57 protein-coding genes and 1 other RNA gene (1 of these 58 cut by a window edge) are annotated in these 56,284 nt (G+C 71.2%); 34 read left to right on the top strand and 24 right to left on the bottom strand.

Translation table 11 applies throughout. The features are described from left to right. Together KDN32_RS12580 and KDN32_RS12575 are read left to right on the top strand one after the other, a co-directional pair. A protein-coding gene (locus KDN32_RS12580) for a zinc ribbon domain-containing protein (RefSeq protein WP_211732618.1) crosses the window boundary here: on the top strand, window positions 1-702 show its 3' portion. It extends 39 nt beyond the left edge of the window; 702 of the gene's 741 nt are visible here — the last part of the coding sequence; the start codon falls outside the window, past its left edge; it ends in the stop codon at window positions 700-702. 14 nt (window positions 703-716) lie between these two features. Continuing rightward, window positions 717-1,808: an FUSC family protein gene (locus KDN32_RS12575; RefSeq protein WP_307854049.1), complete on the top strand. Its 1,092-nt coding sequence runs from the start codon at window positions 717-719 to the stop codon at window positions 1,806-1,808. A 248-nt stretch (window positions 1,809-2,056) separates the two neighbouring features. Here KDN32_RS12575 and yaaA read toward each other — a convergent pair whose 3' ends face one another. Further along, on the bottom strand, window positions 2,057-2,836 hold the full coding sequence (yaaA, locus tag KDN32_RS12570) for a peroxide stress protein YaaA (protein ID WP_211732617.1): 780 nt from the start codon (window positions 2,834-2,836) through the stop codon (window positions 2,057-2,059). A gap of 110 nt (window positions 2,837-2,946) precedes the next feature. On the opposite strand from yaaA, the gene KDN32_RS12565 reads away from it, so the two are divergent. From KDN32_RS12565 to KDN32_RS12545, 5 genes are all read left to right on the top strand, one after another. Further along, a complete protein-coding gene (locus KDN32_RS12565) occupies window positions 2,947-4,416 on the top strand; it encodes an RNB domain-containing ribonuclease (protein ID WP_211732616.1) in 1,470 nt (489 codons plus the stop codon). Window positions 4,417-4,618: 202 nt separating this feature from the next. Then, window positions 4,619-4,897, top strand: a complete 279-nt coding sequence (locus KDN32_RS22480) for a dihydrofolate reductase family protein (RefSeq protein WP_307854048.1) — start codon at window positions 4,619-4,621, stop codon at window positions 4,895-4,897. Window positions 4,898-4,972: 75 nt separating this feature from the next. Continuing rightward, window positions 4,973-5,110 (top strand): hypothetical protein, encoded by a 138-nt coding sequence (locus KDN32_RS12555; RefSeq protein WP_211732614.1) that lies wholly within the window; start codon window positions 4,973-4,975, stop codon window positions 5,108-5,110. Between the two features lie 86 nt (window positions 5,111-5,196). After that, entirely contained in the window at window positions 5,197-7,011 is a 1,815-nt protein-coding gene (locus tag KDN32_RS12550) for an ABC transporter ATP-binding protein (RefSeq protein WP_211732613.1), read from the top strand. Further along, a complete protein-coding gene (locus KDN32_RS12545; protein WP_211732612.1) occupies window positions 7,008-7,868 on the top strand; it encodes a serine/threonine-protein kinase in 861 nt (286 codons plus the stop codon). The genes KDN32_RS12550 and KDN32_RS12545 overlap by 4 nt, the downstream gene beginning before the upstream one ends. Before the next feature lie 12 nt (window positions 7,869-7,880). On the opposite strand, the gene KDN32_RS12540 is transcribed toward KDN32_RS12545, so the two are convergent. Further along, window positions 7,881-8,381 carry a sigma factor gene (locus tag KDN32_RS12540; RefSeq protein ID WP_211732611.1) on the bottom strand — a complete coding sequence of 167 codons (501 nt, stop codon included), beginning with the start codon at window positions 8,379-8,381 and terminating at the stop codon, window positions 7,881-7,883. 164 nt (window positions 8,382-8,545) lie between these two features. Continuing rightward, complete coding sequence (locus KDN32_RS12535; protein ID WP_211732610.1) at window positions 8,546-9,211, bottom strand: hypothetical protein; 666 nt, start codon at window positions 9,209-9,211, stop codon at window positions 8,546-8,548. Between the two features lie 162 nt (window positions 9,212-9,373). On the opposite strand from KDN32_RS12535, the gene KDN32_RS12530 reads away from it, so the two are divergent. Continuing rightward, complete coding sequence (locus KDN32_RS12530) at window positions 9,374-9,745, top strand: hypothetical protein (RefSeq protein WP_211732609.1); 372 nt, start codon at window positions 9,374-9,376, stop codon at window positions 9,743-9,745. Here KDN32_RS12530 and KDN32_RS12525 read toward each other — a convergent pair. The 5 genes from KDN32_RS12525 to map all read right to left on the bottom strand — a co-directional run bounded on the left by KDN32_RS12525 (window position 9,717) and on the right by map (window position 12,874). Then, complete coding sequence (locus tag KDN32_RS12525; protein WP_211732608.1) at window positions 9,717-9,953, bottom strand: hypothetical protein; 237 nt, start codon at window positions 9,951-9,953, stop codon at window positions 9,717-9,719. The genes KDN32_RS12530 and KDN32_RS12525 overlap by 29 nt on opposite strands. Before the next feature lie 26 nt (window positions 9,954-9,979). Continuing rightward, a complete protein-coding gene (locus tag KDN32_RS12520) occupies window positions 9,980-10,510 on the bottom strand; it encodes a flavin reductase family protein (RefSeq protein ID WP_211732607.1) in 531 nt (176 codons plus the stop codon). Window positions 10,511-10,634: 124 nt separating this feature from the next. Then, window positions 10,635-11,009, bottom strand: coding sequence for a hypothetical protein (locus KDN32_RS12515; protein WP_211732606.1), 375 nt, complete (start codon window positions 11,007-11,009; stop codon window positions 10,635-10,637). Between the two features lie 594 nt (window positions 11,010-11,603). After that, an RNA gene (gene rnpB / locus KDN32_RS12510) (RNase P RNA component class A) lies at window positions 11,604-11,979 on the bottom strand. A 22-nt stretch (window positions 11,980-12,001) separates the two neighbouring features. Beyond that, complete coding sequence (gene map, locus KDN32_RS12505; protein WP_211732605.1) at window positions 12,002-12,874, bottom strand: type I methionyl aminopeptidase; 873 nt, start codon at window positions 12,872-12,874, stop codon at window positions 12,002-12,004. Between map and KDN32_RS12500 the strand changes: the two genes are divergently transcribed. Further along, on the top strand, window positions 12,873-13,097 hold the full coding sequence (locus tag KDN32_RS12500; protein ID WP_211732604.1) for a hypothetical protein: 225 nt from the start codon (window positions 12,873-12,875) through the stop codon (window positions 13,095-13,097). The genes map and KDN32_RS12500 overlap by 2 nt on opposite strands. A gap of 10 nt (window positions 13,098-13,107) precedes the next feature. Here the strand turns inward: KDN32_RS12500 and panB are convergent, their stop codons facing one another. The 7 genes from panB to KDN32_RS12465 form a co-directional block, all read right to left on the bottom strand. Further along, a complete protein-coding gene (gene panB / locus KDN32_RS12495) occupies window positions 13,108-13,977 on the bottom strand; it encodes a 3-methyl-2-oxobutanoate hydroxymethyltransferase (protein WP_211732603.1) in 870 nt (289 codons plus the stop codon). 102 nt (window positions 13,978-14,079) lie between these two features. Beyond that, window positions 14,080-14,586, bottom strand: coding sequence for a hypothetical protein (locus KDN32_RS12490; RefSeq protein ID WP_211732602.1), 507 nt, complete (start codon window positions 14,584-14,586; stop codon window positions 14,080-14,082). A 23-nt stretch (window positions 14,587-14,609) separates the two neighbouring features. After that, entirely contained in the window at window positions 14,610-16,616 is a 2,007-nt protein-coding gene (locus tag KDN32_RS23345; protein WP_211732601.1) for an alpha/beta hydrolase, read from the bottom strand. Beyond that, a complete protein-coding gene (locus tag KDN32_RS12480) occupies window positions 16,613-16,942 on the bottom strand; it encodes a hypothetical protein (protein ID WP_211732600.1) in 330 nt (109 codons plus the stop codon). Before KDN32_RS12480 ends, KDN32_RS23345 begins: the two co-directional genes overlap by 4 nt. Continuing rightward, window positions 16,939-17,463 carry a hypothetical protein gene (locus KDN32_RS12475; protein WP_211732599.1) on the bottom strand — a complete coding sequence of 175 codons (525 nt, stop codon included), beginning with the start codon at window positions 17,461-17,463 and terminating at the stop codon, window positions 16,939-16,941. Before KDN32_RS12475 ends, KDN32_RS12480 begins: the two co-directional genes overlap by 4 nt. 60 nt (window positions 17,464-17,523) lie before the next feature. Then, a complete protein-coding gene (locus KDN32_RS12470; RefSeq protein ID WP_211732598.1) occupies window positions 17,524-18,693 on the bottom strand; it encodes a PQQ-dependent sugar dehydrogenase in 1,170 nt (389 codons plus the stop codon). A 10-nt stretch (window positions 18,694-18,703) separates the two neighbouring features. After that, a complete protein-coding gene (locus KDN32_RS12465; protein WP_211732597.1) occupies window positions 18,704-19,594 on the bottom strand; it encodes a GNAT family N-acetyltransferase in 891 nt (296 codons plus the stop codon). Between the two features lie 209 nt (window positions 19,595-19,803). Between KDN32_RS12465 and KDN32_RS12460 the strand changes: the two genes are divergently transcribed. The 3 genes from KDN32_RS12460 to KDN32_RS12450 all read left to right on the top strand — a co-directional run bounded on the left by KDN32_RS12460 (window position 19,804) and on the right by KDN32_RS12450 (window position 22,959). Beyond that, window positions 19,804-21,846, top strand: a complete 2,043-nt coding sequence (locus KDN32_RS12460) for an NAD(+) synthase (RefSeq protein WP_211732596.1) — start codon at window positions 19,804-19,806, stop codon at window positions 21,844-21,846. Between the two features lie 300 nt (window positions 21,847-22,146). After that, the gene (locus KDN32_RS12455; RefSeq protein ID WP_211732595.1) at window positions 22,147-22,530 is read left to right on the top strand and encodes a hypothetical protein; all 384 of its coding nucleotides are present in this window, start codon (window positions 22,147-22,149) and stop codon (window positions 22,528-22,530) included. A gap of 54 nt (window positions 22,531-22,584) precedes the next feature. Next, the gene (locus tag KDN32_RS12450; RefSeq protein WP_211732594.1) at window positions 22,585-22,959 is read left to right on the top strand and encodes a hypothetical protein; all 375 of its coding nucleotides are present in this window, start codon (window positions 22,585-22,587) and stop codon (window positions 22,957-22,959) included. Window positions 22,960-22,997: 38 nt separating this feature from the next. Here KDN32_RS12450 and KDN32_RS12445 read toward each other — a convergent pair whose 3' ends face one another. Both KDN32_RS12445 and KDN32_RS12440 read right to left on the bottom strand, forming a co-directional pair. Beyond that, on the bottom strand, window positions 22,998-24,299 hold the full coding sequence (locus KDN32_RS12445) for a HAMP domain-containing sensor histidine kinase (protein ID WP_211732593.1): 1,302 nt from the start codon (window positions 24,297-24,299) through the stop codon (window positions 22,998-23,000). Window position 24,300: 1 nt separating this feature from the next. Beyond that, a complete protein-coding gene (locus KDN32_RS12440) occupies window positions 24,301-25,005 on the bottom strand; it encodes a response regulator transcription factor (protein ID WP_211732592.1) in 705 nt (234 codons plus the stop codon). A 101-nt stretch (window positions 25,006-25,106) separates the two neighbouring features. On the opposite strand from KDN32_RS12440, the gene KDN32_RS12435 reads away from it, so the two are divergent. The 17 genes from KDN32_RS12435 (at window position 25,107) to KDN32_RS12355 (ending at window position 44,347) form a co-directional block, all read left to right on the top strand. Continuing rightward, complete coding sequence (locus tag KDN32_RS12435) at window positions 25,107-25,538, top strand: hypothetical protein (protein WP_211732591.1); 432 nt, start codon at window positions 25,107-25,109, stop codon at window positions 25,536-25,538. Between the two features lie 75 nt (window positions 25,539-25,613). Continuing rightward, window positions 25,614-26,216, top strand: coding sequence for a hypothetical protein (locus KDN32_RS12430; RefSeq protein WP_211732590.1), 603 nt, complete (start codon window positions 25,614-25,616; stop codon window positions 26,214-26,216). Window positions 26,217-26,312: 96 nt separating this feature from the next. After that, window positions 26,313-26,927, top strand: a complete 615-nt coding sequence (locus tag KDN32_RS12425) for a hypothetical protein (protein WP_211732589.1) — start codon at window positions 26,313-26,315, stop codon at window positions 26,925-26,927. A 46-nt stretch (window positions 26,928-26,973) separates the two neighbouring features. After that, window positions 26,974-28,320 carry a glutamine synthetase family protein gene (locus KDN32_RS12420; RefSeq protein ID WP_211732588.1) on the top strand — a complete coding sequence of 449 codons (1,347 nt, stop codon included), beginning with the start codon at window positions 26,974-26,976 and terminating at the stop codon, window positions 28,318-28,320. 14 nt (window positions 28,321-28,334) lie between these two features. Beyond that, entirely contained in the window at window positions 28,335-29,210 is an 876-nt protein-coding gene (locus KDN32_RS12415) for a hypothetical protein (RefSeq protein ID WP_211732587.1), read from the top strand. Next, window positions 29,207-29,923, top strand: coding sequence for a type 1 glutamine amidotransferase (locus KDN32_RS12410; RefSeq protein ID WP_211732586.1), 717 nt, complete (start codon window positions 29,207-29,209; stop codon window positions 29,921-29,923). Before KDN32_RS12415 ends, KDN32_RS12410 begins: the two co-directional genes overlap by 4 nt. Then, on the top strand, window positions 29,920-32,898 hold the full coding sequence (locus KDN32_RS12405; protein WP_211732585.1) for a bifunctional [glutamine synthetase] adenylyltransferase/[glutamine synthetase]-adenylyl-L-tyrosine phosphorylase: 2,979 nt from the start codon (window positions 29,920-29,922) through the stop codon (window positions 32,896-32,898). Before KDN32_RS12410 ends, KDN32_RS12405 begins: the two co-directional genes overlap by 4 nt. A 43-nt stretch (window positions 32,899-32,941) precedes the next feature. Then, a complete protein-coding gene (locus KDN32_RS12400; protein ID WP_249217047.1) occupies window positions 32,942-33,589 on the top strand; it encodes a SatD family protein in 648 nt (215 codons plus the stop codon). Between the two features lie 16 nt (window positions 33,590-33,605). Continuing rightward, window positions 33,606-34,334, top strand: a complete 729-nt coding sequence (locus KDN32_RS12395) for a hypothetical protein (protein ID WP_211732584.1) — start codon at window positions 33,606-33,608, stop codon at window positions 34,332-34,334. 229 nt (window positions 34,335-34,563) lie between these two features. Further along, entirely contained in the window at window positions 34,564-35,739 is a 1,176-nt protein-coding gene (locus KDN32_RS12390; RefSeq protein ID WP_211732583.1) for a GTPase-associated system all-helical protein GASH, read from the top strand. Next, entirely contained in the window at window positions 35,736-36,707 is a 972-nt protein-coding gene (locus KDN32_RS22470; protein WP_249217046.1) for a TRAFAC clade GTPase domain-containing protein, read from the top strand. Before KDN32_RS12390 ends, KDN32_RS22470 begins: the two co-directional genes overlap by 4 nt. After that, the gene (locus tag KDN32_RS12380) at window positions 36,704-37,534 is read left to right on the top strand and encodes a TRAFAC clade GTPase domain-containing protein (protein WP_211732581.1); all 831 of its coding nucleotides are present in this window, start codon (window positions 36,704-36,706) and stop codon (window positions 37,532-37,534) included. Before KDN32_RS22470 ends, KDN32_RS12380 begins: the two co-directional genes overlap by 4 nt. Then, window positions 37,531-39,981, top strand: a complete 2,451-nt coding sequence (locus KDN32_RS12375) for a GAP1-N1 domain-containing protein (RefSeq protein WP_211732580.1) — start codon at window positions 37,531-37,533, stop codon at window positions 39,979-39,981. Before KDN32_RS12380 ends, KDN32_RS12375 begins: the two co-directional genes overlap by 4 nt. Next, entirely contained in the window at window positions 39,978-41,033 is a 1,056-nt protein-coding gene (locus tag KDN32_RS12370; protein WP_211732579.1) for a phosphorylase family protein, read from the top strand. Before KDN32_RS12375 ends, KDN32_RS12370 begins: the two co-directional genes overlap by 4 nt. Window positions 41,034-41,211: 178 nt before the next feature. Next, complete coding sequence (locus KDN32_RS12365) at window positions 41,212-42,117, top strand: tyrosine-type recombinase/integrase (RefSeq protein ID WP_211732578.1); 906 nt, start codon at window positions 41,212-41,214, stop codon at window positions 42,115-42,117. Window positions 42,118-42,675: 558 nt separating this feature from the next. Next, window positions 42,676-43,536 (top strand): hypothetical protein, encoded by an 861-nt coding sequence (locus KDN32_RS12360; RefSeq protein WP_211732577.1) that lies wholly within the window; start codon window positions 42,676-42,678, stop codon window positions 43,534-43,536. After that, the gene (locus KDN32_RS12355; RefSeq protein WP_211732576.1) at window positions 43,505-44,347 is read left to right on the top strand and encodes a hypothetical protein; all 843 of its coding nucleotides are present in this window, start codon (window positions 43,505-43,507) and stop codon (window positions 44,345-44,347) included. Before KDN32_RS12360 ends, KDN32_RS12355 begins: the two co-directional genes overlap by 32 nt. A gap of 445 nt (window positions 44,348-44,792) precedes the next feature. Here KDN32_RS12355 and KDN32_RS12350 read toward each other — a convergent pair whose 3' ends face one another. Next, entirely contained in the window at window positions 44,793-45,245 is a 453-nt protein-coding gene (locus KDN32_RS12350) for a MarR family winged helix-turn-helix transcriptional regulator (protein WP_211732575.1), read from the bottom strand. 58 nt (window positions 45,246-45,303) lie between these two features. Here KDN32_RS12350 and KDN32_RS12345 point away from each other — a divergent pair, with 58 nt between their 5' ends. The 3 genes from KDN32_RS12345 to KDN32_RS12335 all read left to right on the top strand — a co-directional run bounded on the left by KDN32_RS12345 (window position 45,304) and on the right by KDN32_RS12335 (window position 46,873). Next, complete coding sequence (locus KDN32_RS12345) at window positions 45,304-45,675, top strand: VOC family protein (RefSeq protein ID WP_211732574.1); 372 nt, start codon at window positions 45,304-45,306, stop codon at window positions 45,673-45,675. A gap of 51 nt (window positions 45,676-45,726) precedes the next feature. Beyond that, a complete protein-coding gene (locus KDN32_RS12340; protein WP_211732573.1) occupies window positions 45,727-46,071 on the top strand; it encodes a hypothetical protein in 345 nt (114 codons plus the stop codon). Window positions 46,072-46,255: 184 nt separating this feature from the next. After that, window positions 46,256-46,873 (top strand): hypothetical protein, encoded by a 618-nt coding sequence (locus KDN32_RS12335; RefSeq protein ID WP_211732572.1) that lies wholly within the window; start codon window positions 46,256-46,258, stop codon window positions 46,871-46,873. Window positions 46,874-46,946: 73 nt separating this feature from the next. Here the strand turns inward: KDN32_RS12335 and KDN32_RS12330 are convergent. The 5 genes from KDN32_RS12330 to KDN32_RS12310 all read right to left on the bottom strand — a co-directional run bounded on the left by KDN32_RS12330 (window position 46,947) and on the right by KDN32_RS12310 (window position 53,169). Next, a protein-coding gene (locus KDN32_RS12330) for an IS3 family transposase (protein ID WP_249216358.1) occupies window positions 46,947-48,253 on the bottom strand; the annotation gives its coding sequence in 2 pieces (ribosomal slippage) (window positions 46,947-47,974 and window positions 47,974-48,253; 1,308 coding nt in all). Window positions 48,254-48,650: 397 nt separating this feature from the next. Then, window positions 48,651-49,397 (bottom strand): RCC1 domain-containing protein, encoded by a 747-nt coding sequence (locus KDN32_RS23340; RefSeq protein WP_211732571.1) that lies wholly within the window; start codon window positions 49,395-49,397, stop codon window positions 48,651-48,653. A 463-nt stretch (window positions 49,398-49,860) separates the two neighbouring features. Next, the gene (locus KDN32_RS12320) at window positions 49,861-50,628 is read right to left on the bottom strand and encodes an amino acid ABC transporter ATP-binding protein (RefSeq protein ID WP_283093535.1); all 768 of its coding nucleotides are present in this window, start codon (window positions 50,626-50,628) and stop codon (window positions 49,861-49,863) included. After that, a complete protein-coding gene (locus KDN32_RS12315) occupies window positions 50,625-52,118 on the bottom strand; it encodes an ABC transporter substrate-binding protein/permease (protein ID WP_211732570.1) in 1,494 nt (497 codons plus the stop codon). Before KDN32_RS12315 ends, KDN32_RS12320 begins: the two co-directional genes overlap by 4 nt. A 10-nt stretch (window positions 52,119-52,128) precedes the next feature. Beyond that, window positions 52,129-53,169, bottom strand: coding sequence for a helix-turn-helix transcriptional regulator (locus KDN32_RS12310; protein WP_211732569.1), 1,041 nt, complete (start codon window positions 53,167-53,169; stop codon window positions 52,129-52,131). Between the two features lie 103 nt (window positions 53,170-53,272). Between KDN32_RS12310 and KDN32_RS12305 the strand changes: the two genes are divergently transcribed. Continuing rightward, a complete protein-coding gene (locus tag KDN32_RS12305; RefSeq protein ID WP_211732568.1) occupies window positions 53,273-53,728 on the top strand; it encodes a VOC family protein in 456 nt (151 codons plus the stop codon). 80 nt (window positions 53,729-53,808) lie between these two features. On the opposite strand, the gene KDN32_RS12300 is transcribed toward KDN32_RS12305, so the two are convergent. Beyond that, window positions 53,809-54,939, bottom strand: coding sequence for a hypothetical protein (locus KDN32_RS12300; RefSeq protein ID WP_211732567.1), 1,131 nt, complete (start codon window positions 54,937-54,939; stop codon window positions 53,809-53,811). Window positions 54,940-55,101: 162 nt separating this feature from the next. Between KDN32_RS12300 and KDN32_RS12295 the strand changes: the two genes are divergently transcribed. Then, window positions 55,102-56,284 (top strand): helicase-related protein (locus KDN32_RS12295; protein ID WP_211732566.1); only part of this gene is annotated, 1,183 nt, incomplete at its 3' end.

Raw genomic sequence — 56,284 nt, 5'->3', positions numbered from 1 at the left:
ATCGCCGAGCTCGACCGCCGGCTCGCGCAGCTGCGCCACCAGCGCTCCCACCTGCCCGAGCTGGCCGAGATCGCCGCGCTGGAGCAGGAGCGCACCGGCCTCACCGACCAGGTCCGTGACGCGCGGATCGTGGTCGACGACCTGACCGTCGAGCAGGCCAGGGCCGACCGCGAGGTCGAGCAGGTCAAGGCGCGCCGCGAGCGCGACCGCAGCCGGATGGACGCCGGGCAGATCACCAACCCCAAGGACCTCGAGCGGATGCAGCACGAGCTGGTGTCCCTCGAGCGGCGCATCGGCACCCTCGAGGACGCCGAGCTCGAGGTGATGGAGGCGCTGGAGCAGGCGCAGCAGGTGCTCGACGGCCTCGGCATCCGCGCCGACGACCTCGACCGCCGCCTGGCCGAGCTGGTCGCCGCCCGCGACGAGAAGCAGGCCGCGGCCGACGCCGAGATCGCCGAGGTGACCGCGTCCCGCGGGCCGGCCACCGACGGCGTGCCCGACGACCTGCTGGCCCTCTACGAGCGGCTCCGCGAGCAGAAGGGGATCGGCGCGGCCCTGCTGCGCGCACGCCAGTGCGGCGGCTGCCAGCTGACCCTCGACGCCGCCGAGCTCTCCCGGATCCGGTCCACCCCGGCGGACGAGGTGGTCCGCTGCGAGGAGTGCCAGCGCATCCTGGTGCGCACCGACGAGTCGGGACTCTGAGAGCAGGCAGGGTCGTGCGGCTCGACGCGGAGGTGATGGCCGCGCGCGGTCGTACGTCCCTGCGCGCCCGGGTCGCCCGGCTGCGGGCCAAGGGGTGGGTGATCGGGCAGTGCGCGATCGCCGCGGGCATCGCGTGGTGGCTGGCCCACGACGTGTTCGGCCACCAGCTGCCCTTCTTCGCGCCGATCGCGGCCGTGGTGTCGCTCGGCATGTCCTACGGCCAGCGCCAGCGCCGGGTCGCGGAGGTCACCGTCGGCGTCGCGCTCGGCGTCTTCCTCGGTGACGCGACCACGCACCTCATCGGGTCGGGCGGGCTGCAGATCGTGCTGATCGTGGCGGCGGGCATGTCGATCGCGCTGCTGCTCGACGCCGGACAGCTGCTCGTCATCCAGGCGGCCGTGCAGGGCATCGTGGTCGCGGCCCTCGCGCCCGCGCCGGGCGCGGCGTTCCTGCGCTGGACGGACGCGATCATCGGCGGCGCGGTGGCGCTGGTCGCCGCCACCGTGGTGCCGCGGGCCCCGCTGCGCAAGCCGCGTGACCAGGCCGCCGTCGTGGTCCGCAAGATCGCCTCGCTGCTCAGCTCGTCGGCCGACCGGCTCGGCGACGGGGACGTCGAGATGGCGCTGGCGGCGCTGCGCGACGCGCGCTCGACCGACGTGCTGATCGCCGAGCTGCGGGCCGCGTCCGAGGAGGGCCTCTCGGTGGTCAGCTCCTCGCCCTTCCGCCGCCGCCACGGCCAGCACCAGCGCCAGCTCGCCGAGCTGGTCGAGCCGCTCGACGTGGCCCTGCGCAACACCCGCGTCGTGGTCCGGCGGGTGGCGGTCGCGTGCTACCGCCGCGAGCCGGTGCCGACGTCGTACGCCGCCCTGATGCGCGACCTCGCCGGGCTCACCGAGCGGGTCGCCGACGAGCTGGTGGCCGACCGGATGGCCGTCGCGGTCGTCGACGACCTGGTCACGCTCGGGCGCGCGACGGCGACCGTCGAGCACAGCGACGACCTCTCGGCCGAGGTGATCCTCGCCCAGGTCCGCTCGATCATCGCCGACCTGCTCGCGCTCTGCGGGATGGACCCGCTCGAGGCGACGGACGTGATCCCGCTGCGGTGAGCCGTTCCGCTCCTGCGGGCGGAGCCCGGGGCGGCCCATGGTGGACTGGGACACCTTCGTTGACGCTGGGCGCACGCTATGGCGTGCGTCAGGCGGCCATAGGTCCGCTCGAGTGCGTCCGTTGACGGGCGGGGCGGTCCCTGGCGGACTGGGACACCTTCGTTGACGCCGGGCGCACGCTATGGCGTGCGTCAGGCGGCCATAGGTCCGCTCGAGTACGTCCGTTGACGGGCGGGGCGTACCCCCGCTCAGACCTCGGTCACGACCACGTCGAGCTGGGTGCCCTTCGGCGTCGGCTCGCCGAGCTCGACGAACCAGCCGAGGCGGACCAGCGCGTCGGCGAGGGCCTTCGGGGTGCGGGGGTCGGCGCCGTCCTCGAGCAGCGCGCGGACGATGCGGCCCTTGGTGGCCTTGTTGAAGTGGCTGACGACGGTCCGCTTCCCGCCCGACTCGTGCAGCACGCGCACGGTCGCGACGCGGCGGGCGACCTCGGCGGGCGGGCGCCAGAAGGCGGCGTACGACGTGGAGCGGAGGTCGACGAGCAGGCCGCCGCGCATCGCGTCGGTCACCGCCTCGCCGAGGTTCTCGCGCCACACGCCGGCGACGGAGCCCACGCCGGGGAGGACGGCGTCGCCGGAGAGGCGGTAGGCCGGGATCCGGTCGCCCGGGCGGACCATGCCGAACAGCGCGCTGGTCACCGCGAGCCGACTGGTCGCGCGGCGGCGGGCGGCGGGAGAGAGGGTGGCGGGGTCGAGCGCGTCGTAGAGGACACCGGTGTAGATCGCGTCGGCGCGCGCGGTCGGGGCGCTCGCCAGGTCGGCGTTGCGCGCGACCAGGTCGAGCTGGGCCGGCCCCAGCCCGAGCACCGTCGCCGCCTGCTCGGGGTCGTCGCGGCACAGGGTCACGAGCGCGTCGAGCAGACGGGTCCGGGCGGGGGTGAGGGCAGGCGAGGAGAGCGCGTCGAGGTCGAGGGCCTTCCCGCGGCGGGGAGCGGTCTTGCCCTCGCTGGGCGGCAGCAGGATCAGCACCGGCACAGGGTAGGAGGAGGTCGCGACCTCCGGCCGGGCCGGGTCTCGTGACGGTCGCTGCGCGACCTCCTCGACCAACGGGGCTGGTCGATCCCCACTAGGGTCGTCGTATGCCGAGCAACCGTGTGGTCAGGGTCCGGGCGAGCGAGGGCAGCGCCACGGCGCAGGAGATGCGCGAGGGCATCGCCGCGATCCAGGCGGAGATGAAGGTGACGCCCGACTTCCCGGAGACGGTCGAGCGGGCGGCCGCCGAGGCGGCGGCAGCCCCGCGCCTGCCGGACCTCGACCGCACCGACATCGAGCTCGTCACGCTCGACCCCGAGTCCTCGCGCGACCTCGACCAGGCCATGCACATCGCCCGCGACCCCGACGTGCCGGGCGGCTACGTCGTCCACTACGCGATCGCCGACGTCGCCGCGTTCGTCGCCCTGGGCGACCCGGTCGACGTCGAGGCTCGCCGCCGCGGCGAGACGCTCTACGGCGCCGACTCCAAGGTCCCGCTGCACCCGAAGGTGCTCAGCGAGGGTGCGGCGTCGCTCCTGCCCGACGAGGTGCGCCCGGCGCTGCTGTGGACGATCAAGGTCGACGAGACCGGCGAGGGGACCGACGTCGACGTGGTCCGCGCGCGGGTGCGCTCGCGCGCCAAGCTCGCCTACGACGCCGTCCAGGCCGACCTCGACGCCGGTCGGGCCAGCGAGCTGGTCGGGCTGCTGAAGGAGGTCGGCGAGCTGCGCCTCGCCCGCGAGGCCGCCCGCGGAGGGGTCTCCCTGCCACTGCCGGAGCAGGAGCTCGTCGACGCCGGCGGCCACTGGGAGCTCGAGTTCCGCCAGCAGCTGCCGGTCGAGGCGTGGAACGCGCAGATCTCGCTACTGACCGGGATGGCCGCGGCGTCGCTGATGGTCTACGCGCGCGTCGGCATCCTGCGCACGCTCCCGCCGGCCGACCCCCGCGACGTCCAGCGGCTGCACCGCACCGCCCGCGCGCTGGGGATCGACTGGCCGGCCGAGCAGCTCTACCCCGACTTCATCCGCTCGCTCGACCCGTCGCTGCCCAGCCACGCCGCGATGGTGGTGGCCTGCACCCGGCTGCTGCGCGGCGCCGCGTACGTCACGTTCAACGGCGAGCTGCCCGCGCAGTCGGAGCACTCCGCGCTCGCCTCGGAGTACGCGCACGTCACCGCGCCGCTGCGCCGGCTGGTGGACCGCTTCGCCGGCGAGGTCTGCGTCGCCCTCTGCGCCGGCACCGACGTGCCCGGCTGGGTGCTCGAGGCGATGGCGGACCTGCCCGACACGATGCGCGAGTCCGGCCGGCGCGCCAACCAGTACGAGAACGCGGTGGTCGACCTGTGCGAGGCCGAGCTGCTGGCCGGGCGCGAGGGGGAGCGGTTCACCGCGGTCGTGGTCGACGTCGAGGAGAAGGACCCCTCCCGCGGCGACCTGACCATCCAGGAGCCCGCGGTCGAGGCGTCGGTCTCGGGCGACGGCGAGCTCCCGCTCGGCGAGGAGGTCCCGGTCGAGCTGGTGCGGGCCGATCCGGCCACCCGGTCCGTCGAGTTCCGCCTGGTCGCCGCCGACGACTGAACCGTCCGGGCGTCCGCACCGTCCTCCCGTCAGTGGCCGGGTGATCCGGTCGTGACCCCGGACGGGAGGTCGGACGGGAGGTCGGACGTGGCGGTGCGTCGTGGCCTGCTCTGCTGCGCGGTCGGCCTCGTCCTGCTCCTCTCCGCCCTCGGCGTCGGCCCCTCGGCTGGGCGGTGGCGTCGGTGGGTGCGGCGCCGGCTGGGTGCGGCGCCGGCTGGGCGACGTCGCGACCATAGTCGACGCGGGTCCGGAGGTCGACGTGGTCCGGCTCTGCGGCGACCTGCTCGACCGCGGCGTACGACGGCTGATGGTCGAGGGCGGTGGGCAGGTCCACACCCGGTTCCTCACCGCGTCCGCGGCCGACGAGCTGCACCTCGTCGTGGCCCCGTTCTTCGTCGGGCCCCGTGAGCGCCGCGGACGGGGGTGTACGGGGGTCCTAGTACCAACGGACATCTGCCGGACCGCACCCCTGCGCGCCTAGCGTCTTCCTCATCAGCCGGACCACCGGAAACCCCCCAGCGGACCGGCCGGCCAGAGACCTACGAGAGGAGGAGTCATGGGATTCAGCGCCTACTCGACGCGTCGGCGTCGCGGACGCGGCCGCAACAGCAGCGGCATGTCGACCAGCACCAACACCAGCACCAGCACCAACGGCGGTACCAGCACGGGCACCAGCACCCGGACCGGTCACTGACCGAGCCACCGGGGACGGGCGAGACCCCACCCCTCGCCCGTCCCCGGTCCCTTTCTTTCCCCCTGACCACGAGCACCGGAGCCCCGATGAGCCGCACGCACCGCACCCGCCCGGGTCTCCCGGTGCGCGAGGTGCTGCGCCGCTTCTGGCCCTACGCCGCGCCGCGCCGCGGCTGGATGCTGGTGGCGCTCGTGCTGGCCGCGGTCAGCCCCGCGCTGCTCTCGGTCGAGATCTGGCTGTTCAAGGTCGTCGTCGACGACGTGCTCGTGCCGCGCGACTTCGGCCTCTTCCCGTGGGTCGCCGCGACCTATGTCGGTCTGACCCTCGTGCAGGCGGCGTGCGACGGCGCCGACCGGATGCTGTCGACCTGGCTCAGCCAGCGCTTCGTGGTCGACCTGCGCACCGCGCTGCTCGACCACCTGCAGCGCGTGCCCCTGGAGTTCCTCGGCCGACATCGCCTCGGCGACGTGATGAGCCGGGTGTCGGGCGACGTCTCGGCGATCGAGGCGTTCCTCGTGTCGGGGACCAGCCGGGCGGTGTCGTCACTGCTCCAGCTGGTCTTCTTCTCCGTCGCGCTCGTGCTGCTCCAGCCGCTCCTCGCGCTCGTCGCACTGGTGGTCACGCCCCTGTTCTGGGTGACCTCGCGCTGGTTCGCCCGCCGGCTCAAGGAGATCTCGCGCGAGCGCCAGCGCCGCTCGGGCGCCCTCAGCGCGTCGCTGGAGCAGACACTGAGCACGCTGCCGCTGGTGCAGGCCTACGACCAGGGCGAGCGCGAGGTCGCGCGCTACGCCGGCGAGGCCGAGGCGAAGTACCGCGCGGAGATGGCGTCCGCGCGGCTGCGCTCGGTCTACGTCCCGACCCTCGACCTGATCGAGCTCGCCGGCGCGCTGGTCGTCATCGGCACCGGCGCCTGGCTGCTCGCACAGGACCGGCTCAGCGTCGGCGGCCTGCTCGCCTTCCTCACCTTCCTCAGCCGGCTCTACGGGCCGGCCCGCGGCCTGGGCAGCGCGGTCACCACGGCGTTCTCCGCCGCGGCCGGCGCCGAGCGCGTCGTCGAGCTCCTCGACGAGCCGACGCTCCCGTCGGACCGGCCCGGGGCCGTCGCGCTCGCGGGTGGCGCGGGCGACCTCACCTTCGAGTCCGTGTCCTACACCTATCCCGGAGCAGCCGAGCCCGCCGTGCAGGACCTGTCGTTCACCGCGCGGCCGGGCGACGTGGTCGCCGTCGTCGGCGCGAGCGGCGCCGGCAAGTCGACCCTCGCCGGGCTGCTCATGCGCAGCCTCGACCCCGACGACGGCTCCGTCCGGATGGGCGGTCACGACCTGCGCGACCTGACCCGCGCGTCCGTGCGCGACGCCGTGGCCGTGGTGCTGCAGGAGACGCTGCTGGTCGACGGCACCGTCCGCGACAACATCGCCTTCGGGCGGCCGCACGCCACCACGGCGGAGGTCGAGGAGGCGGCCCGCGCGGCCGACGCGCACGACTTCGTCGTCGCGATGCCCCAGGGCTACGACACGCCGGTGGGGGAGCGGGGCCGCCGGCTGTCGGGCGGGCAGGCGCAGCGGGTGGCGATCGCCCGGGCGCTGCTGCGCGACGCGCCGGTGCTCCTGCTCGACGAACCCACCACCGGCCTCGACGCCCTGTCGGAGCAGCGGGTCGCCGGCCCGCTCCGGCGGCTGATGACGGGCCGCACCACGGTCGTGGTGTCCCACAGCCTCGGTGCCGTCCGCCACGCCACGACGATCCTGGTCATGGACGCGGGTCGCGTCGTCGAGCGCGGCACCCACGCCGAGCTGCTCGCGGCCGGCGGGACGTACGCCGGCCTGTGGCACGCGCAGCGCGCGATGGGCACCGACGAGGAAGCCGGGGCGCACGACGGGGCGGAGGTGGGGGCGGCATGATCCACGCAGCCACCGCGACCGAGCCCGAGGTGCTGGCCCCGGGGGAGCTGATCGCGCCCGGCTACGAGGTCGTCGAGCTGCTCTCGCGCGGCTCCGCCCTCGACGTCTACGAGGTGTGGTCGCTGGAGCGGCTGTGCAGCTGCGTCGCCAAGACGATCCGCCCGGACCGCGCCGACGTGTCGCGCGTGCGGCACCGCCTGCTGCAGGAGGGCTGGCTGCTCAAGGAGCTCGCCCACCCGCACCTCGCCCGCGCCTTCGAGACCGTCGAGGGCGTGCACGCGCCCGTCGTCGTGCTCGAGACCCACGTCGGGATGACCCTGGAGGAGATCGTCGACGAGCGACGTCGGCGCCTGCCGGTCGCCGACCTGTGCCACCTCGGCCAGCAGCTCGCCTCGGCGCTGCACTACCTGCACGGACGCGGCTACGTGCACCTCGACGTCCGGCCCGCCAACGTGATGGGCGAGGGCGGGACCGCCACCCTGCTCGACCTCAGCATCACCCGAGCGCCCGGACCGGTGCGCCGCGGCCTCGGGACCCAGGAGTTCCTCTCGCCCGAGCAGGCCCGCGGAGGCCAAGTGACCACGGCGGCCGATGCCTGGGGCCTGGGGGTCACCCTCTACGAGGCGGCCACCGGCGTACGCCCGTTCGCCCCGCAGGACGCGGCCGAGCGGGCGGCCTTCGCCCGCGGCGACTTCCTCCAGCTCACGCGAGGCGCGCCGTCGGTCGCCGCGCTGCGACCGCGGCTGCCGCGCGACCTCGTCGACCTGCTCGACGCCTGCCTGGCCGACGACCCCGGCGCGCGACCGAGCATGCTCGGGGTCCACGACGGCCTCGGCGCGGTGCTCGACCGCGCGTGACGGCCGGTCCGGTCAGGCGACGTCCGCCTCGCCCCGCCGGGCTGCCAGGCGGATCGCCCGCAGCGCGGACCCGATCCGACCGACCACGACGTGGTCGTCGGTCCCGGTCCTGCGAGCCACCTCGGCACAGGTGCGACCCCCGAAGTAGGTGAGGCGGATCGCGTGCTGCTCGTCCGCAGGGAGGTCGTCGAGCAGCGGGTTCGCAAGGTGCGGGCCGACCGGCACGGCGCTCCCACCGGTGCGTACCTGCGCGACCGCGAGCCGGTGGCCGGTCGCCACGATCCACGCGTCCGCGGGACCGTGGTCCGGGGTGAGGTGCGGGGCGGCCCGCCACACCTCGGCGAAGGTCTGCACGGTGACGTCCGCGGCCAGGTCCTCGTCGCCGAGGACGTTGAGCGCGAGGCCGAACACCGACGCGGAGGTCGCGTCGTAGAGCGCGGCCAGTGCCGCGGTGTCGCCGGCGCCGACCCTGGCCACGAGCGGGTCGAGGCCCTCGGCCGGCTCGTCGGGCACGGCAGCGAGGGGAGGAGTCGTCAGCGTCACCGGCATCTCCAGGGTCAGGGGAGGCGCCCGCCGGCAGCGGCCGTGCGGGTCGATGACCTCGACGCTAGCCAGCGATCCGGTCGCACACACGCGGCGCCCATCCCTCCGGGTGGGAGGTGGAGGGGCGGGCGTGCTCAGCACTTCTTCTGGTACTTCTTCCTCGCCTTGACGAGCGTGGCCTTCGCGGACCTGAGCTGGGCTCGGGCCGCGGCCGTCTGGGCCGGGGTCCGTGCCTTCTCGACCCGCTTGCGAGCCTGCTTCACCGCGCGGTCGGCGGCGTTGTAGGAGTTGATCGCGGCCGCGCACCTGCCGCTCGCCCCGTAGGTGATGGTGACGGTGGGGGAGTACCACGCGACGGCCTTGGCGTACTCGGCCTCGCAGTCGCCGCTGCCGGCCTTCCACACGAAGGGTTGCCCGCCGAGGACCGCTTGGTGCTGACCGGTCGGAGCGCTGCGGGCCAGCGGACCCCACTGGAACTGGTCGTCGAAGGGCGCCGCGAGGACGTCGCTCCTCGCACTCGGCGCAGCCCCGGGGATGGTGATGACGTAGTCCGCCGTCGTCGCCGTGAAGCCGGCGACCTCGGGGAACACCGCGAAGACCGTCACGGCGCAGTAGTCGACCGGGCCGCCGGGCGTCTGTGCGGCCGAGGCCTTCCAGATGTCCACCGGCGCGGTCACGACCTTCGTCGTCGGCTTCGGCTTCTCGAGCACCGGGGTGTCAGCGCTCGCCGCGTCGAGCGACGTCAGCCCGACGCCGGAGGCGAGCAGCAGGGACAGGGCAGCGGTCAGCGGTCGGCGCACGGGAGCCTCCTGGGTCGGGTGTCCCGGAGGCTAGGGGTCGGGGCATGCCACCTGCATCACCAAATGCTGGGAGCCCCGGGCCCGTCGGCCGGAGCGATCGGGCTCCGCTCGCGGTCGCCGGGGTCTATCGTCGGAGCAGGGATCGAGACCTGAGGGGGAGCCATGCCCAGTCTTCGTCGATCGACCCGCGTGGGCGGGATCGAGCCGCTCGCCGTCGAGGACGTAGGCGTCCACACGCGCGACGACTACCAGTCCGGCGATCCCTACAAGGTCGTCGTCTACTTCAACCGCGAGGTCGACGACTTCGAGGACCGGGTCTTCCGGCAGGAGTTCCGCGACACCGGCTTCAGCCTTCAGCAGGACCACATCCAGCTCTCCGGCGAGTTCGACCGCATCGACCCGCGGTCGGTCCGCTCGTTCCTCGACGGCTTCAACACCCGTGTCGCCCAGCTACGCGAGGAGGCCGCGGCCTCCCACGAGCGGCTCCGCGAGCAGAGCGAGAAGCTCAAGCGCGAGCTCGGCCAGGGTCGCTGACCGCGGGGCGCACCAGCGCCGCCGGCACCCACGCCTGGACCAGCTGCACCTCCGCGCCCCGGCCCGTGGAGTACGACTCGACCCGCACCACCCACGCCTCCCAGCCCCGCCGGTCGGTGTGCCGCCACGCGAGCAGCACCCCCGGTGCGGCGCCTCGCCACGTGCCGGTCAGGTCGACCCACACGTGGAAGGGCGGGGTGCGCGGCATCCGCCAAGGTTAGAACGTGTGTTCGATCAGGTCCGGTGAAGGTCCTGCTCCGCGACAGGTGGCGGACCGAGCGTCCGGTAGGTGCGGTCGTGGTAGACCAGCGGCGCGGCGGGCTCGCCGTGGTGGATCCGGGTCACCTCGGCCAGCACCAGCCACGACGCTCCGGCCGGCACGACGCAGGTCGTCCGGGTGTGCAGCGTGAGAGGCGCACCGTCGAGCTCGAGGACCGATCTGCTGCGGTGCCAGCCCTGCTCGCGGGTGAACCGCGGTGCTCCGCGCGTCGCGAAGTCGACCGCCAGGCGCGCCTGGTGCTCGCCCAGCAGCACGACGCTCACTTCCTCGGCCGCCACCAGTGCGCGTGCGGATGCCCCCGTCCTGGTCACGGAGAAGGAGAGCATCGGAGGATCCGCGCTCACCGAGGCGACGCTCGAGGCTGCCAGGCCGTGCGGCACCCCGTCGTGCAGCGTGACCAGCAGTGCCACGCCCGCGGGGTGGTGCCGGAAGGCCTTCTTGAAGTCGTCGGACACGCCCGACCCGCCCTCGTCCCGTGTGCTCACGACCATGACGGTAGGTGTTCACGTGCACCTGAGGTCGAACCGGGGGCGACGCGAGGGGAGTGGGCCGCGGTTGCGGCCAGCTCGCGAGCGAGCGACACACCCCTCGACGCGGCACGTCCAGACGTCAGGTCGACTGCTGCGAGGGGTGGTGGGACGTGGCTGCCGAGGGGTCGTGCGGCACGACCACGACCTGTACGTCGTCCTCGTAGACGACTCGGCCCGGGTCCTCCGACTCCACCCGCACGCATGGAACACCATGCTGCTCGAGGATCTCCAGGTATCGCGGCACCCGACTCAGCAGGTGGGTGGCCGACTCCTTGAACCACGCGGTTGCCAGCGGGTGCACGCGGTCGTCGTAGACGGCAGGATCGGTGTCGCTGGGGTTCGGGTAGGCAGCGTTGAACCAGTCGTTGCCGGCGCGCCAGTCACGGTGCTCGTCCTCGCTGAGCTCGCCCGCTCGGCCGAGGCGGTTGGTCAGCCCGAACACTCCGATGTGCACGCCTCGTCTGCCTGGCACGGGGGACTGGAACCGAACGTACACACGCCCCATCCCAGCAGGCTCTGCGCCTGGAGGGAGCATGACACCCCGAGGGGCGTCTCGCCCGAGCGGCCAATCGGTCACCCAGTGCGCAGCGAGTCGTGAGGGCACACTGTGATCGGCAGATCCGGATGTTCGCAGCTGCCTGTTCGGGCACACGTGTCCGACCTGTCGCCCTCCGCCCATCACGTCGAGGGCACGTACACGGACACGTGTACGGCGATGACGTACGTCCGCCGCACGTGCGGTGGTTCGCGCCCGCGTCCTCGCTCGGGCGGGGCCTCATCCGCCGCACGTGCGCCTCTGTTCTTGGGGGGACACCCGGACCGCCCGGGCGTGCCATCGCGAGCGGTCCTGGGTCTCGTGCTCGAGCAGTGGTTTCGAGGCTCGCTGCGCTCGCACCTCAACCACCGAGTCGCGGGGAGCACTTCAACCACCGAGTCGCGGGAGCACCTCAACCACCGAGTCGCGGGGAGCACCTCAACCACCGAGTCGCGGGGAGGACCTCAACCACCGAGTCGCGGGGAGGACCTCAACCACCGAAGAGGCCGGTGAGGAGTGGGCCGGCCTGTAGGCCGGGTTCTGTCCCGCTGCTGCGGGGGCGACCATCCATCTGCGACGACCGTTGCCGGCCGCCTGGTGCGATCTACCCGGATGCTCGGGCGGGCCGCCCTCGGACGCATCCTGTCTGATCTTGCTCCGGGTGGGGTTTGCCTAGCTGCGCCGGTCGCCCGGCGCACTGGTGGTCTCTTGCACCACCGTTTCACCCTTGCCGCGCCCGGCCGGAGCCGAGCGTGGCGGTCTGTTCTCTGTGGCACTGATCCCGCGGGTTTCCCCGGGTGGCTGTTGGCCACCACCCTGCCCTGTGGAGCCCGGACCTTCCTCGACCCGCCACCCGGAGGTGACGCGCCGCGGCCGCCCGGCCGACCCACTCGGCGAGGAGTCTAGGGGCCTCAGGGGTGGGTGAGCACCTCGGCGCCGGTCTCGGTGACGAGCAGGGTGTGCTCGAACTGCGCGGAGCGGCGGCGGTCCTTGGTCACGACGGTCCAGCCGTCGTCCCACATGTCGTAGTCGGGGGTGCCGAGGTTGAGCATCGGCTCGATGGTGAAGGTCATCCCGACGCGGATCTCGTCGTCGAAGCGCTCGTCGTCGTAGTGCGGGATGATCAAGCCAGAGTGGAACGCGGTGCCGATGCCGTGGCCGGTGAAGTCGCGCACCACGCCGTAGCCGAACCGCTTGGCGTACGCCTCGATCACCCGGCCGATGACGTTGACCCGCCGGCCCGGCTTGACGGCCTTGATCGCCCGGTCGAGCGACTCCCTGGTCCGCTCGACGAGCAGGCGCGACTCCTCGTCGACGTCGCCGGCGAGGAACGTGGCGTTGGTGTCGCCGTGGACGCCGTCGAGGAAGGCGGTGATGTCGATGTTGACGATGTCGCCGTCCTCGACCACGCGCGCGTCGGGGATGCCGTGGCAGATCACCTCGTTGACGCTCGAGCACAGCGACTTCGGGAAGCCGCGGTAGCCGAGCGTGGAGGGGTACGCGCCGTGGTCGCACAGGAACTCGTGGCCGACCCGGTCGAGCTCGTCGGTGGTCACGCCGGGGACCACGTGCTGTCCGACCAGCTCGCGGGCCTGAGCAGCGAGCCGGCCGGCGACGCGCATCTTCTCGATCGTCTCGGCGTCCTTGACCTCCTCGCCGGTGAACCGCTCAGGAGCCTCGCGGTCGACGTACTCGGGACGGACGATCGAGGCGGGGACGGCACGGCGTGGCGAGATGGCGGCAGGGGCTACGGCAGACACGGCGCGAGTGTAGTTTCGCCGCATGAGCGAGAACGAATACTGGTTCTGCCTGACCCACCACACGGTCGAGGGGCGCGACGGCTGCAAGAACGCCGACCGCCTCGGCCCCTACGCGTCGGCCGACGAGGCCTCCCGCGCCCTGGAGAAGGTGCAGGAGCGCAACGAGGACTGGGACAACGACCCGAAGTGGAACGACGACGGCCCGGGGTCGGGCGACGGCCTCACCGACGGCACGCCGGACAGCTGACCGGCTCGCGTCAGAACGTGTGCTCGGGGCCGGGGAAGGTCCCGCCCCGCACGTCGTCGGCGTAGGCCCGGGCCGCGTCGAGCAGCACCTGGTGGACGTCGGCGTACTGCTTGACGAAGCGCGCCATCCGGCCGGTGCGCAGGCCGAAGGCGTCCTGCCAGACCAGCACCTGCCCGTCGCAGCCCGCACCGGCGCCGATGCCGATGGTAGGGATGGTCAGCTCCTTGCTGATCCGCTCCGCCACGTCGCCGGGGACCATCTCCATGACGACCGCGAAGGCGCCGGCGTCCTGCACGGCGCGGGCGTCGGCGATGACCCGGTCGCTGGCGTCGCCACGCCCCTGGACGCGGTAGCCGCCGAGCGTGTGCTCGCTCTGCGGGGTGAAGCCGATGTGGGCCATCACCGGGATGCCGCCCCGGGTGCACTTCTCGATGACCGGCGCCATCTCGGCGCCGCCCTCGAGCTTGACGCAGTGGGCGCCGGCCTCCTTCATGAAGCGGACGGCCGTGAGGTAGCCCTGCTCGGGCGAGGCCTGGTAGCTGCCGAACGGCAGGTCGCCGACGACCATCGCGCGCTTCACCGACCGGGACACCGCGCGGGTGAGCGGCAGCAGCTCGTCGACGGTGATCGGCAGCGACGTCTCGTTGCCCAGCACGTTGTTGGAGGCGGAGTCACCGACGAGCAGCAGGTCGATGCCCGCCTCGTCGAAGGTCGCGGCCGTGTACATGTCGTAGGCCGTGAGCATGGTGATCTTCTCGCCGCGCTCCTTCATCTCGCGCAGGTGGTGGGTGCGCACGCGCTTCGCGGGTGCGGCCTGCGGGGCAGCGGGGCCGGAGCCGTACGGGGCGGTCTCCTCGGGCTTCTCGGGCTTCTCGGACATGGGCACCTCTCGTCATCTCGCAGCTCCCCGGTGGAGTCCACGGACCACTCGTCAGGCTAGTGCCGAACCCGGTGGTAGCCGCCTGTGTCGAGGCTCACACGATCACTCCACGAGCGTGCGCGCGGGCTCCAGTCCTTGCGCGTCGACGTAGTCCTGGTCGTCGCCGGAGTAGCGCTTGCACGGCCCCTTGAAGGTCACCGACCAGGCACCCTCGCCGCGCGCGGGCGAGGGCTGGAGGCTGAGCTCGACCTCGTCGCGGGTGACGCCGAGGAAGTCGTCGGCGTCGCTGACGTTGTCGAAGCCGGCGTCGCCCAGCGCGGTCCGGGCGGCCTGCACCTGCTCGGCGACCTGCCCCTTCGGGGCGACGAGGGTGCCGCCGCCGGTGTAGACGTGGCCGACCCCGCCGGGGCACGAGCCCCAGCCGCCCTCGACCTCGAGGCTGCTGGCGCCCATCGCGTCACGGACGACGGGGAGCGCCTCGGTCACCAGGTCGACCGCCTGCTTCTCCCGGTCGCGGGCGGAGACGTCGTCGGAGCCGGCGCCGCCGGTGCTGCAGGCCGACGTGGCCACGGCGAGGCCGACCAGGGCGAGGACGGTGCTCAGGCGCATGCGGCCCACGCTAGTGCGCCGGCTCACGGCCAGTGGTCCGGCCACACCGAGTCCCACGCGTCGCGCGCCCCGTCGACCGCACGGCCGACGCCGTCGCGGACGTCCTCGTAGGTCTGGACCGCCCCGTCGCGGACCTGCTCGTAGGTCTGCACGGCGCCGTCGCGGACCTGCTCGTAGGTGTGGGTGACGCCGTCGACGACCGGGTCGACGACGTGGTGCTGCACCTCGTTGCCCGCCCAGTCGTAGAGGTAGTCGTGCGCCTCCTGGGTGCGGCCGCCGGTGTCGACGACCGCGTCGGAGTTGCCGGAGACGACGTTGGCCATGTTGACCAGCGCCGCGTTGTCGTGGGTCGGGCTCTTGTCGTCGAAGTAGTTGACGTGGTTCTCCATGAAGCCGGTCTCGACCAGCCCGCCGGGCCCGTGGAACTCCTCGCCGTTGTCGACGGCGAAGACGGTGGCGCCGAAGTCGTGCTGGGCGGGGTCGGCACCGAGGCCGAGGCTGTCGTCCCACGACCCGGGGAAGAGGCCGTCCTCGCCGCCGATCCACGACACGGGGTCGTTGTCGGCGGCGCCCACGAAGACCTGGCCCTCGGGCATGTTGAGGTCGGACGCGTGGTGGACGCCCTCGCTGGCGCCGGGGCTGCCGATCAGCACCAGGCTGTCGGCGTCCATCCCGCCGGCCGCGGCGTAGGCCGACGTGGTCGAGCCGTAGCTGTGGCCGATGACGGTCAGGTGGGGCTGGTCGCCGCCGGTGTGGGTGCTGTTGAGGCCGTCGACGAACTGCGACAGCGCGACGCCGCCGGCCTGGGCGTTGGCCTCGGTGACGGTGTGCGACACGTCGCCGGCGGAGTCGACCAGGTCCCACGGCATCTTCGACTCGGGGTTGAAGTTGGGGGAGTCGTAGCCGATCCAGGCAATGGTCGACACCGACCCGGCGCGAGGCGGGTCCTCGCCGGCCATCTGGTTGAGCGTCTCCTCGTAGAGGTTGAGCGCCTGGTTGCCGTTCTCGTCGATCAGCGTGCCGTCCTGCATGATGCCCGGCACGTAGACCGCGGTGTGGTCGGCGGTGTCGGGGTTGCCGTAGGCGACCGCGGCGATCCCGTCGCCGCCGAAGGCGTGCGGCTGGTAGGCCATCACGAACGCGTCGACGCCGAGCGCGGCGTACTCCACCGAGGAGGCGTTGGCGACCGCCTTCTCGATCGACTGCGCGTTCTCCAGCCAGCGCTGCTCCGACGCGCTGAGCTCGTGTCCGGACGCCTGCTTGCCGAGGAGGTACTCGATGTCGCGCTGCACGGCGGAGGTGTTGGCCTCGTCGCGGTCGCCGGTCGGGATGCCGTTGGTGTTGCCGACGAGGTCGGGGTCGCTGATGATCAGCGCGTTGCGCTCGGCCTCGCTGAGTCCCTGCCACCACGCGTTGACGGCGTCGGTGTCGGTGCCGAGGCGGCGCAGCTCGCTGGCCAGGGCGTCGGTGTCGGTACGGCCGGGGTCGGCGGCCGCAGCCAAGCCCTCGGCGAGCTCGTCGACGGCGGCCAGCGCACGGACGGCGGCCTGCTCGTCGGCGTCGACGCGGTCGCGCCAGGCCTGCAGGTCCGCGACGTAGGTGTCGACGCGTCCGCGCAGGGTCGCGGCCTCCGCCTGGAGCGCGTCGACCTGGTCCTCGGTGGCGGACTCGATGCGGCGCAGCAGGTCGTCGCGCGCGTCGTTGAGGTGTCCGCGGCGCTCCACCAGGTCGGCGTGCTCGCTGCGTCGCGTGCGCATGGCGGTGAGGAACGCGTCGATCGCCAGCGCGCCGCGCTCGAGGGCGGCGCCGACGGCGTCGGTGTCGGTGGCGAACCGGGTGGCGGCGTGGGCGGCGGCCTCCGCGGCGTCGCCCGTGAAGTCGTCGGGAGCACCGTTGGCGTGCGCCCAGGACGCGACGTCGCTGACGGCGGTCGCGGCCGCGCGCACGTCGGTCAGCACCGCGCCGGCGGACTCCTGGACGGCGAGCTCGGGCTCGAGGGGCAGCCAGGCGGGGACGGCGATCGTCGTCACGGGCCCACCGCCTCGATCGGCTGGGTGTCGCGGTCGGACCACATCAGCAGCTGCTGGGTCGCCTGCACGCTCTCCCGGTCGGTGACCAGGAAGTCGTACATCGACGCGGCCAGCGCGTCGGCGTGCGCGGAGGCCTGGTCGCGCAGCACCTTGGTGCGCTGCTCCCAGGTGGTGAGGAAGGCCTCGGCCGCCGGGCCGACGACGTCGCCGAGCAGCGCGGAGTCGGCCTGGACGAGGTTCTTGCGGGGGCCGTCGAGGGCCTCGGACTGCTCCTCCCACGCGGTGCGCGCCTGCGCGAGGGTCGCGGTCCACACCTGGAGCGTCACGAGACCGCCTCCGCGGCGGGGCGCACCAGCACGGTGCGGAGCTTGACGACGAGCGCGTCGGGTCGGACCGCCGCGGTGGCGGTCAGCCCGCCGCGTCGGCGGGCCTCGAGGCGGGGGCGGCTGCCCGGGACCGGTCGGGCCTGCCAGCCGAGCCCGACGAGGACGTGTCCGGTGGCGCGGAGGAGCGCGACGTTGAGCCCCTCCTCGAGGGGGCCGACGACGGCGACCGACTCGTACCACTGCTGGCCCCACTCGTCGGTGTGCCAGCCACCGTCGCGCCCGATCGGCGCGGCGACGGTGACCACCCGCGCGAGCAGGCCGTCGAGCGAGGCCTCGACGTCCGCCGCCAGGGTGTCGCGCGCGCCGGCGTCGAGGGTCGGGACCGCGGGGGCCGGCTCGTTGCGGGGGAGCACCACCACGTCGACCTCCGGGTGCCGCTCGCGCAGCACCCGCAGCATGGGGTCGGCCATCGCGGCGTCGGGCCGGCGCGGCCGGTCGGGCTCGTCGGGAGGGGGCGCCATGGAGTCCTTCTACCGCGCTGGCGCGACCTCAAACCCTCCGGTCGGCGGCTGTGGGCGCCGTCAGCGGGGCGAGACGCGCAGCACCCGGTCGTCGCCGCCGTTGTCGGTGGTGACGAGCAGGTCGCCGTTGCGGGCCGAGGTCACCGACCGCAGCCGGCCGTACTTCTGGAGCGCCTTCGGGCTGGTGGCGGAGACGAGCGAGCCCTGCGCGTCGAAGCGGAGGAACACGATTCGCGAGGCCTTGAGCGCGGCGACGGCGAGGGTGCCGTCGAGGCGACCCCACTGCCGGCCGCTGACCCAGGCGCCGCCGGACGTGGCGAGCGTCGGGTCGCCGGACGACCAGCGCGCCTCCTGCTGCTCGCCCGGGAGCGACTGGTCGGTCATCGGCACCGACTCGTCGTAGCCCGGCACCGGGTTCCAGCCGTAGTCGCCGCCCGGCACGAGCAGGTTGACCTCGTCGTCGCGGTAGCTGCCCTGCTCGACCGACCACAACGAGCCGTCGGCGCGCTGGGCGAGGCCCTGCACGTTGCGGTGGCCGTAGGTCCACACGAACCGCCGCGCGGTGGTGGCGTCGGCGTACGGGTTGTCGGCCATCGGCTCGCCGGTGCGGCGGTGCACGCGCAGCGTCTTGCCGCCGAGGGAGTCGAGGTCGCGCGGGTTGGTGCCGATCGCGGCGTCGCCGGTGCCGACGACCAGTGCGTCGGAGTCGCGGTCGAGCAGCAGCCGGCAGCCGCCGTGCCGGCCGGAGGACGAGGGGAGCCCGGTGAGGACGGTCCGGCGGTGGCCGAGCCGCTTCCACTTCTTGTCCGCCCGCCAGCGGCTGACCTGGACGTGGTTGCCGCCCTCGGTGCTGCCGTGGCAGGCCCAGACCGTGCGTCGCGCCGGATCGACGGCGAGCGACATCAGGCCGGTCTCGCCGGACACCCAGACCAGCCGCGACAGGTCGGCGAGCGTGCGCCGCTTCCCCTTGCGGACGACGCTGATCCGCGCCCGGTCGCGCTCGGAGACCAGCAGCCGGCCGCCCGGCGCCTGCTGCACGTCCCACGGGTGGTCGAGACGGCGTACGACGGTGCGCACCCGCAGGCGCGGCGCCTGCGCCGAGGCGCGGTCACCCGTCTTCGGCGCCACCGAGACGTCACCGGCGGTGCTGGGCGACAGCCCGGTCAGGAGCCCGGCGACGAGGGCTGCGACGGACAGGGACAGCGAGGTGGTGCGGAGGTGGTGGCGCACGCTCGCGACGCTAGCCCAGCGGCAGGTGGCGCGCCACCATCGTGCTGCGCCGGGTCGTGGCGTAGCCGAGGCGGGTGTTGAGGGCGCGCATCGCGGCGTTGCCGTCCTGCGTCCACGTGTAGACCTCGCGGATGCCGTGCTCGTCGGCCCAGTGGAGGGTGCGGAGCTTGAGGTGCACCGCCAGCCCGCGCCCGCGCCAGTCGCGGCGGACCGCGGTGAGGGCGTTCTCGGCGCGGTCGGGCACGTCGGTGTCGACCTCGAGGCCCGCGCAGCCGACGACCTCGCCGTCGTGGACGGCGAGGAACATCGGGTCGCCGAGCCACGACGTCGCCCACCGCTCGGGGGTGACGTCGAGTGCGGTCGACAGCGCGAAGTCGCTCGTGGCCTCGCGGCCGAAGCGCTCGTAGGACCCCTCCCACAGGCCCGGCCGCTCGCTCGCCAGCACCACCTCGACCCCCTCCGGGGCCTCCGGCACGAGCGGCAGGTCGACGACGGCGCGGGTCTGCTCGACCTCGTGGTCGGTGTCCTCGAAGCCGAGGCAGTGCGCGAAGGCCAGCGAGTCGTCGTCGTCCACGGTGGCGCGGACCCGCACCAGGTCGTGGGCCTCGAGGTGACGCGCGAGCTGCTCGAGCAGGGCGGTGCCGATGCGACGGCGACGGAAGCCGGGCAGCACCCGCGGCGCCACCGAGCCGATGTCGGCGGAGTCGGACCGGTCGGCCAGCCCGGACCCGACGACCACACCGTCCTCGTGCGCCAGGAGCATCAGCCGGGTCGCCCGCTCGTCCTGCCGCCGGAGCTCGGCGGCCGGGTCGCAGCGCTCGTAGGGCAGCACGGCGAGGCGTACCGAGCGCCACGCCTCGTAGTCGGCGTCGGTGCTGCACACGGTGATCTCGAGGGGCATGGGGGCAGCCTCTCCGTCACCCCTCGGGTAGTCCAGTGAGATTCTGTCGTCGCTGCGGGCTTTCGGCGACGTCTCGCCACTGGACTACCCCGACGCGGCGACGTCTCGCCACTGGACTACCCCGGGGCCCGACGGCCTGGGGGTCTCGTGACAGGACTTCGTCCTTCCTCGACCAGCGGTGGGCGGGGGCGCTTCCCTAGAGTGGCGGCGTGGACTTCTACTCCGCCTACGCCCAGGGGTTCGCCCGGGTCGCGGCCGTGACGCTGCCGGTGCACCTCGCGGACCCGGCGGCCAACGCCGCGGCCGTCATCGAGCAGGCGCGCGCCTGCCACGACGAGCACGTGGCGGTCGCGGTCTTCCCGGAGCTCTGCCTGACCGGCTACTCGGTCGACGACCTGTTCCTGCAGGACGCGCTGCTGGCGTCGGTCGAGGAGGCGATCGCCGAGATCGTCGCGGCGAGCGCCGACCTGATGAGCGTCCTCGTGATCGGCGCGCCGCTCGTCCAGGGCAACCGGGTGCACAACTGCGCGGTCGTCGTCCACCGCGGAACGATCCTCGGCGTCGCGCCGAAGTCGTACCTCCCCAACTACCGCGAGTTCTACGAGCGCCGGTGGTTCGCGCCGGGAGACGACCGCGAGCTCGAGTGGATCACCGTCGCCGGGCACGACGTCCGCTTCGGGCCCGACCTGGTCTTCCGCTGCCTCGACGTCCCCGGGCTCGACCTGCACGTCGAGGTCTGCGAGGACATGTGGGTGCCGGTGCCGCCGAGCGCCGAGGCCGCGCTCGCCGGCGCCACGGTGCTCGCCAACCTGAGCGGCTCGCCGATCACCGTCGCGCGTGCCGAGGACCGCCGGCTGCTGGTGCGCAGCGCGAGCGCGCGGTGCTCCGCGGCGTACGTCTATGCCGCCGCGGGCCAGGGCGAGTCCACGACCGACCTGAGCTGGGACGGCCAGACGCTCGTCTACGAGTGCGGCGACCTGCTAGGCGAGGGCGAGCGGTTCCCCGACGGCCCGCGCCGCACGGTCGTCGACGTCGACCTCGACCGGCTGCGCCAGGAGCGGCTGCGGCAGGGCTCGTTCGACGACAACCGCCGCACGCACCTCGAGCGGGTCCAGCGCTTCCGCACGGTGGAGTGGGAGCTCGAGCCGCCGGCCGGCGACATCGGGCTGCTGCGCAAGGTCGACCGCTTCCCGTTCGTCCCCGACGACCCGGCGCGCCTCGAGCTCGACTGCTACGAGGCCTACAACATCCAGGTCTCGGGGCTCGAGCAGCGGCTCGCCTCGATCGGCACCCCCAAGGCCGTCATCGGCGTCAGCGGTGGCCTCGACTCCACCCACGCGCTGATCGTGGCCTGCAAGGCGATGGACCGCGTCGGGCGCCCGCGCAGCGACGTGCTGGCCTTCACGATGCCCGGCTTCGCGACCGGCGAGGCCAGCAAGTCGTACGCCACGCGGCTCTCGCGGGCTCTCGGCGTCACCTTCGAGGAGCTCGACATCCGGCCCGCCGCCGAGCAGATGCTGCGCGACATGGGCCACCCGTTCGGTCGCGGGGAGAAGGTCTACGACGTCACGTTCGAGAACGTCCAGGCCGGGCTGCGTTACGACTACCTCTTCCGCCTCGCCAACCAGCGCGGCGGGATCGTCGTCGGCACCGGCGACCTGTCCGAGCTCGCGCTCGGGTGGTGCACCTACGGCGTCGGCGACCAGATGTCGCACTACACGGTCAACGCCGGCGTGCCGAAGACGCTCGTCCAGCACCTGATCCGCTGGGTGATCTCGCACGGCGAGTTCGAGCCCGAGGTCGGCGACGTGCTCGGCGACATCCTGCGCCAGGAGATCACCCCCGAGCTGATCCCGACCGAGGAGGGCGCCAAGCCGCAGGCGACCGAGGACTCGGTCGGCCCCTACAACCTGCAGGACTTCACCCTCGCCCACCTCGTGCGTCACGGCGCCCGGCCGCGGCGGATCGCGTTCCTGGCCTGGCACGCGTGGAAGGACCTCGACGCCGGCGAGTGGCCGCCCGGCTTCCCCGACGACGCGCGCGTGGCGTACTCGCTCGAGGACGTCCGGCGCTGGCTGGAGGTGTTCGTGAAGCGGTTCTTCGGCAACCAGTTCAAGCGCTCGGCGCTGCCCAACGGCCCGAAGGTGAGCGCGATCGGCACGATGAGCCCGCGCGGCGACTGGCGGATGCCCAGCGACGCCAAGGGCACCGCCTGGCTGGCCGAGATCGAGCGGGACGTGCCGACGTCCTGAGGGGCGGCTCCTCCGCGCCCGCGGCGCCGTCGTACGGGCGGTGGCTGACCCACCTTTCCCAGCGCTCGAGTGTGGGTGGCGCACCGCTCACGGTGTGTCGGCGTACGCCGCGCCCGTCGGCGGTGGCTGAGCCACGTTCGCGGCGCCCGAAATGTGGGTGGGACACCGCCCGCCGGCGCAAGTTGGTCGCGAGCCGGGAGCCTTAGCGCGGCCTTAGCCACCGGCTGGAGCGCGGTTAGCCGCGGTCGTACGAACCTCCTTCCATGACGCCGACCGGCGTCGAGGACACAGGAGGACATCGTGGCGAAGAAGGCAGTCATCGGCGGGGTCGCAGCGGCCGCGGTCGTGGTCGGGCTCGGGACCTGGTGGGTCGTCGACGACCGCGCCGAGGCTCAGGCGACCGAGCGCGGCACCTGCGGTGGCGCGACCTGGGAGCTCAGCGCGGAGGGCGAGGACGGCGGGACCGAGGTCAGCGCCGAGCTCCAGTCGTCCGGCCCGGGCGAGGCGTGGGAGGTCGAGCTGCTGCGCGGCGACACCGCCCTGCTCACCGGCTCCCGCACCACCGACGAGGACGGCGAGATCGACGTCGACGCGTTCGCCTCGGGTGCGCCCGGCGACGCGACGTACGCCGTCACGTTCACGCCCGCCGAGGGCGAGCCCTGCACGGCCACCCTCGGCTCCTGACCCGACCGACCTGACCCCCGACCCCCGCACCACCCCCACCCAGAGGAGAGACCCATGAAGAAGTTCATCGCCGGCACCACCCTGCTCGCCGCGGCCGCGGGCGGCACCGTCGCCCTCGCCGCGCCGGCCAGCGCCGACGTCGAGCGGCGCGGCACCTGCGCCGGCGCGACCTACGAGCTGAACGTCGACCGCGAGCGCGGCGGCTGGGACGTCGACGCCGACATCGAGGGCGCCCGCGCGTTCAGCGAGTGGAAGGTCACCATCCGCCACGAGGGCAAGGTCGCCGTCTCGCGGACCCTCAAGGCCGACGACGAGGGCGAGCTCGACCTCGACACCTTCCGCCGCAACACCGCCGGCAAGGACGTCTTCAAGCTGACCGTCACCCCCGCCGGCGGCTCGTCCTGCTCCACGAAGCTCACCGTGCGCTGAGCCTGCACTACGACCGCAGCCACGGGCCGGAGCCCGGGTCAGTCCGTCTGCACCGTGACGGAGACCCGGGCTCCTCCCATGTCCGAGGCCCCCGTCACCAGCGCGCCGCCGGAGTCCTCGGCGGTGCGCGCCGCGATCGACAGCCCGAGGCCGGTCGAGCCGGCGCCGCTCGCGCCGCGGCCGGTGACGTCGAGGTCGGTGGGCAGGCCGGGGCCGGCGTCCTCCACGACGAGCTCCACCCGGTCGTCGCCCGCGGTGAGCGTCACCCGGACCGGGACGTCGTCGGGGGTGTGCGAGAAGACGTTGTCGAGCAGCACGTCGACCAGCGCCTCGAGGTCCGCGGCGCTGGCCCGCAGCAGCGGGCCGGAGGCGGCGAGGTCGGTCTGCCAGGGGCGGCCGAGGTCCTCGGCGAGCGGTGCCCAGTGGCGTACGCGCTCGGCGAGGACGGGCACGGCGTCGGTGCGCGGGTCGAGGCCCTCACGCTCGGAGCGGCGGGCCTCGCGGACGATGCCGTCGACGGTGGCCTGGAGGGAGTCGAGGTCGGAGCCGAGCCGCTCGCGCAGGTCGGCGTCGACGACCGACTCGACCCGCAGCCGCAGCGCGGTGACCGGCGTGCGGAGCCGGTGGGACAGGTCGGCGACGTTCTCGCGCTCGCGCGCGAGCAGCAGCTGGATCCGGCCCACCAGACGGTCGACCGCCGCGGCCAGCTCCCGCACCTCGGCGGGGCCGGACGCGTCGGGCACGGGCGCGAGCGATCCGGTCGTGCCGAGGGTCTGGGTGTGCTCGGCGAGGCGACGGATGGGCTGCACGAACGAGCGCCCGAGCCGGTCGACGACGAGCAGCGACCCGGCCAGCAGGGTCAGCCCGAGCAGTGCGAGCAGGCCCCACGCCACGCCGACCGACGAGGTGATCCCGGGCTCCTCGACGACCACGCGGATCACCGGGGTCTGGTCAGGCAGCGCGGAGGACCCGCCGCGCGAGACCGGCACCAGGATCTGCGAGCCGCCGGGCACGTCGTCGACGCGGGCGCGTCCGGTGTTGCGGGCGTCGAGGACCCGGTCGTCCTCGCCCTGGTCGGGTCCGACGTCGGCGCCCGAGGGGTAGAGCACGGTGACCCGGGTGGGGGAGTCGCCAGCGTTGAGGCGGTCGAGGTAGACGCTCACCGAGCCGCGGTCGTCGTAGCGCGAGACGACCGTCTCGACCGCCTGCACCTCGAGCGCCGCGCGGGCCAGCCGGTCCTCGAGGGCATAGCTGCGCACCAGGATCGCCATCGGCACCAGCATCGCGAGCAGGACCATCGAGATCGCCGCGCCCGCGGTGACCAGGAGGCTGCGGCGCACCTCAGCCGTCCCGGCCGGTGACGGTCTCCGGCGCCGCGAGGCGTACGCCGACGCCGCGCACCGTCGTCAGGTAGCGCGGCTCGGCCGCGGTCTCGCCGAGCTTGCGGCGCAGCCACGACAGGTGCACGTCGACCGTCTTGTCGGACCCGCCCCACGGCTGGCGCCAGACCTCGACCAGCAGGTCGCGCTTGGTGACGACCTCGCCGGGCCGCTCGGCGAGGTGGGCGAGCAGGTCGAACTCGCGCGGGGTGAGGTCGACCTCGCGGCCGTCGAGGTGGACCCGTCGTCCCGCCACGTCGAGCGTCAGCCCGCCGACGGAGATCGTCGTGGGACGCTGCCGCCCGGCCTCGACCCGCCGCAGCACCGCGCGCACCCGCGCGTCGAGCTGGGCGGAGGTGAAGGGCTTGACGACGTAGTCGTCGGCGCCGGCGTCGAGCGCGCCGACCAGCGAGGGGTCGTCGTCGCGCGCGCTCGCGATGATCACCGGCACGGTGCTGACCCCGCGCAGCATCGACAGCACCTGGGTGCCGTCGACGTCGGGCAGCCCGAGGTCGAGCACGACGAGGTCGGGGGAGGAGTCGACGGCCAGCTGCAGGCCGGCCATCCCGCTCGGCGCCGAGGTGACGGTGTGCCCGCACTCGCGCAGCCCCTTGACCAGCAACGGCCGGATCCGGTCGTCGTCCTCGATGATCAGCACCTCGGCCACGACGCGAACCTACCGGTCGGCCCTCGCGCGCGGACCAGCCTTAGCCGTCCCTTAACCAGCGCCTCACCCCGCGCTGAGGTCGCGCCCGGCACGATGGGCGCGTGAGGCGTCGGATGCTGCTCGTCGGGCTGTGGGCCGCCACCACCGCGGTGGCCGTGGTGCTCGGCGTGCTCGCGGTGTCCACCGTCGGCGCGACGATCCGCGACCGCGGCCCCGTCGGCGACGAGGTGGCCGAGGACCTCTCGGCCCCGCCCGCGGAGCCCCCGTCGACCGAGGTGCCGGCGGTGCGAGAGGAGATCTCGGGGGAGTACGGCGGCTTCGTCGTGGAGTGCCGCCGCGCCTGGGCGTACGGCGTCGAGGCCCGGCCGGACCGCGCGGCCGGCTGGCGGGTGGTGTCGTGGGAGAAGGGACCCGACGACGACGTCGACGCGGTGTTCAGCAACGGCCGGAGCTCGGTCGACCTCGAGGTGTTCTGCAACCAGGGGCGGCCCACGGTCTCCGAGCTCGAGCGCAACACCCTGGGCGACGACTGACCGTCGGTCCGGTGCAACGCATCGGGTGCGGGGCGCGTCCCCTCCGGTGAGACCTCCTCACGGGAAGACACGACCATGACCTCACGCCTGCTCTCGGGAGCACTGCTCGCCGCCCTCCTCCTGCCCGCCTCCACGGCACCGGCCCTCGCCGGACCCGCGCCGGACGCCTCCGAGCGCGCCGTCGCGCGTACGACCCTGACCGTCCGCGCGCCCGGGTGCGAGGGCTGCGAGATCACCGCGCAGTCCGCCCTCACCTCCGACTACGAGGACGTGTGGCAGTCCGGGCCGGTCGAGGTGGTCGACGGGGTGGCGACCTTCCGCGTCCCCACCGACCGCACCGCCGGGCTCTCGATGAGCCTGCGGGCGCCGTGGGAGCGACGGCTGGGCTACGTCACGGTCGTCGCGATGCGCTACGCCGGCACGCAGGCCGGCGACGTGGTGAGCAAGCGCGAGGCCCGCGGCAAGCGCCGGGCGAGCGCGTGCTGGGCCGGCACGACGGAGCCGTCCTACGAGATGACGCTGCGCACCCGCAAGGTGCGCGTGGTCGGCGTCGGCCCCGGCAAGGTCCCGGGCACGCTCGCCTGGGCGCGCACCACCCAGGACTGGCTCGCGCCGGTGCGCCGGGTGTTCCGGGGCGTGATGGGCGGTCAGGACATCGACTTCTGCGAGCCGGGCTGAGCCGCGGGCCGAGCGTCATCGCAAAACCGGATGCAACCCGAAGAGCCGTCACGCCATCCTGATGGTGACAACCCTTCGCACAGACAAGTAGACGCCATGTCCTTCCGCACCACGACCGCCACCGCCGCAGCAGTCGCCGGCACCGCCCTCCTCGCCCTCGTCGCGCCGCCCGCGACGGCCACCACCGCCGACCAGGCGCCCGACGCGCGCACCGCGGCGGCTCGCACGACCCTGACCTTCACCGTCGACGACTGCGAGGGCTGCGAGGTCCAGCTCGTCAACGCCCTGCGCACTCAGCACACCGACGTGAAGGTCTGGTCGTCGAAGGCGAAGAAGGTCCGCGACGGCAAGGTCCGCTTCACGATCGGCACCAGCAAGACCTGGGGCATGTCGGTGAACGTCCGCGCGCCGTGGGAGGGCCAGACCGGCTACGTCACCAACGTCGCGTGGCGGTACAACGGCATGCTGCAGGGAGACCCGGTCACCCTCGAGCAGGCCGTGACGCGGAAGAAGGCGTCCGCCTGCTGGGAGGGCGTGCGCCGCCGCGCAGTCACCGTGCCGCTCGTCGTCGAGCAGGTCGAGGTCGACGGAGTGCACGGCCGCGTGCCCGGCAGCATCGCGTTCGTCCCGGAGACCCAGCTGTGGCTCAAGCCGATGCGCGAGGTCGTGGACGGCGTCCTGGGCTCGCAGGACGTGAACATCTGCCACTGACCGAGCAGTCGCGAGGAGGCCTCTTGCTTGCCCCTAGGCTGGTGCCATGGGCAAGCAAGAGGACTTCGTACTCCGCGCGCTCGAGGAGCGTGACGTCCGGTTCGTCCGGCTGTGGTTCACCGACGTGCTCGGGTTCCTCAAGAGCGTGAGCGTGGCTCCCGCGGAGCTCGAGAACGCCTTCGACGAGGGCATCGGCTTCGACGGCTCGGCCATCGAGGGCTTCGCCCGCGTCTACGAGTCCGACATGCTCGCCCACCCCGACGCCTCGACGTTCCAGATCCTGCCGTGGCGCACCGGCGACGACGGCTGGCCGGCCACCGCGCGCATGTTCTGCGACATCCGGATGCCCGACGGCAGCCCGTCCTACGCCGACCCGCGCCACGTCCTCAAGCGCACGCTCAGCAAGGCGGCCGACCAGGGCTTCACCTTCTACACCCACCCCGAGATCGAGTTCTACCTGTTCAAGGACATGCCGGGCGCGGGCGAGGAGCCGCAGCCGGTCGACCGCAGCGGCTTCTTCGACCACACCGCGCAGTCGCGCGGCGCCGACTTCCGCCGCGAGGCGATCACGATGCTCGAGGCGATGGGCATCTCGGTGGAGTTCAGCCACCACGAGGGTGGCCCCGGCCAGCAGGAGATCGACCTGCGCTACGCCGACGCGCTCACCACGGCCGACAACATCATGTCCTTCCGCACCGTCATCCGCGAGGTCGCGCTCGGCCACGGCATCTGGGCCTCCTTCATGCCCAAGCCCTACACGACCCACCCGGGCTCGGGCATGCACACGCACGTCTCGCTCTTCGAGGGCGACCGCAACGCGTTCTTCGAGGCCGGCGCGGAATACCAGCTGTCGAAGACCGGGCGCCAGTTCATCGCCGGCATCCTGCGCCACGCCAGCGAGATCAGCGTGGTCACCAACCAGTGGGTCAACTCCTACAAGCGGCTGCTCGGCGGCGGCGAGGCCCCGTCGGGGGTGTGCTGGGGCCACAACAATCGCTCCGCGATGGTGCGGGTGCCGATGTACAAGCCCAACAAGGGGCAGTCGACGCGCGTCGAGCTGCGCACGATCGACCCGGCCTGCAACCCCTACCTCGCCTTCGCGGTGGTCCTCGGCGCCGGCATGAAGGGCATCGAGGAGGGCTACGAGCTGCCGCGCGAGGCCGAGGACGACGTCTGGTCGCTCACCGAGCGCGAGCGCAAGGCGCTCGGCATCACCCCGCTGCCGCGCAGCCTCTGGGACGCGATCGGCATCGCCGAGGACTCCGAGCTGCTGGCCGAGACGCTCGGCGAGCACGTCTTCGACTACTTCCTGCGCAACAAGCGCGCGGAGTGGGAGGAGTACCGCACGCAGGTCTCCTCCTTCGAGCGCGACCGCATGCTCCCGGTGCTCTGAGGCCGCACGCACCGATGAGGGGGATCCGCGACTGGCCGGCCTGGCTCGTCGGCTGGACGCTCTCGGTCGAAGCCTCGCTGTGGGCCTGGGTGGCCCACGACGTGCTGCGCGAGCGGGGGGAGCCGACCCTGTCTGCCAACCCGGTGGCGGACGGTGTCCCGACCGCCGCCCTCGTGCTGGCGGTCGCGGTCCCGCTCTGCACGCTGCTGGTGCTGGTCGCGCGAACGCGACGCGTCGGCCTCGCCGCCGGCGGGATCGCGCTGCTGGGCGCGGCGTGGACCTGGTCACGGATGGGCGACGTCGGAGGCTGGTACGCCGGGCTGTCCGTGGCAGCCGGCCTGCTCGGGCTGGTCGCTGGCGCCCTCGGGCGACGGCCCGACGACGGCGACGGCCGGGCACCCGGACGGGTCGCGACCGCGTCCGCCGGGCTGGTCCTGGCCACGGCCGGGCTGGTCCTGTCGTGGACCTGCTGGCAGGGCGGCGCCTACTGGCAGTGGATGGGCAGCCAGCGCTGGACCTACGGTGCCGGCGTCGCCGCGGGCATCGTGCTCGCCCTCGCCGGGGCCACCGCGAGCCGCTGGCCCACCGCCGGACCGCCGGTCGTGCGGGTCGTGGTCGCGACCGTGCTCGCGCTGCTGGGCGCCGGCCTGCTGGTCACGGGCCATGGCATCTTCCAGCTCGAGGGCGGTGTGCTCTACCGCTTCGAGGAGAACGAGAGCCCGTGGGGCTTCGGCACCCCGGCCGTGCTGGCCGGCACCGGCCTGGTCGCGGCGGCGGTCGCCGCACTGCGCCGCCGCGGTGACCTCCTCGCCCTCTCCGCCGGGGCCGCCGTCGGCGTCGGGCTGCTCGCGCTCTGGCACGACGCGACGTGGGGGAGGCTGATGCGGTGAGCCCGCGCGTCCTCGTCGTCGAGCACCAGGCGTCCTGCCCGCCGCACCTCGTGGGCCGGTGGCTGGAGGACGCCGGCTGCGTCCTCGAGGTCTGCCGCCCCTACGCGGGCGACCCCCTGCCCCCGCCGACGGCGTACGACGCCGTGCTGGTGCTGGGCGGCGACATGGGCGCCTACGACGACGACCGCGCGCCGTGGCTGCCCGCGGTCCGGGAGCGCGTGCGCGAGGCGGTCGCTGCTGGCACCCCCGTGCTCGGCATCTGCCTGGGCCACCAGGTGCTGGCCGTCGCGCTCGGCGGCGAGGTCGCGCGCAACCCGCGCGGGCAGACCGTCGGGTTGCAGCCGGTGGGCTGGAGCGACGCGACCGCGGACGACGCGTGGGTCGGCGGCCGGACCGGCGACGAGGTGGCGATCCACTGGAACAACGACGTCGTGGTGGCGATGCCCGACGGCGGGGTGGTGCTGGCGCGCACGCCCGGCGGCGAGGTCCAGGTCGCCCGGTTCGCCGACCGCGCGTGGGGCGTCCAGGCCCACCCCGAGGTCGACGCCGACGTGGTCGCCGGGTGGGCGGCGGACGATCGCGACGACCTGGTCGCGCTCGGGCTCGACGAGGCCGCGGTGGTGGCCGCCGTGGCGGACGCCGAGGCGCGGCTCGAGGAGCACTGGCGACCGCTCGTCGAGCGGTTCGCCGCGATCGCGGGAGGGAACCGATGACGTCGAGCGGCGCCTTCGTGCGCAAGGGCTTCGCCGACGGCGCCGCCGCGGCCGCCGGCATCGAGGCGCTGGGCGACGCCGGCCGTCCGCTCACCGACGTGCTGGCCGCGACCGCCGACCCCGACGCCGCGCTCGCCGAGCTGCTGCGCCTGGTCGAGGCGCTGGACGACCGGTCCGCGGGCGCCGGCCGGGCGATGCTGACCGAGGTCGCCGACGACGAGGGCACCGCGATGCGGCTGTGCTGCGTGCTCGGCGCGAGCGCCGCGCTCGCCCAGCACCTCGTCCGCCACCCGGACCACTGGCGTGAGCTCACCGACCCCACGCTCGGCAGCACCCGCCCCGCGGCCTACGCCGTGCGCGCGGCGATGCTGGCCGCCGTCGGGGCCGACCACACCGCGACCGAGCCGGTCGCCACGGTCGCGGACGCGGAGGCCGTCGACGCCCTGCGCGTGGAGTACCGCCGGATCCTGCTGCGCCTCGCCGCCCGCGACCTCGCCCATCACGTCGGGGTGGACGACGCGGCGGCGGAGCTGTCCGACCTCGCCGGCGCGACGCTCGAGGCGGCGCTCGCCGTGGCGCGGGCGCGGGTGGGGGAGCAGGCGCACGCCGCGCGGCTCGCGGTGATCGCGATGGGCAAGTGCGGCGGCCACGAGCTCAACTACGTCTCCGACGTCGACGTGGTGTTCGTGCACGAGCCCGCCGAGGGCGCCGACGACGGGGTGGCGCTGCGCGCCGCCACCCAGCTGGCCTCACACCTGATGCGGATCTGCTCCGACCACACCCGCGAGGGCGCGATCTGGCCGGTGGACGCCAACCTGCGTCCCGAGGGCAGCCAGGGGCCGCTGGTCCGCACGCTGGCCAGCCACCGCGGCTACTACGAGAAGTGGGCCAAGACCTGGGAGTTCCAGGCGCTGCTCAAGGCCCGTCCGGTGGCCGGCGACCTCGCGCTCGGCCGGGCGTACGTCGAGATGATCGAGCCGATGGTCTGGTCGGCCGCCGAGCGCGACGGCTTCGTCGCCGACGTGCAGGCGATGCGGCGTCGCGTCGTCGACCACATCCCCGCCCACGAGGCCGAGCGGCAGATCAAGCTCGGCTCGGGCGGGCTGCGCGACGTCGAGTTCGCGGTGCAGCTGCTCCAGCTCGTGCACGGCCGCGCCGACGCGACGCTGCGCGACGGGGCCACGCTGAGCGCGCTGGCGAGGCTCACCGACGGCGGCTACGTCGGCCGCGAGGACGGCGAGAAGCTGCACGAGGCGTACGCCTTCCTGCGCACCCTCGAGCACCGCGTCCAGCTGCACCAGCTGCGCCGCACGCACGTGCTGCCCGACGACGAGGCGTCGTTGCGCCGGCTCGGTCGCTCGCTGGGGCTCTTCTCCGAGCCGGTCGCCCAGCTCGACAAGCAGTGGCGCCACCACCGCCGCGAGGTCCGGCGGCTGCACGAGAAGCTGTTCTACCGCCCGCTGCTCGGCGCGGTCGCCCGCCTGGCCGGGTCCGAGGCGCGGCTCTCGCTCGAGGCGGCCGAGGCGCGGCTCGCCGCGCTCGGCTACGCCGACCCCAAGGCGGCGCTGCGCCACCTCGAGGCCCTGACCAGCGGGGTCTCGCGCACCTCCGACATCCAGCGCACCCTGCTCCCGGTCCTGCTGGAGTGGTTCGCCGACGCGCCGGACCCGGACGCCGGGCTCTTCGGCTTCCGCCGGATCAGCGAGAGCCTGGGGCGCTCGCCGTGGTACCTCACGATGCTGCGCGACGAGGGCGAGGTCGCCCAGCGGCTGGCCCACGTGCTGGGCACCTCGCGCTACGCCACCGACCTGCTCGAGCGCGAGCCGCAGGGCGTGCGGATGCTGGGGGAGTCGCTCGAGCCGCTCAGCGCCGAGGCGGCGCTCGCGGAGATGCAGGCCGTCCTCGAGCGGGCCGACTCGCCCGAGGCTGCGGTCGGCGCGGTGCGGGGCGTACGCCGTCGCGAGCTGCTGCGGATCGCCACCGGCGAGCTGGTCGCCGGCACCGACGTCGCGCTCGTCGGGCAGGGGCTGAGCCGGCTCACCGATGCGACGCTGCAGGCGACCCTCGACATCGCGGCCGAGGCGGTGCGCCGCCAGCGCGGCCTGGAGCAGGCGCCGAGCGCGATCGCGGTGGTCGCGATGGGGCGCTACGGCGGGTTCGAGCTGTCCTACGGCTCGGACGCGGACGTGATGTTCGTGCACGACCCGGTCGAGGGGGTCGAGGCGCAGGTCGCGTCGTCCTACGCCACGGCCGTCGTCGCCGAGCTGCGCCGTCTGCTGTCGCTGCCGGCCAGCGACCCGCCGCTCGAGGTCGACCCGGACCTGCGGCCCGAGGGCAAGAACGGACCGATGGTGCGGACCGTGGAGTCCTACGCCGCCTACTACGCCAAGTGGTCGCACGTGTGGGAGTTCCAGGCCCTGCTGCGCGCCGACGCGGTGGTCGGCGACGAGGCGCTGCGGCGGCGCTTCACCGAGCTGGTCGACCCGCTGCGCTTCCCCGCGGGCGGCATCAGCGAGGCCGACGTGGTCGAGGTGCGCCGGATCAAGGCCCGGGTCGACGACGAGCGGCTGCCGCGCGGCGCCGACCGGCAGACCCACCTCAAGCTCGGCCGCGGGGGACTGGCCGACGTCGAGTGGACCGTCCAGCTCCTGCAGATGCGGCACGCCGGCGCGATCGAGGCGCTGCGCACGCCCCAGACGCTGCCGGCGCTGGCGGCGGCCGCCGAGGCGGGCCTGGTGTCGGAGGACGACGCGGCGACGCTCGCCGAGGCGTGGCGGCTGGTCAGCCGGGTCCGCAACGCCGTCACGCTGGTGCGGGGCCGCCCGGCCGACCAGCTGCCGCGCGACGCCCGGGAGCGCGCCGCGGTGGCGCGGGTGCTCGGCTACCCGCAGGGCGCGTCCGACCAGATGGTGAACGACTACCTGCGCACCACCCGCCGGGCCCACGCGGTGGTCGAACGGGTGTTCTGGGAGTGAAGTCTCGTGCTTCATCCGGCCTAGAAGAAGGTATGCTCTTCAGATGAGCGAGATGAAGCTCGAACCTTCAGTCACCGTGATCGGTGACCTGGTGGGCTCGCGCCGCAGCGCCGACCGCGCCGCCGTCCACGAGCGGTTCGCCCGCGCGGTCGCGGAGGTCAACGCCACCTTCGCGCCACCGGTGCCGCTCCGGATCGGGGTCGGCGACGAGTTCCAAGGCATCTTCGCCACCCTGGGTGACGCGGTCGCCGCGACCCTGCGCCTGCGGCTCGCGCTGCTGCCCGACGTCGACGTGCGCCAGGGCATCGGGTGGGGAGGCGTGCAGGTGCTGGCCGACGAGCCGCGCGTCGAGGACGGCCCCGGCTGGTGGGCCGCGCGGTCGGCCGTCGACACGGCCGAGGACTACGAGCGCCGCGCCCCGCTGCGCGGGGTGCGCACGGCGTACGCCGCGGCGGAGGGCGAGGACGGTCCGCCGCCGGCGCTGGTCAACGCCGCGCTGATGACGCGCGACCAGGTCGTCTCCGGCCTGTCGCCGCGCTCGATGTCGGTGCTGGATGGTCTGCTGAGGGGCAGGCAGCAGCAGGAGATCGCCGACGACCTCGGCATCAGCCCCTCGGCGGTGTCGCAGCGGGTGCGGGCCGACGGCATCGGCGTGGTGCTGGCTGCCGACGAGATGCTGCGCGGACTGTGACGGAGGGAGGACGACGATGAGCTGGCTCGGGATCCTGCTGATCGGCTTCGCGGTCACCGACCTGACCCACTCGGTGCGGCGCACGCCGGTGCTGCCGGGGTGCGTCGGGGGACTGGTGGCGCTCGTCTCCGGGCTGCTCGCCGGCCTGACCTCCGGGCGTGACGTGGCCGCGCTGCTGGTGGTGGCCGCGGTCGTGGTGCTGTGGGACCTCACCGTCACGTGGGGCTTCCGGCACCCGGGGCCGGCGTGGCTGCCGCTCACGCTGTTCGTCCTCGCGGTGGGCGCTGCCGTGGTCTGCTCCGGCTTCGCCCCGGAGGCGTCTGGCCTGCTCGGGCGCTGGCTCGACCACGTCACCGTCCCGGTGCTCGCCGGCGTCACGCCCGACCGGTTCCTGCTGGTGGTCGGTGCGTTCGGCGTCCAGCTCTCCACCGGCAACGTGCTGGTCCGGCTGGTGCTGAAGACCACCGGCACCATCAACCCCCGCAAGGACGGCGGCATGCCGCCCACCCAGCTCAAGGGCGGTCGGCTGCTCGGTCCGCTCGAGCGGGTCTTCATCCTCGCGCTGGCGATGGGTGGCCAGGTCACCGCCGCGTCGATCGTGGTGGCGGCCAAGGGCCTGCTGCGCTTCCCCGAGCTGTCCTCGCGCCACGAGCAGCAGACGGTCCACGAGATGACGGAGTACTTCCTGCTCGGGTCGTTCGTGTCGTGGCTCGTCGCGCTCGGGTCGTACGTGCTGCTGATGTAGGAGTGGGGCAGTCCGCCCACTATGACGCAGGCCAGATCGGCGGAAGCCAGCGGCCGCCGGACAGTGATCATCGAGTGACCGGACCGACGACCAGCCAGGGACTCGATAGTCAACAAGCAACGCTTGCTATGTCCTGTTGTGCTCTTCAGTTGTGTGCGGCGTGTCGGCGCCGGTTGCTACCGTGTCGCGACGGATCGGCCGAGTTTGAACTGCGTGACATGGGGGACCGATGGATCTGATTGGTGAGCTTCTCCACCGGAGGCTCCTGACCGAGATCGGTGAGGGGGAAGAGCGGCTCGCGATGGTGCGGGACGCCGCTCTGGCGCTCGGTAAGCGGTTCAAGGGCGACCTACGTTCCTTGGTGCCGCACGCCGTCGTTGCCGCCGTCGATGAGGACTGCGGCGCTGAAACCGACCCGCTCACAGAAGCGTACGAGGAGTTAGCAGCGCAGTGGGAGACGGTCCGCAACGCGTTCGACGGGCCGCCGCTGTCGCTACTCCGTGCCATCACGCTTGCAGCGGTCGCGACAGCGGCCGAGGACGACTCAAATATTCTCACCGCCGCCTGGTACTCGCTACGCACCGCATTGGAGGAGCTGCCGGCGGGGAGCTGGGCTGAGCCGCTAGGTGATTTGTTGAAGACGTGGGACGACGCCGCGTGGGAAAGCGTTCAAGCGTCTTGGTCCCCTGTGTCGGTGTCATCGAAGGTGACGATGCCCTCTGTCTCGAAGGTCGTCGACGATCGCATCACGACACCCACGGGGACAACCGCGCGCGAGAACGCGGCCGCGTTCGTAGCGTCGAACAACTGGCAGCACTTCGCCATAGCCATGATGCCGGAGTACCCGGCTCATGTTGAGGCGCTAGTAAGCGCGTCTGAGGTTGCTTCCGCGAAGGCGCTCCGTCAGTCGAACGAGGACCTTCGGACGTTCGCTGGCGAGCTCGGCAAAAAGCTGCGCGAGATCCTTGCGGCCCAGGAGAACGCCATTGAGTCGACGCGCCTGCGGGGCGAACTCCTGTGGTGGGAGCGCACGGCGTTCAGCCCGACGCGTCGAGTCGGGTACTCCGACCTTCAACCGGCCGAAGTTCCGGTCGCTGCGGCATACGACCTGCACCTGCTAATGCCTGAGGTAGCGCCCCTGGCAGCCGAACATCTGCTGTCCGGCGTGGTTGCCACGGCCACTGGCGACGCGAAAGTCTCCATCGAAGATCTGTCAGGGGCTGCCGACAGCCTCCCAGCTGGTAGCAGGCACACTCCAACACTTGTTCTTGACGCCGCCCAGTCCGATGCAGAGACCCAGTTGCTGGCACGGAGTAAGGACATGACGGCCAGCCGTGCCGCGGTGCTGCTGTTCCGGGATCTTCAGGCTCGACGTCTCAGCGGAACCGGTACCAACCGATCATGACGACCACAGCGGGCGGCGCCGCCACCTGCAGCCGCGAGAACTGTTACGCGCCGGACACCCTCTGCGTACTGGGCAACGTTGCAGGGTGCGAACACCTAGCGGTCCCGGCGCCGGAGGGCGCTCCAGCGCCCGAGCAGGAGGTGACGCAGGGCCAGCGACTCCCGTGGTCCGGCCTCGCGCTAGGCCTGACCGACGTGTTCCCGATTGCCGCACAGAGTCGCCCGCACGTGGTCGGTGTCGTCGGGGCAGCGCGTTCAGGGAAGACCACCCTGCTCGCTGCCCACTGGGTTGCTGCCCGTCGCGGACTGGGAAGGTACAGCCGGTCGTTCGCCGGGTCCTATAGCTTGATGGGTTGGCACCAGATTGCACGACACCTACAGTGGCAGCCGGTTGGCTCCGGGTTCCCACCACACACCTCCTCGTCGGATGTCCGCTCCCCTGCGCTCCTACACGTCGCGTACTCGAACCACGACGATGCAGCTGACGGCGCCCGCCCGTTCCACCTTCTGCTCACTGACGCACCGGGCGAGTGGTTCTCCCGTTGGGCCGAAGAACCTGCCCTCGCCGAAGGCGCTCAGTGGGTGGCCGACCACGCGGATGCTTTCCTCCTCCTCGCCGACGGCGATGCACTCCGCGGCGCGGAGCGTGGCCAGGCCCGCGTGAACTACCAGTCGCTCGCCATTCGTCTTCGGACTGCTGCCGCCGGACGTCCGGTCATCCCGGTCCTCTCGAAGGCCGACGTCGGCGTCCCCGAAAACATGCTGGAAGCGATCAATAGGGTCAATCGCAAGTACTTCGAGATGGAAGCCCTGCAGGTCTCCGCGCACGACCCAGAGACCTTTTCGTCCATCGTTGAGCCGATCGATTCGGCCATCGAGGCGGCGTTGCGCCCCGTATACGCCAGCACCGGCGACCCAGAAAAGTGGGTGCGTCAGATGGCAGTTCAACTGCGCGGAGGACGCCGATGAACAGCGGCCAGGTCCTAGTGCTAGGCGGCCCGGATTCCGGCAAGTCCACCTACCTGCTCCAGCTCTACGGTCGCGTGTTCGACGGCGACGGCCAGATGCAGTTGCGTGGAGCCGTCGATTCGCTGGTCGCCATCAAGGACGGGCTCGCCCGCCTCGCCACCGGGCGCCCCGCCGCCCATACTGCGAACGGAACCGAGACCAGCCTCACCCTCCCTCTCGTCGAGAACCACACGGGCCGCGAGTGGGACATCACTGTTCCCGACTACGCAGGTGAAGATTTGCGTCGAGTGGGAGACTCCCTGCGGCTGCCAGACCGGTGGCGCGACCTAGCGGCGACTAGCGACCACTGGGTCGTGATGGTTCGCCTCTCCCTACACCCCGACATGCCTGACCTGGTGAGCCGACCCGTCGGCGAGCTCGCCAGTGCCTCAGCCGAACGGGCCGCAGGTGCTGATGTTCAGAAACTGCCGATCGACATGTTTCTTGTCGAACTGCTGCAACTTCTCCAGCACGGCCGCACCCAGCTCGAAGTGACCAACGACCTTCGTGTCACGGTCGCACTTTCGTGCTGGGACGAACTCGGTTACCCCGACGACACCATGCCTTCGCAGGTGATTCGTAACCAACTGGCGCTCCTCGACTCCTACTGCACGACGACGTTCGGCCCGCGTTACCGTGTTCTCGGTCTGTCCGCGCAGGGCCGGGCGCTTACCGAAGCCAATCCTGACGTTGAGTTCATTGACGAGGGCCCGAGCGCCATGGGCTGGCTCGTGTCGGAGGACGGGGCACGCGACCCCGACCTGACCAAATTGATTGCGGTGGAATGACCGAATTCCATCTCGCGCGCTTCGGTAACAAGTCCGGCGCACACGACGTCGTCGGACACAGCGGCGTAGATAACACCATCCTGGCCGCCATCGTGTGGCGAACAGACGCCCCGGCTCTCAGTGAGGGCCTCGATCTTGAACCGTTCGTCTCCGCGTACCGGCTGGGCGAGACCTTCATCGTCACATCGACCGCCGCAGATGTCACCGCGGACCGTGCCGGCATGGTCGTCACTACCGCAGCCGTCGTTCCGACTGCCGCGGTAGAAACGCTGGACCTTCACGCCCTGTGGGACACCCTCAGTGAGCCCATTCCGGTCGACAGTCCGCTCAATGCGTCCGCCTTTGTCATCGGCACCGCCGAACAGGGAATTCACACCCACCCGGCTGGCGCAAAGGCCGCAGGGTCTGCACTCATCGGCAAAGGTCGCGTGGTTTGGGCCGGCGCCGGCTTTGAGGAGGCGGTCGCGTGCATGTGGGCGCACCTTCGCCCCCACGACCGGCCGCGACTGGTTGTCGGCGCCGCCGCACACCCCGACCGCATCTCCTCTCCGACTGAGGGCGAATCCCTGCTGTTCATTAGGACCGCTGCCAGCGCCCTCGCCCGGTGGGCGGACTGGCCGACCGCGTCTGCCGAATCCGCCGAGGCGTTCGACCCGGTCCGCGATGCCATGTTCGGCGACGACGCTGGCATCGCCGACCGGTTCGCCAACCGGCTCGGCCTGGGCCATGTCGAGTTCGCCACCTGGCGCCACCTCGCCACCGCCGCCACCTTGTTCGACCGCCTACCGACGTTGGACCACGAGGGCGCCCGGGGCCTGCTGCAGCTCCTTGGTCTCATCCAACCCGACCCCGAACACGGCGCCGAAGTGAAGAACGCGGTCTTGGAGCATCTCTCGAAACTGACGGCGACTGCGTCATTCGTCGACGTCCGAGGACTACGTGGCTTACCGTGGCACGCCTACGAGAGCGGCGTGCGTCGCCAGCTGTTCGACATATGGGCAGCGGCAACTGTCCCTGATGTTATCCGCACCAGCGAGGTGGTGGCGGCTGCGACGTCGGTGCTTTCCGAGGCAACCGACGCCTTTCTCAGAGAGCTGGAGTCAGCCATCTCAGCAGCCATCGAAGATGGCCACGTCGGGCGCCTAGTAGGCGCAACCCTGATGGCGGCCGACGGTGCCGGTGCGTTGACCTGGCTCGTCAATGTCCGAACCGCCCAAGCCATCGACGAGGCCATCTTCTCGAACGTCACCTCCGGCCACCCGGTGCCGCCATGGATGCAAACCTCCGCCCAAGAACTGCGCCTTCCCAACGCGCATGCGTTGTCGGTGCCTGTCGCGGACCCGGTGTCTGCGTGGAAGGACCAAATCGCGCTTCCGTCCCGCAAGACCTCCGCAGAGGACATCCTCGCCGCTCGGACCGGTGAAGCTGGCGTTGTTGCCGCTGCGGTCGCACTGGGTGATAGTCAGCTCCTCGACCGCGCCGCCCAACTCATCGTCGCTGACCCCTCGCTGCTGCGCCAGGGCGATATCAGCGACGTCGGCTTCCGCACGTTGTGGTTCGCGGCCACGAGGGCTGGCGGCGATCCGTGGGCATCGGTTCAGCCCGCCGACGCAGTCGTACCGCTTCTCGACCTCCTCGTCGCAGGAGACGATGTCGAACCGAAGGTGCTCGAGTCACTGTCACACACCACGTCCGCTGACATCGCTACCTACCCGAGCCGTGCGTCGGTCTGGTCCAAGCTACCGCTGGTGGCAATCACGGGGTTCAAGGAGGCGACCGCACAGACCGTCGCAAGATCATTCAAGAACGGCGACACACCCATCGAGCAGCCCCTGGTCGCCACGGTACTTTCCCCGTCACTGCTCGGATCTGTGTCTCGGGAATCCACAGCCCAAGCCCTCACCTTGTTGTCGTCTGTCCTGAGCGCCACCGCCAGCAACGCCATCACCGTCATCGAGAACGGCATCTTCACCCCAACGGAAGAAGCAACACTCAGCAACCTCGTCCGCACGCGTCGTTGGCGCTACGCGGCCGAACGCATCATCACGTTGAGCGCCGCCCGATCCGACCTCGCTCAAGCAGCAGCAGCCGTGGACAGCATGTTTGGGTTCTTCGACCGGCTCACCAGATACATGAGTTCCGGAAGGCCGGTCCCCAAGATCACAACAAGCGAACTACACGACGCACTCACCGACGTTGCCTCCCAGCTGTACAAGCAGGGCCCGTCGACCGAGGCAGTGTGGGAGCGAGCGGGGGGTAATGACGCCGATCTCGTTACGGGCAAGACCGGACGGCTGACCTGGGGCCGCGCTCTCCAAGACGTCCTTGCTGGAAGGAAGGGAGCACCGTCCCTCGAGAACCTTCTCGCATCCATGCTCGAGGACTACCCAACCAATCAGCAGCTCCTGACCCTGAAGAAGACGACAGAGAACGGAACCCAACGATGACCAGCACCGACATCAACGTCCTCGTCGTCACCGCCCTCAAACTCGAGAGGCTCGCGGTCCGCGAACACCTTACTAACGTCGAAACCGAAACGGCCTCCGGTCTCGCAGCCGATATCGGCACCAGCGCGTCCAGCCCCGGACAATGCATCGCCATCATCGAAACCGGCCCGGGGAACGTCAGTGCAGGAATCCTAACTGCCAAGGCCGATGAGACGTTCCGCCCCGAGTACATCGTCATGTTCGGCATCGCCGGAGGCGTCAAAGACGTCGCGATCGGCGACGTCGTCGCTTCCAGCAAGATTTACTGGGTCGAGGGGGGCAAGGCAGCCGACAAGTTCAAGCCCCGACCCGACTTCGCCGCGGTCAGCTCTTCAGTGCTACAACTCGCCCGGGCTGTGTCCGCAGACAACGCGTGGATGGGGCGCGCCAAGGGCAGCGGAGGCAGTTGGCCAGGAACAGGACGCGAACCCGATTCTTTCGTCGGCCCCATCGTCGTTGGCGAGAAAGTTGTCGTCGACGAACGCGCCGAAGTCGCTCAAATCATCTCCCAGACGTTCTCCGATGCCATCGCCGTGGACATGGAGGACTTCGGAGCGCTGCGCGGCGGAGCCGCCAATGAACGCGCCAAAACTATCGCCATCCGAGGCATCTCCGACCTCATGGCGCACAAAGCCGATGCCGACGCCGGCGGGTCCCAACCACTCGCGGCGGCTAACAGCGCCGCGTTCCTCTTCGACCTCCTCGACCGACTCGCCTCGAGCACAATGGTCGCCGCTTCAGAATTAGTAGCTCCACCACCCACCGACCGGATTAACCAGCTCGTGTCCGTGGCAAGGCGTCTCTATCCTGGCGGACCCGAGCAGGATGCGCTCTGGGAGCGCTCAGGCGGTGACCCGTCCCGTCTAAACCGCGAAGGCTCTGGCGCCACTAGATGGTGGCATGCAATGCAACTGCTGGAGAACGGCGGAGGCGGCGACATCACCGTCGACACCCTTCTTACTCAGATGCGCGCTGACTACCCCAACAACGAGCACCTGAACAGGCTGACCTAGCCTCCACCGTCAAAGGGGTGCAAGCGCCAGCGGACAGATGCGAAGGCTGCGTCAATCCGCCGCGATGCCTCTCGTGCCATATCTAGGGGTAGCGGCTCGGGCCTAGCGACAGTTCGAGCGCCTCGTCCTCGCTCGGCGGACCAGGTCGGGGCTTGACCGACTCCGCCAGGTGACACCGTTGACGACCCTCCTTCCCTTCCAGCCCGACGCCATGACACCTGCACACCTCGCTGCGGTGTCCTATCTCGCCCGCTACTCAGGGCACACCCTCACGTTGTACTCCTCCCAGCTGCGACGCTGGTTCGCTTGGTGCGAGACCGACGCACTCGACCCGCTCGTCGGGATCCAGCGCGCCCACATCGAGCTCTACATCCGACACCTCGGACAAGCCGGGCTGATGGCATCGTCGGTCGTCACGTCAATGCATGCCGTCCGCGGCTACTTCCGCTACGCCCACATCGACGGAGTCATCGTGTCCGATCCAGCTGTGTACGCGCGCCTGCCGAAGGTGTACCGCGACGAATCCCGGACCCAAGGTCTGGACCGCCTAGAGCTCATCCGCTTCCTCCAAGTTGCCCAGACGCTCACGGTCCACCATGGAGCGCTGGCGTTCCTCCTCGGCATCAACGCCCTGCGTGCATCCGAGGCGGCCGCGGTGCGGATCGAGGACTACGCCGAAACCCTTCGTGGACACCGCGTCCTTCATCTCGTCGGGAAGGGTGACAAGCCCGCCACCATGCCCATCACCATTCCCGTGCTGCGTGTCCTCGAGGCCTGCCGCGGCCGCCGGACCGAGGGACGGCTCATCCTGCGCCCGGTATCCGGCAACCCCATCGACAGGCGAGACGCATACCGGATGGTCGCCCGCATCGCGAAAGCCGCGGCCATCCCGCGCCGCATCAGCCCACACTCGCTGCGCCACGCCGCCATCACCAACGCCCTCGACGCTGGCGTCCCGCTCCGCGACGCACAGATCCTCGCCCGGCACTCCGACCCACGCACCACCGAGCACTACGACCGCGCCCGCGGCAACCTCGACCGCCACGGTGTCCACTTCCTCACCGCCTACGTCGCTGGCGTCTAGAGGTCGGCGGCAACATCACGACGTCATGCAGAGCCCACGATGACCATGCCAGAGCGGTGTCCTGCGCGGCCGGTCTGAAGTGAGTGGAAGCAAGCGGTTTTCGATCCGTCCGTGGGCTGCGGTTCTAGGTTCTCGCTCACGAAGGGGCGGTCGCCAGAGTGGCGCCGGGGAGCTACGTAGTGAGAGCAGCTGCGGCACGTCGTTGTGTGGTTTCCCTCGTAGGCACCCAGGGTTCGGTTGGTATGCGTATACCTTCAGGTACATCTTGCGCACCCCCGGGCCCCGGCACTTGCGGGGTCGGTGAGAGCCTAAACGTCGTAGGAACCCGAAAACTCGCAACGCAATGGTATTTTGGGTTCGACCGAGGTTAAGGAGATGCTCGTGGGCGCCGAGAGAGCCATCGAAGGCTTGCGTGCTGTGCTTCCCCCGTCTGCCCCGTTATCGGCGCTAGCCGAGCCCGCACCTTGGTCAGCTCGCGCGGCGAGGCCCGACGCGCTCGTGAGCATTGCGGGTCAAACGATCGAGATCGAGTGGCTGCGTGCCGGCACACTCCCGGCCGTGAAGAACGTCCTCAGCCGGCACCCACGTCCCCACGTCATTGTCGCGCCCAAGATGACCGAAGGCGCCCGGGCAGCCGCCTCCGAAGCGGGGGTTGGCTGGGTTGAAGAGACAGGGGCAGCTGAAATCATTCTTCCGTTCTTGGTTGTCAGCCGAACAGCGCCGCCGCAGCGCGCGTCGAAACAGGTGCGCTGGCGGGCTAGCGACCTCGGAGTCGCGGAAGCACTCCTCGAAGGAGTACGGCCAACGGTTGACGGAGTGACCAAGGCGACTGGCATGTCGTCCAGCACGGTGACGGCTTCGCTAGCGTTCCTCGCTGCCGAGGGACTGCTGGAAGCAGATGCAGCTCGCGGACGGAAGTCGGCGCGCACTTTGACCGACGCAGCCGCCCTCCTGGACAGCTACGCGTCCGCCGCCTCCGAATTCGTTCCGAAGGACGAGATTCAGGTAGGCCTGCTCGCCCGAGACCCCATGACCGCTATCGCTGAGATCGGTGAAGGTTGGCGCAAGCACAAAGTCAGCTGGGCGGCTACGTCCGCAGTCGCTGCCGCAGCTCTTGCCCCGTTCGCTACCCAGGTTGCGCCTCTTGTCGTATACATCGACGCCAACACTCACCCGCAGCTGGTCTCCTATGCAGGACTAGTCGATCTGTCTCCCATTCGTGGCGGGCGACTCGTACTGCGGCCCTTCCCTACGAAGGCGACCAAGAGACTCTGCAAACGGCGTGACGGGCTCGCTATCGTGCCGTGGGCCAGGTGTTATGCAGACCTCGTAACCACCGGTGTACGGGGAGAAGACATTGCGACCAACCTGCGAGAGGTGATGCTCAGTGAGCGAGTTGGAGCCGGAACGAAGTCGTAGGGCGCGAGCCGCCGCCGAGCTCGCCCTAGTCAGGGTCGCGTACCATTACGGGGCGAAGCCAGGTTTCGTGCTTCTCGGTGGCCTTGTTCCAGAGTTGCTGTGCTCGGACTCGGAATGGTTACACGCGGGAACGACTGACGTTGACGTCCAGGTGAATCTCGAGATTGCAGCTGGCGCAGCGAACGCGGCCCGCCTGGAGCGGGCGCTGAAGGACTCGCACTTCGAGCCGTCTGACGACAAGGTCTGGCGATGGAACCAAGTCGATGAGAACGGCAAGAAGACTGTCGTGAAGTTCGAACTCCTCGCAGACCTCGATGACGAGCGAGCAGAGGCTGTCGTTAATTTCGACGGCGCCGAGAGCCTCGGCGCGGTCAACCTGCGCGGTACCGGGTATGCCACCGAGGGTGCCGTCGAGCGCGAGTTCAGCGCAGAGGTCGACGGCGAGCTCAGGGTCGTTCGGCTCGACGTTGCCGGCCTGCCCGGTTACCTAATCGCGAAGGCCGCCGCGGCGCACGGTCGACACAAGCCTAAGGACTGGTACGACATCGCGTTTGTGCTTCTCCACAACAACGAGGGCGGCCATCGCGTCGCGGCAAACCGGGTAGTCGAGACCTTCGGGACATCACCAGGAACCCGCATGCACACTTGGTTGGTAAACCTTCGCGCCAACTTCGCCGACCCCGACGCCCCTGGGCCTCACGCATATGTGTCGCAGTTGCTCATTGACCATCCCGACGCCGACTTGGACCAAGCTGCGGCCGATGCGGTGTTGGCGGTCACGGAGTTCTACGGGATCGTCGCCGAGAGCTAGTACCTGGGAAGCAGCACCTTCGAGATGCCGGCTGGTCCCCGTTGGCGAGGTCATGCTGCGCGTCATTCCGCCGCCTGTCGGCAGCGTCGCCGGTTCGGGCGGACCGGCGCGTTGCCGCACAGCCCACCGGTACCGGTGACACGACCCGGACGGGTCTTCTGGGACTGGGGCTCAGTCGGATGCGACGCAGGGACAGTGCGACGGTCAGCGTCCCGCTTGAGGTTCCCGCTGCGGAGAGTGCCTCGGCGGCCGGCAGTTCCGTCTGGTAGTCGAGGAAGCCGAATTCGAACTGGTACGGCACGGCACGGAATCGTCACTGAGCGGGCTGAGAACCTTGACAGCGTTCCGGCACCGACATGACATCGGATTCTCGTGCGCCTCGAGTTTCCCTGAACCGCGGAGGCGGCCTTTCCCTGAACCGCGGTGTCGGCGCCAGCTACACGTACTAGCGGTGCCGCACACGTTCGCGGACGAGCTCCTGCAACTCGCCGAGGGCTCTGCTGGCCCGGAGCACCAGGCGTTGCTCACTCTCCGGTAGGTCGTTGAGAGCCCCCACGATGACATCGATGCGCCGTTGAGCGGCTGCGCGCATCAGCACGCTGCCGGCCTCGGTGGCCGAGACCACGACCATGCCGCCGTGGTCGGGGTGCGGGCGGCGCTCAGTCAGTCCGAGGTCGCACAACGCGTCGACGAGTCTGGACATGGTCGCGCTGGTCACGTCCTCGTCGCGAGCCAGTCGGCCGAGCGTTCGCGGGCCCCCGAAGTGCAGGACGGACAGGGCGCTCAGCCGCGCAGACGTGAGCCCCGACTCGGCGTCGACCCGGTGCATCGCGCGGAGAAGGTGAATGGCGAAGGAGTTCAGCCGTCGACTGGCCTCGCTCAACTCTTCCGTGCCCACGCGGCCCATGTTAGGTTGCCGAACAAGTATTCGCATCACTAACAAAGGGGTGTCGCGGATGAGACTCGTTCAGGTTGCCCTCCGGGCCACCGACCTCGACCGCGCGGCGGCGTTCTACGGCGACCTGCTGGGCGCCGAGCCGACCGGCCGTTTCGATCCGCCGGGACTGTTGTTCTTCGACCTGGGCGGCACCCGGCTGCTGCTCGACGCGAACGCGCCCTCGTCGATGCTCTACCTCGAAGCGGAGGACGTCCGAGCACACATCGAGGAACTGCGCGACCGGGTCGAGGTGGTGAGTGAGCCGCACCAGATCTTCAGCCACGAGGACGATGCCCTCGGTCCCGCTGGCACCTCCGAGTGGCAGGCGTTCGTCACGGACTCCGAGGGCAATACCGTGGGCCTGGTCAGTTTCGCTCAACTGGAATCGTGAGGCGACAGCGGTATCCTGCGCCAGTAATGTCCCCGGCCGGGAGGTGCGCCGATGTCTGATCTCGACTCTGTCTTCGGTCGACTTACAGGCATACTTCGCGAACAAGCCGAGGGTCTGGTCGCCACGCGCGACGACACAGAGCAGCTGTACCTGGAGACGCCGGAGGATCCTGCAGAGTTCTTCGGTGCCGTGATGCGCAAGAAGTCGCAAGTCGCGTACCACTTGATGCCGGTCTATCGCGACCCAGGGCTTCTCGACGGCCTCAGCCCGGCCCTCCGCAGCCGCATGCAAGGCAAGTCATGCTTCAACTTCACCCGGGTCGACGACGCCCTGTTTGCCGAGCTTGCCGTTCTCACTGGCCGTTGCCGAGCCGCTCAGGACGCCCACGACGGGTGACGACGCGCCTGATCGCTACGGAGCATGACCAAGTACGTCTCTACTTGAGTCCGCAACGGTCGCAGCTGCGCCGCAGGCCACGATCATCCAGGCGCCCCGTCATCGCTCGCACGTCGGGCCGCATCCAGCTCACCTTTTGGTGGCTCAGTTGAACGAGATTCACTGCGAGTGTTGGTAGACACGCGTGACGTTCTTCGCCGCCTTCGGTCTCCACGGCTGCCAGACTAGTCACTCGACCCTGGTGCAGGACCTCGTGATTGCGTGCATCGGGTCTCCGCAACGTGTCGCAGAGATGTATGGAGCCCTCCTCATGAAATGGTACCGCGTGCTTGCAGCAGCAGTCATCGCCCTGTTCGCCGTTTTCGCCACGATGCCAGCAAGTTCCTTCGCGGTGTCGTGCAACGAAACGAACTCTCTGAGCTCTATGAACTCGGACATGTACCGCCCGTTGAGCTCAGGGGCGCCCTCAAACGTCCTCATGGAGTCCGCGACCGGCCGGGTGTTGACCGTTACGGGCGCGCCAACCGGCCAAAGCCGTCTGAACTCAGTCGCGTCGAAGAATGTCCTTATGGACACCGCGACCGGCCAGGTGCTGATCGTGACGGGCGCGCCAACCGGCCAAAGCCGTCTGAACTCAGTCGCGTCGAAGAATGTCCTTATGGACACCGCGACCGGCCAGGTGCTGATCGTGACGGGCGCGACAACCGGCCAAAGCCGTCTGAACTCAGGCGCGCCCAAGAACGTCCTCCTGGACACCCCTACCGGCCGAGTGCTGACCGTCACGAGAGTGACATGCAAGTGACGTTGCCAACACCACGCTAGTAAACCTCACTCGGTCTGATCACTGAATCGCCCCGGGTTTCGTGGAGGCTCGATTACTTGGAACCTGCCCCGGCCAGGACGGGTGTCTCAGGGTAGTTCTGGGTGGTGATGCTGGCCCGCTGGTGAGCCCAGTGGTTGGCCTCGAACTCGGCCGGTGGGACGAGCCCGATCTCGCCATGAAGGCGCCTGTGGTTGAACCAGTCGACGTACTCGGCGACGGCAATCTCGACGTCGGTGACGCTCTTCCAGCCGCCCTTGGGTCGCATGACCGGGTTGCGAATGCACTCGGCCTTGAACAGCGAGTTGAGCGCCTCGGCCATGGCGTTGTCGTACGAATCGCCTCGCGATCCGACGGACGCGACGGCCTCGGCCTCGGCTAGCCGCTCGGTGTAGCGAATCGCTCGATACTGAACTCCACGGTCCGAGTGGTGGACCAGGCCGGTGACGTCTTGGCCGGCACGCTGACGCGTCCATAGGCCCATGTCGAGGGCGTCGAGCGCCAGATCGGTGCGCAGGCTGGTCGAGACCTGCCAGCCGACGATCATCCGGCTGAAGACGTCAAGGACGAACGCGACGTAGGTCCACCCGGCATGTGTGCGGACGTAGGTCAGATCGGCCACCCACAGCTGGTTCGGGCCGGTGGCGACGAACTTCCGCTTCACGAGGTCCTCGGGCCGCTCGGTCTCAGCACCGTCACCGACCGTGGTCTTGCGGGTCTTCTCCCGCGGGATCCCACGTAGCCCCTCGGCTCGCATCAGCCGCTCCACGGTGCACCGGGCGACCGGCACCCCTTCGCGGTTCAGCTCGGCATGGATCTTCCTCGCGCCGTAGACCCCCAGGTTCGCCCGGTGGGCGACCTTGATGTCCTCGACCAGCTCAGCATCACGCACTGCGCGTGCCGAGGGCGGCCGATTCTTGGCCGCGTAGTAGCCACTCGGGGCGATCTGCACGCCGGCGCTCTTCAGCACCGCGCAGATCGGCTCGACCCCGACCTCACGACCATCCACCACGTCACCGCGGTGGGCGTCGATGTAGGCCACTACCTGCTGGTGGGGCGGTCGAGCTCCGCCGCGAAGAAAGCCGCCGAGGTCTTCAAGATGTGGTTGGCCCGCCGCAGCTCGCGGACCTCCTGCTCGAGCTTCGCGATCCGCTCAGCCTCCGCCGTCGTGGTACCCGGCCGGACACCGCCGTCGATCTCAGCCTGACGAACCCAGTTGCGCAGGGTCTCGGGATGCATGCCGAGCTGCTCGGCCACTCGCTGGATCGCGCCGTTCTTCGTCGCCGGATTCTGCCGGAGCTCAACCGCCATCCGAGTGGCCCGCTCACGCAGCTCGTCGGGGTACTTCCTGGGTGCCGCCATGACTCTCATCCTCCATCGGTTGAGAGCCTCCACCAGACCCAGGGCGATTCACACGGTGAACTCCGCCTGTACCTGGCCGTATGCTGTGACAGCGCAGTGTCGACTCGCGCAGCCTCTCCGGGGGGAGAGGCGTGGGGCTGCCTGCCACTGTCGATAGGGTGGCAGGCAGCCCCGTTCGCTGACCCTCTGAGACGACGGTGGAGGTCGCTCAGCTGTCGGGTTGACCCGTCCGACAAGGGATCGTCACGCGGAGCGTGACCACATCGGGATCGTCACGCGGAGCGTGACCACATCGGGATCGTCACGCGGAGCGTGACCACATCGGGATCGTCACGCGGAGCGTGACCACATCGGGATGGGCTTGCGGAACTGAGTTGGCGCGTGTTCCGGTGAGGCGCTACCGAAAGACCTGGACGCCCGTCCAGGCGTCTGTCGTGCATTGACCGTCAGCGTTGTTTCCGGTGCTCAAGACCGTGCCATCGACTCTCAAGCCGAGGGTGTGGGTGGACCCTGCAGCGATCGCGACGATGCTCTCCCAGTCAGCGACATCGCACTGGCCGTGGCTGTTGTCACCAGCAGCGAGGGCGGTCCCGTTGGCAGTGACCGCGACTGAGTGATAGCTGCCCGCGTCCAGCTGCACGACGTTCTCCCAGTTGTCGACATCGCACGCACCCGTCGTCCGGGCTCCGGTGGCGAATACTCGTCCGTCACGTCGCAACCCGAGCGTGTGCATGTAGCCGGCCGCGACGGCGGCCAGATCGTGCCACCGTTCGACGGCGCATTGTCGGCGGCGGTTGACGCCCACCGCAAGAGCCGTGCCGTCGGCGCGCACTGCGACCGAGTGCCAGTCCCCACAGGACACGCCGATGATGTCGCGCCACGGGGCCACGTCGCACTGGCCCTCTGATCCTCGACCTGCCGCAGTGACGGTGCCATCGTCGAGCAGGCCGAGGGTTCTGCGCCAGCCTGCGGCAACGGCAATGACGCCCCGCCACGCGAGCACGTCGCATTGTCCGTCGTCGTTCCAGCCCGCGGCCAACACTGAGCCGTCCGATCGCAGGCCGATCGTGTGGGATCGCCCCGTGTTGTTCGCTGTATGAACATTGCCCACCGCCACGGCGACGATCGCGTCCCACGTCTCCACGCGGCACTCGTGCGCCGCATCGCTGCCAACGGCAAGTACGGTCCCGTCAAGGCGACGCCCGATTGAATGCCGCCTCCCTGCAGCGAGCGCCGGCGCTTCAGGTTGCACGGCGCGACTTCGCCTCGGCGACCAGTTCGAGAGCGGTCTGAAGTGCGGCGACTCGGTTGACCATGAGCGTTTGTCGCGAGGGCGAGAGCTTGCTGCCGCGGACTACGGCCTCACACTTTCGAAGGAGCGAGGCCAGTTCGACGTCCGCCTGCTCGAGATCGTTGATGTCTATGCCACCCATCATCGGCTGTGACGACGCCGATCCGTAGGCGGATCCGCGCTCGGGACCACCAAGCCTGAGTCATCGCGCCGCATAGGAGCATGGACGACGCCGCGGACCCGCGGTTCGCGCTGTCGGCATCGCACCACCGACGTATGCACGCCGACCGCGTACGTCACGCGCGGCACACGTTGCTCACCCCGGCTCGAGCACCCGCCGCAGGAACTGCTTCGTACGCTCTTGTTGCGGGTCGGAGAGCACCTCGGAGCCACCCTGCTCGGCGATGACGCCCCCGTCGAGGAAGAGCACCTGGTCGGCGACGTCGCGGGCGAAGCGGATCTCGTGGGTGACGATCACGAGGGTCCACCCCGACGTCGCGAGGTCGCGGATGACCGCCAGCACCTCGCCGACCAGCTCGGGGTCGAGCGCGGAGGTGGGCTCGTCGAGCAGGACGACCTCCGGGTTGAGGGCGAGCGCGCGGGCGATGCCGACGCGTTGCTGCTGACCGCCCGAGAGCTGCGAGGGGTACTGGTCCTCGCGGCCGGCGAGGCCGACCTGGTCCAGCAGCCGGCGGGCGTCGGTCGTGGCCTCCTCGACGTCGCGGCCCTGCACCTGCACCGGTCCCTCGAGGAGGTTCTGCAGGACGGTCTTGTGCGGGAAGAGGTGGTGCGACTGGAAGACCATGCCGCTGTGCGAGCGCAGCGCCTCGACCTCACGACGCCGGGTGGAGCGGTCGACCGACGCGCCGAAGTCGACCGTCGCGTCGCCGATGCGTACGGTCCCGCGGTCCGGCACCTCGAGCACGTTGAGCGAGCGCAGGATGGTCGTCTTACCCGAGCCCGAGGGACCGATGATCGCGGTGGCGGTGCCCTCGTCGGCGCTGAGGTCGACGCCCCGGAGCACCTCGTTGTCACCGAAGGTCTTGTGCAGCCCGCGGGCCTCGACCAGTGGGGTGGTGCTCATGCGGCGTACCTCCCGAGTCGCTTCTCCAGTGGTCCCTGTGCCTGCGAGACGAGGAAGCAGACGATCCAGTAGTAGAGCGCCGCGAAGAGGTAGAGCGGCATGAACTGCCCGCTCGACGAGGCGGCATTCATCGCCTGCCTCAGCAGCTCGGGCACGAGGATGATCGACGTCAGCGCCGTGTCCTTGATGAGCGACAGCAGCGTGTTGGACAGCGGTGGCACGGCGATCCGTGCGGCCTGGGGGAGCACGATGCGACGCATCAGCTGCGGGTAGCGCATGCCGATCGTGGTGGCGGCCTCGTACTGACCGCGCGGGACGGACAGGATCGAGCCGCGGATGATCTCCGCGGCGTAGCCGCCGACGTTGAGGCTGAGCGCGAGGATCGCCGCCCAGAGCGGTGGCAGCTTGAGCCCGACCTGCCCGAGGCCGTAGAAGAAGATGAAGAGCTGCACGAGCAGCGGGGTGCCGCGGATGGCGGAGATGTAGATGCGTGCGGGCAGCTGCACCAGCCGGTTCGACGACATCCGGGCGAGGGCCGTCACGAGCGCCAGGAGGAGCCCGATGGCGAAGCTGGCAGCGGTCAGCGGGAGCGTGTAGAGCAGCAGCGCCCTCAGCATCGGCCACGCGGAGTCCTGGACGATCTCCGTGGTGGAGCGGGTGTCGGAGCCCTTCACGTCGGTGACCTCCGCGGCGTCCTCGACGGTCACGTCGGCGCCGAAGTACGTCTCCGAGATCTTCGCGAGCGTGCCGTCGTCGGCGAGCGTGGCGAGCGCGTCGTCGGCCTCCTGCTGCAGCTCCGGGCTGTCCTGGCGGAAGGTCAGCGCCTGCCGGCTGACCTCGTCGCCGGCGTCGCCGACGATCTCGATGTCGTCGGACCCGGTAGAGGCGAGGTAGTCGAGGACCGCGATGTTGTCGTTGACGACGACGTCGACGCGCCCCTGCACGAGCAGCTCGGCCGCCTGGGCGAACTGGTCGACCACGCGGATCTCGGCGCCGGCGTCGCGGGCGACCTGCGCCCAGTTGCTGGTCTCCGACTCGGCGGCCACGAGGCCGTCGATGTCGTCGAGGGTCTTCACGTCGTCGTTGCCGGCGGCGGTGACGATTACTCCGCGGGAGTAGGTGTAGGGCGTCGAGAAGAGGTAGCGCGCCTCGCGGTCGGGGTTGATGGTGATCTGGTTGGCGATCACGTCGACGCGGCCGGAGTCGAGCGCCGGGAAGATCGAGTCGAAGGGAGCCTCGACGAACTCGAGGTCCCACCCGGCCTCGTCGGCCACGGCGCGGATCACCTCGATGTCGAAGCCGGTGAGCTGGTCGGTGTCGGGGTCGTGGAACGTGAAGGGCGGGTACGTCCCCTCCGTGCCGACGCGGACCGTGCGCGCCTCCGCCGGGCTGCTCGCCGACCCGGCAGACGCCGCGCTGCCGGTGAGGGCCACGGTTGCGACGAGCCAGCCCAGGAGGACGAGGGCGAGGACTCGCCGCAGGTGCTGCATTGACGTCACGCTAGTCGCTGCGGTTGGGGGCGTCGACGACGGTCACCCGTGGAGGTGCGGTGCGGGCGGTGTCGGCGTAGCGCTGCGCCAGCACGGCGAAGGCGTCGGTGAGCTCCGGGGGTTCGACGACCTCCATGCGCACCTCGAAGCGGCCGAAGGACGCAGCGAGCGAGCCCCAGGACCAGGAGCCGATCTCGAGGCTGCACCGGTGGTCGTCGAGGGCGCGGACCGTGCCGTCCCCGGCGAAGGGGAGGACGTCACGGGCGGGCAGGTCGAGGATGACGGTGCCGCGACAGGCCCACTCGTTCACGTCGCGCCCCTTGAAGCGGGCGGACACGAATTCCTCGACGTCGCCGCCCGGCACCTGCCGTGGTGTGAACCGTGGGCCCGTGGGGATGCGGGGCGTGACCCGGTCGACGCTGAATAGGCGCCAGTCCTCACGATCCAGGTCCCAGGCCAGCAGGAACCAGCGACCGTGCGAGGTGACGATGCGGTGCGGCTCCACGCGACGCGGCGGAGTGGTCGAATCCACGTCGTGGTCGGCGTCCGGGTCTGCGTCGCGGGCGGCGTAGTCGAAGCGCAGCACCTCCCTGGCGCGGACCGTCTGGGCGAGGGAGACGAGCACCTCGGTGGAGACCCGAGTGGGGCTGCCGCTGCCGACGCGCCCGGCGATGGCGGTGACCTCGATCGCGTCGAGCCGGTGCCGCAGCCGCGAGGGCATGACCTGCCGGATGGTCGCGAGGGCGCGGACGGCGTCTTCCTCGATGCCGACCCCGGCGGCGGGCGCGGTCTGCAGCGCGACCGCCACGGCGACGGTCTGGTCGTCGTCGAACAGCAGCGGTGGCAGCTCGCTGCCTGCCCCCAGCCGGTAGCCGCCGTCGGGGCCCATCGTCGCCTGGATGCTGTAGCCCATCTCGCGGAGCCGGTCGACGTCGCGTCGCACCGTGCGGTGGCTGACCTCCAGCCGCTCAGCCAGCACCGCGCCCGGCCAGTCGCGTCGGGTCTGCAGCAGGGACAGCAGGTGCAGCAGTCGCGAAGTCGTCGTGGTCATGTCTCGAGTCTCGTCAGGTGTAGGACCAAAACTGTCCTAGATGCCCGCGAGAGTAGTTCGTGCGAGGCCGATCCGGCCACGCCCACCTCTCAAGGAGCAAGCGATGACCATCCAGACCACCACCCACCTCAACTTCCGCGGCGACGCGCGTGCGGCGCTCGAGCTCTACCAGTCCGTGTTCGGCGGTCACCTCGTCATCACCACGTACGCCGACCTCGGCATGCCGGCCGAGGTGCCCGGTGCTGATCACGTCGTGTTCGGCCTCGTGGCCGCCGACAACGGGTTCCGCGTCATGGCCTACGACATCCCGGGCGAGACCGGCGGCAGCATCGTGGGCGGCACCACCACCCGCCGTGAGAACAACACCACGATCACCGACCAGGCGCTGTTCGTCTCCGTCAACGCCGACACCCTCGCCGAGGCGCAGGGCTACTGGGACGGGCTCGCAGCCGACGCCCACATCGTCGAGCCGCTCGCCGCCTCCGCGTGGAGTGCGGGCTTCGGCATGCTCACCGACCAGTTCGGCGTCACCTGGAGCGTGGGCGTGACCGCCGCCTGACGCAGCCCGCCGACGGTCGTCCCGCCGGCGTGACGGCCCGGGTGGTCGACGGCTGCCGACCACCCGGGACCGTCAGGCGATCAGCGGTTGGCCCGAACCGACGGGCCGGGGAGCGCTGCCCCGGCAGCGGCCGACGGGAAGTACTGGACCACGATCTGGGCGCCGTAGTACTGGCTGAAGCCCGACGGGGTGGCCCGGTTCTCCGTGACGGAGAAGGCGAAGGTGTGCGACCCGGCAGTGACCGGGGTGATCGCGAAGCTGGTCTGCCGCTGGTCGGAGAAGCCGTCGATGTCGCCGGCGTCCCAGTCGTAGAAGCCGAGGCTGCTGCCGTTGCGGGTCGGGGTGACCTCGAGGTACCGGCTGCCCGACGTAGCGTTGAACTCCGCCTGGAAGGTCACGAGCGCGACACCCGCGGTCGGGGCGTCGAGGACGACCGAGCCGAGCTGGTTCGCTCCCGCGGTCAGCGTCGCCTGCGCGGTGCGGGCGCTGGCCACGACGATCGGGCTCGACGTCGTGCCGCCGAGGTCCAGGTTGAGGGTGCTCTCGTCGATGTCGTCGCCGGTCAGCGAGTCGTCCCGCACGTGGGCGCCGGTCAGTGACCCGTCCGCCACCTGGTCGGCACCGATCGAGCCGTTCGCGAGCTTCGCGCCGGTCAGCGACCCGTCCGCCACCTGGTCGGCACCGATCGAGCCGTTCGCGAGCTTCGCGCCGGTCAGCGAGCGCGGCGCGATCTGGTCGGCACCGATCGAGCCGTCCGCCAGGTCAGCGCCGACGAGCGAGCCGTCCCGGACCTGGGTGCCGGTCAGCGACCCGTTCGCGACCTGGCCCGCCCCGATCGAGCCGTTCGCGAGATCAGTTCCGAACAGCGAGCCGTCCTTGACGAGGTCGCCGGTCAGCGTCGAGGTCACGAGGTCCGCGCCGGACAGCGAACCGTCCTCGACGTGGTCACCGGTCAGCGTTCCGCCGGCGACGTCGGCGCCGGTGACGGTGCCGTCGCGGAGGTCCACGCCGTTCAGGGACCCGTTGCGGACGATGCCGGAGCCGACCGCCTCGAGACCCAGGTCCTCGGTCTGGATCGAGCGGTTCTGGATCTGCGCACTGCCGACTGTGTTCTTGCCCAGTCCGGCCGCGACCGCAGCCCCACCTCCCCCGACAGCGATGACGAGCGCGAGGGTGGATGCGACGTTGGCGTAGGTCAGACGATGGTGCATGCGGGCCTCTCCTGAGGATGGTGGCGTTCCCGAGTGGGTCGACCCACCGATCGGACGGCGTGGCCCCTCCCTGAGCGTTCGGCCGGAGATTCCCACTCACGACCTCGACCCGGCTGCGCGACCAGGGGCGCTGCGTGCACCGTCGTCGGGCACACTGCACCCGTGTCCGACCCGCTGCGCAGCCTGCTCGCCGCGCCGCCGGACCTCCCTGTCACGGAGGGCCTGCCCGCGCTGGTCGAGGCGCTCCGGACCCGCCGTGTCGCGGTCGTCCAGGCGCCGCCGGGCACCGGCAAGACGACCCTGGTCCCGCCGGCGGTGGCGGGGGTCGTCGACGGGCGGGTCGTGGTGACCCAGCCCAGTCGGATCGCTGCCCGCGCGGCCGCCCGGCGGCTCGCCCAGCTGATCGGGGAGCCGGTCGGCGAGACCGTCGGGTACTCCGTGCGCGGCGAGCGCCGCAGCGGTCGGCACACGCGCGTCGAGGTCGTCACGACGGGGCTGCTGCTCCGGCGGATCCAGCAGGACCCTGAGCTCGCCGGGGTCGGGGCCGTCGTGCTCGACGAGGTGCACGAGCGGCACCTCGACGCCGACCTGACGCTGGCGCTGCTCGTCGACATCCGCGCCAACCTCCGCGACGACCTGTCGCTGGTGGCGATGTCGGCGACCGTCGAGGCCGAGCGGACCGCCGCGCTGCTCGACCCTGCCGGCGCGCCGGTGATCGACGTACCGGGCGCCCTCCACCCGGTCGGGACGGTGTGGTGCCCGCTGCCGGCGGGCTCACGGCGGACCGACGACCGTGGGATCACGCCGGCCTTCCACGACCACGTCGCGGCGACCGTGCGGCGCGCCCTGGCCGAGCGCGAGGGCGACGTCCTGGTCTTCGTGCCCGGCGTCGCGGAGGTCGAGGCGACCGTGCGCCGGTTGGCCGGCGTGGACGCGGACGTGCACGCCCTGCACGGACGGCTGCCCGCCGCCGAGCAGGACCGGGCGCTCAGCGAGGGTCCGCGCCGACGCGTGATCGTCTCGACCGCGGTCGCCGAGTCGTCGTTGACGGTGCCCGGTGTACGCGTCGTGGTGGACGCCGGGTTCTCCCGCGAGCCACGCACCGACCACCGTCGCGGGCTGGCGTCCCTGGTCACCGTCGCGGTGAGCCGCGCGGCGGCGGAGCAGCGGGCGGGTCGCGCCGGACGACTGGGACCGGGGACGGTGTTCCGCTGCTGGTCCGAGGCCGAGCACGCCCACCTCGCCGCCCACCCCGAGCCGGAGATCGCCACCGGCGACCTGACGGCCTTCGCGCTGGAGGTGGCCTGCTGGGGGAGCGACGTGCACGACCTGGCGCTGCTCGACC

This window comes from Nocardioides palaemonis (assembly GCF_018275325.1).
Lineage (GTDB): Bacteria > Actinomycetota > Actinomycetes > Propionibacteriales > Nocardioidaceae > Nocardioides > Nocardioides palaemonis.
Note: the sequence above shows the minus strand (reverse complement) of the source record. Positions and strands in the feature narration are given on the sequence as shown.

Bases quoted from the DNA above. Each gene is read 5' to 3' on its own strand.
- KDN32_RS12530 (WP_211732609.1), top strand. From the start codon at position 9,374: ATGCCCAGTCTTCGTCGATCGACCCGCGTGGGCGGGATCGAGCCGCTC.
- KDN32_RS12490 (WP_211732602.1), bottom strand. From the start codon at position 14,586: ATGCGCCTGAGCACCGTCCTCGCCCTGGTCGGCCTCGCCGTGGCCACG.
- KDN32_RS12450 (WP_211732594.1), top strand. From the start codon at position 22,585: ATGAAGAAGTTCATCGCCGGCACCACCCTGCTCGCCGCGGCCGCGGGC.
- KDN32_RS12525 (WP_211732608.1), bottom strand. From the start codon at position 9,953: ATGCCGCGCACCCCGCCCTTCCACGTGTGGGTCGACCTGACCGGCACG.
- KDN32_RS12405 (WP_211732585.1), top strand. From the start codon at position 29,920: ATGACGTCGAGCGGCGCCTTCGTGCGCAAGGGCTTCGCCGACGGCGCC.
- KDN32_RS12420 (WP_211732588.1), top strand. From the start codon at position 26,974: ATGGGCAAGCAAGAGGACTTCGTACTCCGCGCGCTCGAGGAGCGTGAC.
- KDN32_RS12500 (WP_211732604.1), top strand. From the start codon at position 12,873: ATGAGCGAGAACGAATACTGGTTCTGCCTGACCCACCACACGGTCGAG.
- KDN32_RS12305 (WP_211732568.1), top strand. From the start codon at position 53,273: ATGACCATCCAGACCACCACCCACCTCAACTTCCGCGGCGACGCGCGT.
- KDN32_RS12430 (WP_211732590.1), top strand. From the start codon at position 25,614: ATGACCTCACGCCTGCTCTCGGGAGCACTGCTCGCCGCCCTCCTCCTG.
- KDN32_RS12415 (WP_211732587.1), top strand. From the start codon at position 28,335: ATGAGGGGGATCCGCGACTGGCCGGCCTGGCTCGTCGGCTGGACGCTC.
- KDN32_RS12465 (WP_211732597.1), bottom strand. From the start codon at position 19,594: ATGCCCCTCGAGATCACCGTGTGCAGCACCGACGCCGACTACGAGGCG.
- KDN32_RS22470 (WP_249217046.1), top strand. From the start codon at position 35,736: ATGACGACCACAGCGGGCGGCGCCGCCACCTGCAGCCGCGAGAACTGT.
- KDN32_RS12565 (WP_211732616.1), top strand. From the start codon at position 2,947: ATGCCGAGCAACCGTGTGGTCAGGGTCCGGGCGAGCGAGGGCAGCGCC.
- panB (WP_211732603.1), bottom strand. From the start codon at position 13,977: ATGTCCGAGAAGCCCGAGAAGCCCGAGGAGACCGCCCCGTACGGCTCC.
- KDN32_RS12370 (WP_211732579.1), top strand. From the start codon at position 39,978: ATGACCAGCACCGACATCAACGTCCTCGTCGTCACCGCCCTCAAACTC.
- KDN32_RS12345 (WP_211732574.1), top strand. From the start codon at position 45,304: ATGAGACTCGTTCAGGTTGCCCTCCGGGCCACCGACCTCGACCGCGCG.
- KDN32_RS12390 (WP_211732583.1), top strand. From the start codon at position 34,564: ATGGATCTGATTGGTGAGCTTCTCCACCGGAGGCTCCTGACCGAGATC.
- KDN32_RS12425 (WP_211732589.1), top strand. From the start codon at position 26,313: ATGTCCTTCCGCACCACGACCGCCACCGCCGCAGCAGTCGCCGGCACC.
- KDN32_RS12320 (WP_283093535.1), bottom strand. From the start codon at position 50,628: ATGAGCACCACCCCACTGGTCGAGGCCCGCGGGCTGCACAAGACCTTC.
- KDN32_RS12475 (WP_211732599.1), bottom strand. From the start codon at position 17,463: ATGGCGCCCCCTCCCGACGAGCCCGACCGGCCGCGCCGGCCCGACGCC.
- KDN32_RS12375 (WP_211732580.1), top strand. From the start codon at position 37,531: ATGACCGAATTCCATCTCGCGCGCTTCGGTAACAAGTCCGGCGCACAC.
- KDN32_RS12380 (WP_211732581.1), top strand. From the start codon at position 36,704: ATGAACAGCGGCCAGGTCCTAGTGCTAGGCGGCCCGGATTCCGGCAAG.
- map (WP_211732605.1), bottom strand. From the start codon at position 12,874: ATGCGGCGAAACTACACTCGCGCCGTGTCTGCCGTAGCCCCTGCCGCC.
- KDN32_RS12315 (WP_211732570.1), bottom strand. From the start codon at position 52,118: ATGCAGCACCTGCGGCGAGTCCTCGCCCTCGTCCTCCTGGGCTGGCTC.
- KDN32_RS12555 (WP_211732614.1), top strand. From the start codon at position 4,973: ATGGGATTCAGCGCCTACTCGACGCGTCGGCGTCGCGGACGCGGCCGC.
- KDN32_RS12395 (WP_211732584.1), top strand. From the start codon at position 33,606: ATGAGCTGGCTCGGGATCCTGCTGATCGGCTTCGCGGTCACCGACCTG.
- KDN32_RS12310 (WP_211732569.1), bottom strand. From the start codon at position 53,169: ATGACCACGACGACTTCGCGACTGCTGCACCTGCTGTCCCTGCTGCAG.
- KDN32_RS12545 (WP_211732612.1), top strand. From the start codon at position 7,008: ATGATCCACGCAGCCACCGCGACCGAGCCCGAGGTGCTGGCCCCGGGG.
- KDN32_RS12300 (WP_211732567.1), bottom strand. From the start codon at position 54,939: ATGCACCATCGTCTGACCTACGCCAACGTCGCATCCACCCTCGCGCTC.
- KDN32_RS12400 (WP_249217047.1), top strand. From the start codon at position 32,942: ATGAGCGAGATGAAGCTCGAACCTTCAGTCACCGTGATCGGTGACCTG.
- KDN32_RS12550 (WP_211732613.1), top strand. From the start codon at position 5,197: ATGAGCCGCACGCACCGCACCCGCCCGGGTCTCCCGGTGCGCGAGGTG.
- KDN32_RS12340 (WP_211732573.1), top strand. From the start codon at position 45,727: ATGTCTGATCTCGACTCTGTCTTCGGTCGACTTACAGGCATACTTCGC.